The sequence below is a fragment of the Paralcaligenes ginsengisoli genome (genome assembly GCF_054781135.1).
Genome location: NZ_BAAGUZ010000013.1, coordinates 1 through 57,311, shown reverse-complemented (window position 1 = coordinate 57,311; position 57,311 = coordinate 1). Strand labels below are relative to the sequence as shown.

54 protein-coding genes (1 of these 54 running past the window's edge) are annotated in these 57,311 nt (G+C 59.1%); 39 read left to right on the top strand and 15 right to left on the bottom strand.

Annotated elements, in window-relative coordinates; genetic code table 11:
* Together ACYVIS_RS08680 and ACYVIS_RS08675 are read left to right on the top strand one after the other, a co-directional pair.
* A protein-coding gene (locus ACYVIS_RS08680) for an ABC transporter ATP-binding protein (RefSeq protein ID WP_460873775.1) crosses the window boundary here: on the top strand, positions 1-209 show its final stretch. 541 nt of this gene lie to the left of the window's left edge; the window shows 209 of its 750 coding nt (coding positions 542-750); its start codon lies beyond the left edge, outside the window; its stop codon occupies positions 207-209.
* Positions 206-919, top strand: coding sequence for an ABC transporter ATP-binding protein (locus tag ACYVIS_RS08675; protein WP_232741882.1), 714 nt, complete (start codon positions 206-208; stop codon positions 917-919). Before ACYVIS_RS08680 ends, ACYVIS_RS08675 begins: the two co-directional genes overlap by 4 nt.
* A gap of 2 nt (positions 920-921) precedes the next feature.
* Here ACYVIS_RS08675 and ltnD read toward each other — a convergent pair whose 3' ends face one another.
* Positions 922-1,806, bottom strand: a complete 885-nt coding sequence (gene ltnD / locus ACYVIS_RS08670) for an L-threonate dehydrogenase (protein WP_232744728.1) — start codon at positions 1,804-1,806, stop codon at positions 922-924.
* 184 nt (positions 1,807-1,990) lie between these two features.
* Here ltnD and denD point away from each other — a divergent pair, with 184 nt between their 5' ends.
* On the top strand, positions 1,991-2,974 hold the full coding sequence (gene denD, locus ACYVIS_RS08665; protein ID WP_232741883.1) for a D-erythronate dehydrogenase: 984 nt from the start codon (positions 1,991-1,993) through the stop codon (positions 2,972-2,974).
* 352 nt (positions 2,975-3,326) lie between these two features.
* Here the strand turns inward: denD and ACYVIS_RS08660 are convergent, their stop codons facing one another.
* The 7 genes from ACYVIS_RS08660 to ACYVIS_RS08630 form a co-directional block, all read right to left on the bottom strand.
* Entirely contained in the window at positions 3,327-4,205 is an 879-nt protein-coding gene (locus ACYVIS_RS08660; protein WP_232741884.1) for a carbohydrate ABC transporter permease, read from the bottom strand.
* Complete coding sequence (locus ACYVIS_RS08655) at positions 4,202-5,101, bottom strand: carbohydrate ABC transporter permease (protein WP_232741885.1); 900 nt, start codon at positions 5,099-5,101, stop codon at positions 4,202-4,204. Before ACYVIS_RS08655 ends, ACYVIS_RS08660 begins: the two co-directional genes overlap by 4 nt.
* 89 nt (positions 5,102-5,190) lie before the next feature.
* Positions 5,191-6,510: an ABC transporter substrate-binding protein gene (locus ACYVIS_RS08650; RefSeq protein WP_232741886.1), complete on the bottom strand. Its 1,320-nt coding sequence runs from the start codon at positions 6,508-6,510 to the stop codon at positions 5,191-5,193.
* A 74-nt stretch (positions 6,511-6,584) separates the two neighbouring features.
* The gene (locus tag ACYVIS_RS08645) at positions 6,585-7,673 is read right to left on the bottom strand and encodes an ABC transporter ATP-binding protein (RefSeq protein ID WP_232741887.1); all 1,089 of its coding nucleotides are present in this window, start codon (positions 7,671-7,673) and stop codon (positions 6,585-6,587) included.
* Positions 7,674-7,713: 40 nt separating this feature from the next.
* Positions 7,714-8,670, bottom strand: coding sequence for a C-terminal binding protein (locus ACYVIS_RS08640; protein WP_232741888.1), 957 nt, complete (start codon positions 8,668-8,670; stop codon positions 7,714-7,716).
* A 12-nt stretch (positions 8,671-8,682) separates the two neighbouring features.
* Positions 8,683-10,410 (bottom strand): IlvD/Edd family dehydratase, encoded by a 1,728-nt coding sequence (locus tag ACYVIS_RS08635; RefSeq protein ID WP_232741889.1) that lies wholly within the window; start codon positions 10,408-10,410, stop codon positions 8,683-8,685.
* A gap of 63 nt (positions 10,411-10,473) precedes the next feature.
* On the bottom strand, positions 10,474-12,039 hold the full coding sequence (locus ACYVIS_RS08630; protein ID WP_232741890.1) for a UxaA family hydrolase: 1,566 nt from the start codon (positions 12,037-12,039) through the stop codon (positions 10,474-10,476).
* A 415-nt stretch (positions 12,040-12,454) separates the two neighbouring features.
* On the opposite strand from ACYVIS_RS08630, the gene ACYVIS_RS08625 reads away from it, so the two are divergent.
* The 4 genes from ACYVIS_RS08625 (at position 12,455) to ACYVIS_RS08610 (ending at position 16,776) form a co-directional block, all read left to right on the top strand.
* Positions 12,455-13,531, top strand: a complete 1,077-nt coding sequence (locus ACYVIS_RS08625; protein WP_370635893.1) for an Ldh family oxidoreductase — start codon at positions 12,455-12,457, stop codon at positions 13,529-13,531.
* A gap of 46 nt (positions 13,532-13,577) precedes the next feature.
* Positions 13,578-14,324: a FadR/GntR family transcriptional regulator gene (locus ACYVIS_RS08620; protein WP_232741891.1), complete on the top strand. Its 747-nt coding sequence runs from the start codon at positions 13,578-13,580 to the stop codon at positions 14,322-14,324.
* Positions 14,321-15,079 (top strand): SDR family oxidoreductase, encoded by a 759-nt coding sequence (locus ACYVIS_RS08615; RefSeq protein WP_232741892.1) that lies wholly within the window; start codon positions 14,321-14,323, stop codon positions 15,077-15,079. Before ACYVIS_RS08620 ends, ACYVIS_RS08615 begins: the two co-directional genes overlap by 4 nt.
* A gap of 269 nt (positions 15,080-15,348) precedes the next feature.
* The gene (locus ACYVIS_RS08610) at positions 15,349-16,776 is read left to right on the top strand and encodes a catalase (RefSeq protein ID WP_232741893.1); all 1,428 of its coding nucleotides are present in this window, start codon (positions 15,349-15,351) and stop codon (positions 16,774-16,776) included.
* Positions 16,777-16,943: 167 nt separating this feature from the next.
* Here the strand turns inward: ACYVIS_RS08610 and ACYVIS_RS08605 are convergent, their stop codons facing one another.
* The gene (locus tag ACYVIS_RS08605; protein WP_232741894.1) at positions 16,944-17,240 is read right to left on the bottom strand and encodes a YciI family protein; all 297 of its coding nucleotides are present in this window, start codon (positions 17,238-17,240) and stop codon (positions 16,944-16,946) included.
* A gap of 125 nt (positions 17,241-17,365) precedes the next feature.
* Here ACYVIS_RS08605 and mnmE point away from each other — a divergent pair, with 125 nt between their 5' ends.
* The 7 genes from mnmE to ACYVIS_RS08570 all read left to right on the top strand — a co-directional run bounded on the left by mnmE (position 17,366) and on the right by ACYVIS_RS08570 (position 25,527).
* Positions 17,366-18,811, top strand: a complete 1,446-nt coding sequence (gene mnmE, locus ACYVIS_RS08600; protein ID WP_460873774.1) for a tRNA uridine-5-carboxymethylaminomethyl(34) synthesis GTPase MnmE — start codon at positions 17,366-17,368, stop codon at positions 18,809-18,811.
* 329 nt (positions 18,812-19,140) lie between these two features.
* Entirely contained in the window at positions 19,141-20,718 is a 1,578-nt protein-coding gene (locus ACYVIS_RS08595; protein WP_460873773.1) for an acyl-CoA synthetase, read from the top strand.
* A gap of 16 nt (positions 20,719-20,734) precedes the next feature.
* Complete coding sequence (locus ACYVIS_RS08590) at positions 20,735-21,871, top strand: FAS1-like dehydratase domain-containing protein (RefSeq protein WP_460873772.1); 1,137 nt, start codon at positions 20,735-20,737, stop codon at positions 21,869-21,871.
* 92 nt (positions 21,872-21,963) lie between these two features.
* The gene (locus ACYVIS_RS08585; RefSeq protein WP_460873771.1) at positions 21,964-23,175 is read left to right on the top strand and encodes a CaiB/BaiF CoA transferase family protein; all 1,212 of its coding nucleotides are present in this window, start codon (positions 21,964-21,966) and stop codon (positions 23,173-23,175) included.
* Between the two features lie 113 nt (positions 23,176-23,288).
* Entirely contained in the window at positions 23,289-24,254 is a 966-nt protein-coding gene (locus ACYVIS_RS08580) for a Bug family tripartite tricarboxylate transporter substrate binding protein (protein ID WP_460873770.1), read from the top strand.
* 23 nt (positions 24,255-24,277) lie between these two features.
* A complete protein-coding gene (locus ACYVIS_RS08575; RefSeq protein WP_460873769.1) occupies positions 24,278-25,093 on the top strand; it encodes an IclR family transcriptional regulator in 816 nt (271 codons plus the stop codon).
* A 17-nt stretch (positions 25,094-25,110) separates the two neighbouring features.
* A complete protein-coding gene (locus ACYVIS_RS08570; RefSeq protein WP_460873768.1) occupies positions 25,111-25,527 on the top strand; it encodes a PaaI family thioesterase in 417 nt (138 codons plus the stop codon).
* Between the two features lie 25 nt (positions 25,528-25,552).
* Here the strand turns inward: ACYVIS_RS08570 and ACYVIS_RS08565 are convergent, their stop codons facing one another.
* Both ACYVIS_RS08565 and ACYVIS_RS08560 read right to left on the bottom strand, forming a co-directional pair.
* Complete coding sequence (locus tag ACYVIS_RS08565) at positions 25,553-26,533, bottom strand: zinc-binding dehydrogenase (RefSeq protein WP_460873767.1); 981 nt, start codon at positions 26,531-26,533, stop codon at positions 25,553-25,555.
* A gap of 56 nt (positions 26,534-26,589) precedes the next feature.
* Positions 26,590-27,957 (bottom strand): MFS transporter, encoded by a 1,368-nt coding sequence (locus ACYVIS_RS08560; RefSeq protein ID WP_460873766.1) that lies wholly within the window; start codon positions 27,955-27,957, stop codon positions 26,590-26,592.
* Between the two features lie 113 nt (positions 27,958-28,070).
* On the opposite strand from ACYVIS_RS08560, the gene ACYVIS_RS08555 reads away from it, so the two are divergent.
* A complete protein-coding gene (locus ACYVIS_RS08555; RefSeq protein WP_232741898.1) occupies positions 28,071-28,931 on the top strand; it encodes a LysR family transcriptional regulator in 861 nt (286 codons plus the stop codon).
* 19 nt (positions 28,932-28,950) lie between these two features.
* Here the strand turns inward: ACYVIS_RS08555 and ACYVIS_RS08550 are convergent, their stop codons facing one another.
* Both ACYVIS_RS08550 and ACYVIS_RS08545 read right to left on the bottom strand, forming a co-directional pair.
* Positions 28,951-32,532 (bottom strand): ABC transporter ATP-binding protein/permease, encoded by a 3,582-nt coding sequence (locus tag ACYVIS_RS08550; RefSeq protein ID WP_460873765.1) that lies wholly within the window; start codon positions 32,530-32,532, stop codon positions 28,951-28,953.
* 979 nt (positions 32,533-33,511) lie between these two features.
* Positions 33,512-33,682 (bottom strand): hypothetical protein, encoded by a 171-nt coding sequence (locus ACYVIS_RS08545; protein WP_460873764.1) that lies wholly within the window; start codon positions 33,680-33,682, stop codon positions 33,512-33,514.
* Between the two features lie 204 nt (positions 33,683-33,886).
* Between ACYVIS_RS08545 and ACYVIS_RS08540 the strand changes: the two genes are divergently transcribed.
* The 23 genes from ACYVIS_RS08540 (at position 33,887) to ACYVIS_RS08430 (ending at position 54,936) form a co-directional block, all read left to right on the top strand.
* Complete coding sequence (locus tag ACYVIS_RS08540; protein WP_460873763.1) at positions 33,887-34,843, top strand: D-2-hydroxyacid dehydrogenase; 957 nt, start codon at positions 33,887-33,889, stop codon at positions 34,841-34,843.
* Positions 34,844-34,902: 59 nt separating this feature from the next.
* Positions 34,903-36,105: a mandelate racemase/muconate lactonizing enzyme family protein gene (locus ACYVIS_RS08535; RefSeq protein ID WP_232741901.1), complete on the top strand. Its 1,203-nt coding sequence runs from the start codon at positions 34,903-34,905 to the stop codon at positions 36,103-36,105.
* Between the two features lie 57 nt (positions 36,106-36,162).
* Positions 36,163-36,504 (top strand): carboxymuconolactone decarboxylase family protein, encoded by a 342-nt coding sequence (locus ACYVIS_RS08530; protein ID WP_232741902.1) that lies wholly within the window; start codon positions 36,163-36,165, stop codon positions 36,502-36,504.
* Positions 36,505-36,577: 73 nt separating this feature from the next.
* Entirely contained in the window at positions 36,578-37,558 is a 981-nt protein-coding gene (locus tag ACYVIS_RS08525) for a tripartite tricarboxylate transporter substrate binding protein (protein WP_232741903.1), read from the top strand.
* 18 nt (positions 37,559-37,576) lie between these two features.
* Positions 37,577-39,076, top strand: coding sequence for a class I adenylate-forming enzyme family protein (locus ACYVIS_RS08520; protein ID WP_232741904.1), 1,500 nt, complete (start codon positions 37,577-37,579; stop codon positions 39,074-39,076).
* Entirely contained in the window at positions 39,073-39,819 is a 747-nt protein-coding gene (locus ACYVIS_RS08515) for an enoyl-CoA hydratase/isomerase family protein (protein ID WP_232741905.1), read from the top strand. Before ACYVIS_RS08520 ends, ACYVIS_RS08515 begins: the two co-directional genes overlap by 4 nt.
* Positions 39,820-39,851: 32 nt before the next feature.
* Positions 39,852-40,844, top strand: a complete 993-nt coding sequence (gene acuI / locus ACYVIS_RS08510; protein ID WP_460873762.1) for an acrylyl-CoA reductase (NADPH) — start codon at positions 39,852-39,854, stop codon at positions 40,842-40,844.
* Positions 40,845-40,856: 12 nt separating this feature from the next.
* Entirely contained in the window at positions 40,857-41,465 is a 609-nt protein-coding gene (locus ACYVIS_RS08505; protein WP_460873761.1) for a cysteine dioxygenase family protein, read from the top strand.
* Positions 41,466-41,538: 73 nt separating this feature from the next.
* On the top strand, positions 41,539-42,303 hold the full coding sequence (locus ACYVIS_RS08500) for an IclR family transcriptional regulator (RefSeq protein WP_232741907.1): 765 nt from the start codon (positions 41,539-41,541) through the stop codon (positions 42,301-42,303).
* Positions 42,304-42,330: 27 nt separating this feature from the next.
* A complete protein-coding gene (locus ACYVIS_RS08495; protein ID WP_460873760.1) occupies positions 42,331-43,185 on the top strand; it encodes an urease accessory protein UreD in 855 nt (284 codons plus the stop codon).
* 83 nt (positions 43,186-43,268) lie between these two features.
* Complete coding sequence (locus ACYVIS_RS08490) at positions 43,269-43,571, top strand: urease subunit gamma (protein ID WP_232741908.1); 303 nt, start codon at positions 43,269-43,271, stop codon at positions 43,569-43,571.
* Positions 43,572-43,606: 35 nt separating this feature from the next.
* Positions 43,607-44,221 (top strand): HupE/UreJ family protein, encoded by a 615-nt coding sequence (locus ACYVIS_RS08485; RefSeq protein WP_460873759.1) that lies wholly within the window; start codon positions 43,607-43,609, stop codon positions 44,219-44,221.
* A gap of 27 nt (positions 44,222-44,248) precedes the next feature.
* The gene (locus ACYVIS_RS08480) at positions 44,249-44,554 is read left to right on the top strand and encodes an urease subunit beta (protein WP_460873758.1); all 306 of its coding nucleotides are present in this window, start codon (positions 44,249-44,251) and stop codon (positions 44,552-44,554) included.
* Positions 44,554-46,269, top strand: coding sequence for an urease subunit alpha (ureC, locus tag ACYVIS_RS08475; protein ID WP_460873757.1), 1,716 nt, complete (start codon positions 44,554-44,556; stop codon positions 46,267-46,269). The genes ACYVIS_RS08480 and ureC overlap by 1 nt, the downstream gene beginning before the upstream one ends.
* A gap of 2 nt (positions 46,270-46,271) precedes the next feature.
* Positions 46,272-46,847 (top strand): urease accessory protein UreE, encoded by a 576-nt coding sequence (ureE, locus tag ACYVIS_RS08470; protein ID WP_460873756.1) that lies wholly within the window; start codon positions 46,272-46,274, stop codon positions 46,845-46,847.
* A gap of 9 nt (positions 46,848-46,856) precedes the next feature.
* The gene (locus ACYVIS_RS08465; protein WP_460873755.1) at positions 46,857-47,546 is read left to right on the top strand and encodes an urease accessory protein UreF; all 690 of its coding nucleotides are present in this window, start codon (positions 46,857-46,859) and stop codon (positions 47,544-47,546) included.
* A gap of 9 nt (positions 47,547-47,555) precedes the next feature.
* Positions 47,556-48,218: an urease accessory protein UreG gene (gene ureG / locus ACYVIS_RS08460; RefSeq protein ID WP_460873754.1), complete on the top strand. Its 663-nt coding sequence runs from the start codon at positions 47,556-47,558 to the stop codon at positions 48,216-48,218.
* Positions 48,219-48,223: 5 nt separating this feature from the next.
* Positions 48,224-49,285, top strand: coding sequence for a metallophosphoesterase (locus ACYVIS_RS08455; RefSeq protein ID WP_460873753.1), 1,062 nt, complete (start codon positions 48,224-48,226; stop codon positions 49,283-49,285).
* A gap of 315 nt (positions 49,286-49,600) precedes the next feature.
* Positions 49,601-50,278 (top strand): response regulator, encoded by a 678-nt coding sequence (locus ACYVIS_RS08450; protein WP_460873752.1) that lies wholly within the window; start codon positions 49,601-49,603, stop codon positions 50,276-50,278.
* A gap of 73 nt (positions 50,279-50,351) precedes the next feature.
* The gene (locus tag ACYVIS_RS08445) at positions 50,352-51,731 is read left to right on the top strand and encodes a sensor histidine kinase (RefSeq protein WP_460873796.1); all 1,380 of its coding nucleotides are present in this window, start codon (positions 50,352-50,354) and stop codon (positions 51,729-51,731) included.
* Positions 51,732-51,854: 123 nt separating this feature from the next.
* The gene (locus tag ACYVIS_RS08440; protein WP_232744733.1) at positions 51,855-52,832 is read left to right on the top strand and encodes a Bug family tripartite tricarboxylate transporter substrate binding protein; all 978 of its coding nucleotides are present in this window, start codon (positions 51,855-51,857) and stop codon (positions 52,830-52,832) included.
* A 143-nt stretch (positions 52,833-52,975) separates the two neighbouring features.
* Complete coding sequence (locus tag ACYVIS_RS08435; RefSeq protein WP_232741917.1) at positions 52,976-53,413, top strand: tripartite tricarboxylate transporter TctB family protein; 438 nt, start codon at positions 52,976-52,978, stop codon at positions 53,411-53,413.
* Positions 53,410-54,936, top strand: coding sequence for a tripartite tricarboxylate transporter permease (locus ACYVIS_RS08430; RefSeq protein ID WP_232741918.1), 1,527 nt, complete (start codon positions 53,410-53,412; stop codon positions 54,934-54,936). The genes ACYVIS_RS08435 and ACYVIS_RS08430 overlap by 4 nt, the downstream gene beginning before the upstream one ends.
* A gap of 137 nt (positions 54,937-55,073) precedes the next feature.
* On the opposite strand, the gene ACYVIS_RS08425 is transcribed toward ACYVIS_RS08430, so the two are convergent.
* Complete coding sequence (locus ACYVIS_RS08425) at positions 55,074-56,243, bottom strand: methionine aminotransferase (RefSeq protein WP_460873751.1); 1,170 nt, start codon at positions 56,241-56,243, stop codon at positions 55,074-55,076.
* 322 nt (positions 56,244-56,565) lie between these two features.
* Here ACYVIS_RS08425 and ACYVIS_RS08420 point away from each other — a divergent pair, with 322 nt between their 5' ends.
* Entirely contained in the window at positions 56,566-56,772 is a 207-nt protein-coding gene (locus tag ACYVIS_RS08420; RefSeq protein ID WP_232744734.1) for a cold-shock protein, read from the top strand.
* A 290-nt stretch (positions 56,773-57,062) separates the two neighbouring features.
* Here the strand turns inward: ACYVIS_RS08420 and ACYVIS_RS08415 are convergent.
* A partial coding sequence (locus tag ACYVIS_RS08415; RefSeq protein WP_460873750.1) for a hypothetical protein occupies positions 57,063-57,311 on the bottom strand: 249 nt, incomplete at its 5' end.

Here is a 57,311-nt window from a genome sequence, read left to right as displayed (position 1 = left end):
AATCGGCGCAAATGACCGATCTGCTGCTCAGCCTCAAAGGGCGATACAGCATTGTGCTGGTCGAGCACGATATGGATGCCGTTTTCAAACTGGCGGACCGGATCACCGTACTGGTGTACGGGCGCAATATCGCCTGCGGCTCGATCGCCGAGATTCGCGCCAACCCCGAAGTCCGCACCGCCTATCTGGGCGACGAGGCCATGCCATGAGTTCCCTGCTGCTTGACGTCAACCGCATAGAGTCTTCCTACGGCGCCAGCCAGGTATTGTTCGGCATGAGCTTTCAAGTCCGGCTGGGCCAGTTCGTCACGCTGCTGGGACGCAACGGCATGGGCAAGTCGACCACGGTCAAATCCATCGTCGGCCTGATGGCGCCTACGCAGGGATCCATCCAGTTTGGCGGGCAGGAAATCGCCGGCGTTCCGTCCTACAAGGTAGCCCGCGCCGGCATAGGCCTGGTACCGGAGGGGCGCCAGATCTTCCCCAACCTGAGCGTCACCGAAAACCTGATCGCCACCGCGCACAACCGCCAGAAATCGTCATCGCCCTGGTCGCTGGAAAAAATCTATGCACTGTTTCCGCGGCTGCAGGAACGGGCCGGCAACCTGGGCTGCAATTTGTCCGGCGGCGAACAGCAAATGCTGGCCATAGGCCGCGCCCTCATGACCAACCCGCGGCTGCTGATCCTCGACGAAGCCACCGAAGGCCTGGCGCCCTTGATACGCACGGAAATCTGGCATTGCCTGGGCGCACTGAAAGACACCGGCCTGTCGATCATCTGCATCGACAAAAACCTGAACTCCCTGTTGCCGCTGGCCGACCAGCACTACATCGTCGAGAAAGGGCACGTCGTCTGGTCGGGCAGCTCGAATGCATTAAGCGCCGAACGCGAAAAGCTGCAAAGCTATATGGGGATCTGAAATCAGCCCGGCAAGTCCACGCCGGGGAAGATCTTGACCACCGCCGCGTCGTCTTCCGCGCCATGGCCCGCGGCGGCGGCCATCAGGAACATTTGATGCGCCGCTGAAGACAGCGGCAGCGGAAAGGCCTCGCGTCGAGCCGTATCCAGCACGATGCCGAGATCCTTGATGAATATATTCACCGCCGAATGAGGCGTGTAGTCGCCCGCAAGAATATGCGGGACACGATTCTGGAACATCCACGACGAACCGGCGCTATTGCAGATGACTTCGTAAAGCATGTCGGGATCGGCACCCGCCTTGATACCCAGCGCCATGGCCTCGGCCGAGGCCGCTATGTGTACCCCGGCCAGCAATTGATTGATCATTTTCACCGTGGAGCCCTGGCCGGGCGCATCGCCCAGCCGATAAAGCTTTGCGGCGATCGCATCGAAGATGGCCTGGCATTTCTCAAAGGCCTGCGCGCTGCCCGCTGCCATGACCGACAACTGGCCTTCGGCAGCCTTGATCGAGCCGCCTGAAACGGGTGCATCGATATTGAGCAAGTCCATGGCTTTCAAGCGTTCGCCCAGCTGAACCGCGTAAGCGGGCGCCACCGTTGCGCTGCTGATGATTACTCCACCCTTGCGCATCGCCGCCGCCGCGCCATGCTCGCCAAATAAAACAGTGTCCATTTGGCTGGCATCGACCACCAGCACGATCACAGCCTCGACTTTTTCGGCAAGCTGCGCGGGGGTTCGTGCGACCAGCCCGCCCAGGGCGGCAAACCGATCCAGCACCTCGGTGCGCACATCGCAGGCGTAGACCTGGAACCCCGCATTGAGCAAGGCATGCGCCACGCCGAAACCCATAGAACCCAAACCAATGACGCCCACGGCCTGCGTCAACTGCCCTTGTGACTGGCCCATTTACCCTTGCCTCCAGAAAAAGATGAATCGAATCGTCTGTGCAATCTGTTGCCGTTTATCTGCTGCCGCACATGCGCCGCAATCAGTCCCGCTGCTTTTTATATTGTCATGATACGAGCAGCTACGCTATGCTTCAACCATAATTGCTCATTGGGACAAGGTCATGCAAATATTGATTACCGGCGGTGCCGGCCTGCTGGGTGCCCGGCTCGCCAAGGCGCTTCTTGCACAGGCAACGCTGGCCGACGCGCAAGGCAATCAGCAAGCGATATCGCGCATCACTCTGCTCGACGTCATTCCCGCACAAGGGTTCGACGATCCACGCATCAAGACGGTTGCAGGCGACATCTCCGACCCCGAAGTCGTCAAGGCAAACCTTGGCAAAGACACCCAGTCGGTTTTCCATCTTGCCGCCGTGGTCAGCGGCGAGGCCGAGGCCAATTTCGATCTGGGCATGCGCATCAATCTGGATGCAAGCCGGTTGATTCTGGAACGCGCACGCCAAAACGGCAATTGCCCGCGTATCGTGTTTACAAGCTCGGTAGCGGCCTTTGGTGGCCTGCTGCCTGCCCAAGTGCTCGACACCACGCCAACCACGCCGCAAAGCTCCTACGGCACGCAAAAGGTCATGGGCGAACTCATGATCAGCGACTACAGCCGCAAAGGCTACATCGATGGCCGCGCGCTGCGCATGCCCACCGTTTGCGTGCGCCCCGGCGCCCCCAACAAAGCCGCCTCCAGTTTTGCCAGCGGCATCATACGCGAGCCGCTCAATGGCCTTGAAGCAATCTGCCCGGTATCGCGGGAAACATCGCTATGGCTGGTTTCACCGTCCAAGGCTATCGAAAACCTTATCCACGGACACGAAATAGACAGCCAGCTTCTCGGCGCCAGCCGCGCCCTGAATTTGCCAGGCCTTTCTGTCACCGTGGGTGAAATGGCCGCCGCGCTGGAACGCGCCGCCGGCGCCAAGACCGCGCACCTTATACGCTGGCAAGCCGACGCCGCCATCGAACGCATCGTCAATTCGTGGCCCGGCAGCTTCATCACCACACGCGCCGATGCCATGGGGTTCAAGCGCGATGCCAGCTTCGACGCCATCGTGAAAAACTACATCAATGAAGAACTGCAGGGGCGCATCGCCTGAAGTGTCCGTACAACCCCCTCATTGCTGTCTGAGTCCTTCATTGCCGTCTGAGCCTGCGATCGCGCAAAAAACTCAGATGCGAGCGGGGGTGGCGGCGCAGGCGGGGTGAGCGAGCTTGAGTCCGCCGCGGCCGCAGCCTGGATCGGGATGCAAGGGAGCGGCTGTTTGAGCGTCAAGGGTGTCCACAGCCCGGGGGGCTGTGGACGACGCGAGTTCCGCGACCGCCCGATCCAGGCTGCGGCCGCGGGCAGTCCTGGCAAAGCCAGGACCGGACGAGGCGAGCTCCACCCCGCCTGGGCCGCCACCCCCGCGTCTTAAGAACGAAGATGACGGTCGGCCACGAACTCGAGATCTACTCCTTCACCGCGCCTGTCATGCCGGACACGTAATACTCCACAAAGAAGGAATACACCACAGCCACCGGCAAGGAACCCAGCAGCGCCCCGGCCATCAGCTCGCCCCAGTGGTACACATCGCCCTCGATGAGTTCAGTCACGATACCCACAGGCACTGTCTTTACCTCGGTCGACGAAATGAAAGTCAGCGCATAGATGAACTCATTCCAGGAAAGCGTGAAAGCGAAAATACCTGCCGAAATCAGCCCTGGCACGGCCAGCGGCAAAATGATCTTCACCAGGATCTGCCAGCGCGTAGCGCCGTCGATCAGCGCGCACTCTTCCAGCTCGTAGGGAATCGAACGGAAATAGCCCATCAAAAGCCAGGTACAAAACGGGATCAGGAACGTGGGATAGGTCAGGATCAGCGCCCAGCGCGTGTCGAACAGACCCAGCTCGAACACGATGGAGGCCAGCGGAATAAACAGAATGGACGGCGGGATCAGGTAGGCAAAGAAAATCCCCAGGCCGACCTGCTTGGACCCCTGGAAACGCAGGCGTTCGATCGCATAGGCGGCAAACACGCTGGCCGCCAGGGATATGAAGGTAGCCACCGTCGACACAATAACGGTATTCACCATCCAGCCATTGAAGGGCGTATTGAACAGCAGCCGCCTGAAATGCTCCAGGGTCGGAGCAACCACCCAGAACGGATTGCTGGTGTGCAGGGCCAGTTCGGCGTCAGACTTGAACGCCGTGATGACCATCCAGTAGAACGGGAAAAGCAGCACGAACACAAAGATGCCTAGCGGGATATACGTAGTGACCCAGCGTCGCGGCAGGGACTGCAGGTAGTCCATGCCTTGCTGCTCATCGGGTTTTTGCTTCTTGCTCATTTGTCACCCCCTTGTTGCCAGGCGCGGCGTTGCAAGCCGAAATACGAGAACATGATAGCGGCCAGCAGGAACGGTATCATCAGTATGGCCAGAGCCGATCCTTCACCCAGCGATCCTCCCGGAATAGCGCGCTGGAACGACAATGTGGTCATCAGGTGCGTGGCATTGAGCGGCCCTCCGCGAGTCAGCACGTAAATCAGCTGGAAGTCGGTGAAGGTGAACAGCACCGAGAATGTCATGACCACAGCGATAATGGGCGTCAGCAACGGCAACGTGACATAGCGAAACTGCTGCCAGGGAGTAACCCCGTCTATGGACGCCGCTTCGTACAGTGCGGGTGAAATTGTCTGCAAGCCGGCAAGCAGCGTAATCGCCACAAAGGGAATGCCGCGCCACACGTTGGCGACAATCACGGAAAACCTGGCCATCCAGGGATCGCCAAGAAAATTGATGTAGTGGTGGATCAGCCCCATTTTGACGAGCGTCCAGCTGATGATCGAAAACTGCGGATCGTAAATCCACCAGAACGCCAGCGCCGACAGCGCCGTGGGTACGATCCAGGGCAATAGAATCATGGACCTGAAAAGGGACTTGAACGGCAGGTTTCTGTTGAGCAAAATCGCCAGCCACAGGCCCAGCATGAATTTCAGGATGCTGGCGACCACGGTATAAAGCACCGTATTGAACAAGGCCAGCTGCGCAATGGAATCGCCGATCAGATAGCGGTAGTTATCCAGCCCGACCCAATGCCCGATACCGCCGATTTTTGTATCGGTGAACCCAAGCCAGACGCCCAGCCCCAGCGGATATGTCAGGAAAACCAGCAGCAACAGGGCGGTAGGCAGCATGAAAAGCAGGCCCAGCACATTGCTGTTGTTTAATGCGCGAGATAGCATAATGATCCTTCATGGAAACCGCCCGACAGCGCCGGCATAAAGCCGGACGCTGCCAGGGGGCAAAACAGACAGTCGCCGAACGAACAGGCCTAAGCCTTGTAGTACCGCTTGGCGCGCTCTGCTGCTTGTGCCGCGGCCTCTTTCGGGGTCTTGGATCCGCTTGCCGCTGCGGCGAACATATCGACCACCACGTAGTCAGCCATGACGGCGGCCGATGCGGGTCCTAAAGGACCGGCATGGCCGTTGTCGATCATGATCGCGGCCGAATCGCGGAAAACCGTCGCCTTGGGATCGTCGGTCCAGACCGGATTAGCCTCGTAAGCCTTGAGCGGCTGGCTGACATAGCCGATGGCGGCTTTCATCCAGGGGTTGTACTGGTTGGCTTCCATCATGAACTGCAAGTAGGCCTTGGCCGCATTCGGATACTTCGAATACTTGAACAGCATCATCTGCGTGATTTGCATCAGCTCGGTGTGCTTGCCCGTGGATCCCACAGGCAGGTGCGCATGTTCAATGTCTTTGGCCATTGCCTGCATTTTCGGGTCGGTCGAATTCTTTGCCGCGTAGTACACGGAAATACCATTGGCCGTAAGGCTGATCTGTCCGTCGAGAAAGGCCTTGTTGTTGGAAGGATCCTGCCATGCCAATGTGCCGGGTATGAAGGTTTTATACAGCTCCTTGGCGTACTCGAGCGCGGCGATCGTTTCGGGCGACTCGATAACAACCTTGCCCTTGGTATCGACCATCATGCCGCCATGCGACCACAACAGCCAGTGCGCGAAGTTGTTGCCGTCGCCCACGGCATGGCCGAACGCAAAGCCCGCCGGCGTGCCTTTGGCCTTGAGCGCCTGGCACAGCTTGAGAAAGCCCGGGAGATCGCTGGGCATGGTGTCGAAGCCGGCCGCCTTGATCATGCTTTGGCGATACACCAGGGCATTGCCGACCACGCCCAGCGGCAGGGCAATCCATTTGCCGTCCTTGGTACCGTACTTTCTGCATACGTCGTACCAGCCACCGTATTTCTTGTCCAGGTAATTGGCCAGGTCCGATACATCGACCAGCTTTTCGGGATATTGCTCCGGGTCATCGAACCAGCCAATGATGATATCGGGGCCGCTGCCGACCCGGGCTGCCACGGCGGCCTTGGGACGCACATCTTCCCAGCCTTCGTTGTCGACTCGAACGGGTATGCCCGTTTGCTCGGTGAATTTTTTAGTATTGGCGGTCCAGAGATCTTCGTCGCCCTGTACGAACCGTTTCCATCTGAGTACGCGCACGCTGGCGCCTTTTTCCGGCGTGTAATTCAGTTTGGTACCCGCGTCGGCGGCGAAGGTACTGCCGCTCACGGTCGATGCCGCAGCGGCGGCTGCCGTAGACACCAGAAAATCACGTCTTGTAAATTTTGTCATGTCTTCCACTCCTTTGGTTAAGGGGGTTATGCCCCCGTGCAAATTGGTCTTGCGCTCTTGCATGCCTCCTGAAATCAGTGTTGCCTTAAAGCCTTGCCGGACTCGGCATCGAATAAATGCGTGCGTTCGTGATCGGGCATCAGGTGCAACGCATCACCCGCCTTGAAATCGTGCCGTTCACGAAAAATCGAAATAAGATCGGTGTTGCAGAACCTTGAATAGACTTCGGTATTGGCGCCAGTGGGTTCGATCACGGTAACGCCGGTTTTGATGCCCTGGTCGCCCGTGGCTATGGTCAGGTGCTCGGGCCTCACGCCATAAATGACGCGCTGGCCATCGACCCCGGCGGCGCCATCGGCGCCCAGCGGTGCCGGCAGGCAAGTGCCATCGGAAAATTCAACCTGTGTGCCGAAACCGCTGCGGCGCAATACGCCGGGAATGAAATTCATGGCGGGCGATCCGATGAAACCGGCAACGAACAGATTGCTCGGGTTATCGTAGATATCGAGCGGCCTGCCGCGCTGCTCGACCACGCCATCGCGCATGACGACGATCTGGTCGGCCATGGTCATGGCTTCGATCTGGTCGTGCGTGACATATACGGATGTGGTGCGCAAACGCTGGTGCAGCTCTTTGATTTCGGCGCGCATCTGCACGCGCAGCTTGGCATCGAGATTGGACAGCGGCTCGTCGAATAGAAACACCTGAGGGTCTCGGACAATGGCACGCCCCATGGCAACCCGCTGGCGCTGGCCACCGGAAAGCTGGCGAGGATAGCGATCGAGAAGCTGGGCCAGGCCGAGGATTTCGGACGCTTTGTCGACGCGCTGCTTGACCGTGGCCTTGTCGGCCTTGGCCAGCATCAGTGAAAAGGCCATGTTGTCGTAGACAGTCATGTGCGGGTACAGCGCATAATTCTGGAACACCATGGCAATGTCGCGTTCCTTGGGCGGCATATTGTTGACCACCTTGCCATTGATCAGGATTTCGCCCTCGGTAATTTGCTCGAGCCCGGCCAGCATGCGCAGCAGGGTCGACTTGCCGCAGCCGGACGGCCCCACCAGCACCGCAAACTGGCCATCTTCGATATCGATGTCAACGCCGCGTATGACTTGCGTGCCGCCAAAGTACTTTTGTATTCCTCGAATTTGCACTGATGCCATGCGATGTTCCTTTGTCTCTGATAATTTTATTTATGGTCATTTACTGCTTGCCTTCCACAACGACATAAGACGGGCGGTCATTGTTCGCCCAATCGACGAGATTCTGGGCCGCCTTGCGCCGCAACTCCTTTTCGGCCACTACCGAGTAAAACGCCGCATGGGGCGACAGCAATACCCGCGGATGCTGCACGATACGCGCATCGATTTCCGGCGGTTCGACCGGCAGGACATCGAGTGCGGCGCCATCGAGTTTGCCCGCATTGAGCGCGGCAAGCAAGGCCTGGACATCGATGACCGGACCGCGAGCCGTATTGACCAGGACGCTGCCGGGCTTCATCAGGCCAAGCAGCCTGGCATTCACAATACCGCGCGTCTGGTCATTGAGCGGGACATGCAATGATATGGCATCGGCCTGCGTAAACAAGTCTTCAATACTAACGCGTTCCACGTAAGCGGGGAAGTCTCCGTCAATAATATAAGGGTCGCAGGCGATGACTCGCTTGAAGCTGTTGCGGCTGATATGCGCCATGCGCTTGCCAATGCGACCGAGGCCAAGGATTCCAACGGTCATGTCGGAAACGCGTTGCATTTTCCCGGTCGAAGTAAAGTGCCAGGTTCCGGCCTTTATATCGCGATCGTAGAAAGCGATGTGGCGCAGCAGCGAAAGCATCATTGCCAGGGCATGCGTGGCGACCTCGCCCACACCATAATCGGGCGAGTTTCCCACCCATACGCCATGGGCCTTGGCATCGGCAACATTAACCGTATCGAAGCCCGCGCCATAACGGCTGACAATGCGTATTTCCGGGCGGGCGGCAAACACCTTGGCATTCACCGGCGCATACTGAACCAGCAGGCCCTGGCAACCCGCCGAAGCGGCGATGACCTCATCTTCGCTGCGGCATTGTGCAACAACGACCTCGACGCCCGCCGCGCGATACAGGGCCTGCTCCAGTTCGAGATCGGGAAAATCATAATCGGTGATCAGAATCTTCATGCCGCATCGACCTCAGTGATTGTCTTTGGGTATGCCCGCGCCGCTCTTGCCGACCAGGAAATCAAGATCCGCTCCCAGATTGGCCTGCTGCACATGCTCGACGTAAAGCTTGACCCAGCCGCGTGCCATCGGCGCGGGCGCCGGCTTCCATGCAGCGCGCCGCTTCGCAAGCTCGGCATCCGAGACATGCAGATGCAGTTTGCGCGCCGCCACATCGAGCTCGACGATATCGCCATCTTGAACCAGCGCCAGCGGGCCGCCGGCGGCGGCTTCGGGCGCAACGTGCAAGACCACCGTGCCATAGGCGGTGCCGCTCATGCGCGCGTCGGAAATCCGGACCATGTCGGTGATTCCCTTGCGCAGAATCTTGGGCGGCAAAGGCATATTGCCCGCTTCGGCCATACCCGGATAACCTTTGGGCCCGCAGTTCTTCAGCACCAGCACGCAATTCTCGTCGACGTCCAGGTTTTCGTCGTCCATGCGCTCGTGCATGTGCTCGCTATTTTCGAATACAACGGCACGGCCTTTGTGCTTGAGCAAGGCAGGTGTGGCCGCCGACGGCTTGATGACGGCTCCGTCGGGGCACAGATTGCCGCGCAGTATGGCAATGCCGGCATCGGCCTTGAACGGATCGGAGTAGGCGTGTATGACTTCGCGGTTCCAGTTGGGCGCGTCTTTGCAGTTATCCCACAAGGTGTTGCCGTTGACCGTCAGGGTGGTGCGATCGATGACCTCGCCCAATTCGCGAATCACGGCGGGCAAGCCACCGGCGTAATAAAAATCTTCCATCAAGTGGCGCCCGGAAGGCTGCAGATCGACCAGGCATGGCAGCTTGTGGCCCAGTTCGTCCCAGTCGTCGAGGTTCAGCTTGACGCCCATGCGTCCCGCAATCGCCAGCAGATGGATGACCGCATTGGTCGAGCCGCCAATCGCGGCGTTGACGCGAATGGCGTTCTCGAACGCGGCGCGCGTGAGGATCTTCGACATGACCAGATCCTGCTTGACCATCTCGACGATGCGCCGCCCCGATGCGCGCGCCAACACATTGCGGCGCGCGTCGACGGCGGGAATGGCCGCATTGCCCGGCAGGCTTATGCCCAGGGCTTCGACCATGCTGGCCATGGTTGAAGCCGTACCCATGGTCATGCAATGGCCGTGCGAACGATGCATGCAGCTTTCGGCCTCGAAAAAATCCTCTTGCGACATTTGCCCGGCGCGCACTTCCTCGGACATTCTCCATACGTCGGTGCCCGAACCCAGCTCGCCCCCGCGATACTTGCCGCTAAGCATGGGCCCCCCCGATACACCAATAGTGGGCAGGTCACAGGAAGCCGCGCCCATCATCAGGGCGGGCGTGGTTTTGTCGCAGCCCATCAGCAGCACGACGCCGTCGAGCGGATTGCCGCGTATCGATTCCTCGACATCCATGCTGGCGAGATTGCGAAACAGCATGGCCGTGGGCCGCAGCATGGTCTCGCCCAGCGACATGACCGGAAATTCAAGTGGAAATCCGCCCGATTCCCAAACCCCGATCTTGACCTGTTCGGCCAGCGTGCGGAAGTGCGAATTGCATGGTGTGAGTTCGGAATAGGTATTGCAGATGCCGATCACCGGCCGGCCGTCGAACTGATCGTGGGGGATGCCGCGATTCTTCATCCATGAGCGATAAAGAAATCCATCGCGGTCTAGCCGACCGAACCATGCCTGACTGCGGCGCAAAGGCTTCTGTTTATCGCTCACTCCGATCTCCTGTGTGGGGTATGACTATTTTTTTTCAAACTTGCGGATTTCCGCAGGCCACCACTACATGGTGGCGCCCAACACCCATGGCGCGAATTCATCTTCGCCGAATCCGTGAAGCTCGCTCTTGCTGCGGTCTCCGGAGGCAATCTCGATGACACGGCGGAAAATCTGCTCGCCCACTTGCTGCACTGTGGCGCCGCCTTCCAGAATTTCGCCGCAATTGATGTCCATGTCTTCGCTCATGCGACGGTACATGGAGGTGTTGGTTGCCAGCTTCAGCGAAGGCGTGGGCTTGCAGCCGTACACCGAGCCACGCCCCGTGGTAAAACAAATGACGTTGGCGCCGCCCGCTACCTGGCCTGTCGCCGACACCGGGTCGTAGCCCGGAGTATCCATGAACACCAGGCCGTGGCTGCGAACCGGTTGAGCGTACTCGACCACATCGGACAAGTTGCTGGTGCCGGCCTTCGCAACCGCTCCCAGCGATTTTTCAAGTATGGTGGTAAGCCCCCCCGCCTTGTTGCCGGGCGAGGGATTGTTGTTCATTTCGCCGCCCATGCGCTCGGTGTACCTTTCCCACCAGTGGATACGGTCGACCAGCTTTTCTCCGACCTCGCGCGATACCGCCCGGCGCGTCAGCAAATGTTCGGCCCCGTAAATTTCGGGGGTTTCACTGAGGATTGCCGTGCCGCCGTGGGCCACCAGCAGATCCATGGCCGCGCCCAGCGCCGGATTGGCGGTAATGCCCGAATAGCCATCGGAGCCGCCGCACTGCAGGCCCACGGTAATGTGGCTGATCGGCACAGGCTGGCGCGACACCTGATTGGCCGCGGGCAGCATCTCGCGCAACAGCTCGATGCCGCGTTCTATGGTTTTGCGCGTGCCGCCCGTGTCCTGGATGGTCATGGTATGCAGGGTGGCGGATTCGGCCAGGTGCTCGGCACCCAGCAGCGATGAAATCTGGTTCGATTCGCAGCCCAGCCCGATGAACAGGACCGCGGCAAAATTCGGATGCCTTATATAGCCGGCGATCACGCGGCGCAGCACGTCGATGCCCTCGCCGTTGGAGGCCATGCCGCAACCGGTTTTATGCGTAATCGGAACAATGCCGTCGACATTCGGAAAGGCATCGAGCGCGTTGCCGCGAAACGCATCGGCAATCTGGCGACAGACCCCGGCGGAACAATTGACGCTGCTGACCACACCGATATAGTTGCGCGTGGCAACCCGGCCATCGGCCCGGACGATGCCATTGAAAGTCAGCGCCGTCGCCGGCTTGCTGTCGGGGCGCACATCGGCACAAAAGGCATAATCGCGCTCGAAGTCGTGCATGGAAAGGTTGTGCAAATGCACGTGCTGGCCCGCGGCGATATCGCGCGTGGCAAAGCCGATGATCTGGTTATAGCGACGCACCGGCTGGCCCGTGGCAATTGCCCGGGCAGCAATCTTGTGGCCGGCGGGAATGGCTTCGGACGCCGCGATGTGCTCGTCGTCAAAGGCCGTGCCTGGCTTGATTTCCCGCGTTGCAATCAACACGTCGTCGTTTTGGTTCAGGCGTATTGCCGCAGGCGCCTGATCCAGCCGGCCGATCGATTCGACCGGTACCGAAATTTCTTGTGCCACCATAACCTCCGCTCATAAACTGAATTCAAGCGCCGCCGACTCGTGCCACTGCTCGGTCGCCAAGGCAAACCTTAATTCGACGCCCAGTCTAGTACACAAACAAATATAGGTAAAGTGGTATTACCAAAATCGCCAAACGGTCTTTGCCTGGCCTGAATACCAGGCAATTCGAATATAGACTCCGGTACAAACTTTAGATCTTGACAAGCGTATTGTCATATGGAATTCTGCGGATACTGGTAAGGCCAATTTACCTATTGAAGTTGCCGAAAATCGCCCGGCATGCGCCTGTGGGCAAACATACAAAAACGGCGATGCCGCAACGCCGGCACAAGGGAGAAAACACTGTGGCACAGCGCAATCATTATGGTTTTTCAAGACGGCACGCCGTCACGACCAGCGGACGGGCAAGTTACTGATGAATACCAAACGTTTTTCCGTCGACCAGCTACAGGGCTTTTCAACAAACCTGCTGCAAGCCGCCGGCATGGCGCCCGAACCCGCCCGCGCCGTGGCCGAAACCCTGATCGAGGGCGATCTGCTGGGCCACGATACGCACGGCCTGGCCCTGCTCGCCCCATACATCAAGGAAATCCGCAACGGCACCATGACCACCTCGGGCCAGGCAAGCGTAGTGTCCGATCGCGGCGCATCGCTGTGCTGGGACGGCCGCCGTTTGCCCGGGCCGTGGCTGGTCAGACAAGGAATGCAGGCCCTCGAGCCGCGGGCGCGCGAATTCGGCAGCGCCACATTGGTAATACGGCGCAGCCACCATATCGCCTGCCTTGCCGCCTACCTGTTGCGCGCCACCGAGCGCGGTTTTGTCATGCTGCTTGCCAGCTCCGACCCCGCGGTCGCCAGCGTTGCTCCGTACGGCGGTACGCGCGCCGCCTTCACACCCAACCCGATTGCCGCCGGTATTCCCACCTCGGGCACGCCCTTTTTGATCGACATTTCGTCTTCAATCGTCACCAATGGGCTTAGCGCGCGCCTGCACAAGGCAGGCCGGCTTTTCGACCAGGAATGCATGCTCGACGCAAACGGCAATCCCAGCCGCGATCCGGGCGTGCTTGCCAGCGATCCACCCGGCACCATACTGCCTTTGGGAGGCCTTGAGTCCGGACATAAGGGCTTTGGGCTGGCACTGCTGATCGAAGCACTTACCGGCGGCCTGGCCGGCCACGGCAGGGCCGATCCCGCCGAGGGATGGGGTGCCACGGTATTCCTGACCCTCTACGACCCCGAGGCATTTGGCGGGGCGGCCGATTTCGCACGCCAGACCGACTGGCTTGGCGAAGCCTGCAGAAACAATCCGCCGCGGCCCGGGGTCGATGCCGTACGCATGCCCGGCGACCGCGGCATTGCCCGTAAGGCCGAACAAACACGCGCAGGTATCGCACTGCATCCCGGCATCCCTCCCGCGCTCGCCGAGTGCGCAAAGCCCTACGGTCTGGAGTTTCCAGCACCGCTCGACAACCCGGAAATGAAGTCTTGAACAAAATGCTCCTGTTTGTTCTACGCAGCCAAGAACGGAATTTTCCATGCCCATCAAAGCCATTGAAACGCAACGGCTCTATCGCCAGATCAGCGACCAGCTTCGGTCGCTGATCCTTGCCGGTGAGTTTCCGGTAGGCTCGCGCCTGCCGGCCGAGCGCGATTTATCCGTGCAATTGGGCGTCAGCCGCCCCTCCTTGCGCGAAGCCCTGATTGCGCTCGAGGTTCAGGGATATATCCAGGTTCACATGGGTTCCGGCATCTATGTTTGCGAGCCGCCGTCGCCCTCCACGGAACAGTTCGACCTGTCCAGCGAGGAAGGCCCCCTGGAACTGATACGCGCCCGGGCGCTGCTTGAAGGCGAGGTTGCCGCCACAGCCGCCAAGACAGGGCGCAAGCCACAGTTCGATGCCATAGCCGAGGCCATCGACATGATGGTTGCCGAAGCCGAGGCAGGCGCCACGCCCATCGAGGCAGACCGGCTGTTTCATGTGCGTATTGCCGAAGCAACCGGCAACAGCGTGCTGGTCGACGTCGTCAAGCGCCTTTTCGACTTTCGCCTGGGCCCCTTGTTCGACCAATTGCACAGCCATTTCGAAACCGCCGAGGTCTGGTCCGAAGCCATTGCGGAGCACCGCAAGATCCTGAAAGCGCTGCGCTCCAGGAACTCGGATCTCGCCCGCGGGGCCATGCAGGAACATATGGGAATCGCTTTCAAGCGGCTCAGCTCCAGCCTGACGCGCGCGCAAAAGCGCCCGGCGGCATCGCGCAACGGCAAAGGAAACAAAACATGAATCCCACCACGAAGGTCGCACTCGTTACGGGTGCCGGTTCAGGAATAGGAAAATGCATTGCCCTGGCCCTGATGGGCGACGGCTATTCGCTGGTCCTGGCCGGACGCCGCACAGCGCCGCTCGAGACCGTGGCGCAGGAAGGGCGGGCATCCGGCGCGCAATCCCTGGTTGTCAGCGCCGACGTCAGCGACCCGGCTTCGGTCCGGGCGCTGTTTGCACGCACCAAAGAAACATTTGGCCGGCTCGATCTGCTGTTCAATAATGCGGGAATTTTCGCGCCCGAGGCCTCGCTCGAAGATCTCAGCTACGAGCAATGGAAGTCCGCGGTCGACATCAATCTGACCGGCTCATTCCTGTGCACGCAGGAAGCCTTCAAGCTGATGAAAGATCAGCAGCCGCGCGGCGGGCGCATCATCAATAACGGCTCCATCTCGGCACACTGCCCGCGGCCTCATGCGGTTTCCTACACCGCCACCAAACACGCCATTACCGGCCTGACCAAGGCAACATCGCTCGATGGACGCAAATACGATATTGCCTGCGGCCAGATAGATATCGGCAATGCGGCCACCAACCTGACCGAAAAAATCGGCAAGGGTGTCCTGCAGGCCAACGGCACGGTTGCCGCGGAACCGACCATGGATGTGCAGCATGTGGCTCGCGCGGTTCTGTATATGGCCAGCCTGCCGCTCGATGCCAATGTCCAGTTCATGACTGTCATGGCCACCAAAATGCCTTTCATCGGACGCGGCTGAGCAATCCACCCCGCAACGCTTGCATCGCACGAAACCAGGCCATCCGCACAATCATGGAAGCCTGCGCAAATTTGTAATAGCAATTATCTATTAATTGATTTAAGTTAATTGACTTTGTATTTTTGAACGTTGACGATATGCTTACAAGCAAAGGTGCACGGGTAAGCTCGCTATCTTTACCGTGCAACCTTTACCGCGTAACCTGACCCGATCCGCGGACAGTCCGCGAATCCGATCCCATCAGATCTTGACCCCAAGGAGGTAGCTCCATGAAAAAGCTTACTACTGCCGCTGGCGCGCCGGTTGCCGACAACCAGAACATCCAGACTGCCGGGCCCCGGGGGCCGGCTTTATTGCAAGACGTGTGGCTAATCGAAAAGCTTGCCCATTTCGACCGGGAAGTCATTCCCGAACGACGCATGCACGCCAAGGGCGCGGGCGCGTTCGGCACATTCAAGGTCACCCACGACATCACCAAGTACACCAAGGCCAGGATTTTCTCGGCGGTCGGAAAAGAAACCCCCGTGCTCATGCGATTCTCCACTGTGGCGGGCGAGCGCGGCGCGGCGGATGCGGAGCGCGATATTCGCGGCGTCGCCATGAAGTTCTACACGGAAGAAGGCAACTGGGACCTGGTCGGCAACAACACGCCGGTTTTCTTCATGCGCGATCCGCTAAAGTTTCCCGACCTGAACCACGCGGTCAAGCGCGACCCCAGGACCGGCATGCGCAGCGCCCAGAACAACTGGGAATTCTGGACCGGCCTGCCCGAAGCCCTTCACCAAATCACCATCGTCATGAGCGATCGCGGAATCCCCACCGGATTCCGCAACATGCATCTGTTTGGAAGCCATACTTTCAGTTTTCTCAATGCCAGGAACGAGCGGACCTGGGTCAAGTTCACCTTCAAGACGCAGCAGGGCATCAAGAATCTTAGCGATGCGCAAGCGGGCGAGCTGGTGGGGCGCGACCGCGAAAGCTCGCAACGCGATCTGTACGAAAGCATCGAGAAAAAAGACTTTCCCCGCTGGACCCTATACGTACAGATCATGCCCGAAAAAGAGGCCGGCACCTATCACCTCAACCCCTTCGACCTGACCAAAGTCTGGCCGCATAAAGACTACCCGCTTATCGAGGTTGGCGTACTGGAACTGAATCGCAACCCCGAGAACTTCTTTGCCGAAATCGAGCAGGCGGCCTTCAATCCGGCCAACGTGGTGCCCGGCATCAGTTTCTCGCCCGACAAAATGCTGCAGGCCCGCCTGTTTTCGTACGGCGACGCACAACGTTATCGCCTTGGGGTGAATCATCATCAAATTCCGGTCAACGCGCCGAAATGCCCCTTCCACAGCTATCACCGCGATGGCGCCATGCGCGTCGACGGCAATTACGGCGGTATCACAGGAAACGAGCCAAACAACCAGGGCGAATGGCAAGAGCAGCCCGATTTCCGCGAACCACCGCTGTCGCTCGAAGGAGCGGCGGATCACTGGAATCACCGGGTCGATGAAGACTACTTCTCGCAGCCGGGCGCGCTCTTTCGCTTGATGAGCGCCAAACAGAAAAAAGCGCTTTTCGAAAATACGGCGCGAGCCATTGCCGGGGTGTCGAAGGACGTACAGCTGCGCCATATCGAGCATTGCACAAAGGCCGACCCGGCCTATGGAGCCGGTGTAAAGGCGGCGCTGGGGATTTAAAACAGCTGGTTGTAGATACCGTCTTGAAAGTCAATAGGCGGTAGTGTATGGGTGCCCCTTGTGGGCACCCGTTTTCCGAAGGCTCACGACGGGCGGCCACAAGGGCCGCCCCTACACTTCATATGGGCGTTGACATTGGCTGGGTTATTGCCAACGGCATCGTCGCATCACAGATAGCTCTTGCCATCCAGATACGCCTTGCGCCAGCGTGTAATCACGGTGCGCTCGGACAAATGGCCCTTTGAATACGGATCTTCGGCAATGAACTGTTCGGCTTGTTCTCGCGTATCGACATCGACGATGTAAACGCTTCCTGAAGCCGCGATACCGTCATCATCCAGCTTGGCGCCGCAGGCTACCAGCAACTCCTTGTGATCCTCCAGGAAATCCAGATGATTATCGCGCAAGGCCTGGCGCAAGGCCGACGCATGGGGTTTATCGAAGGTTTCTATAAGATACGGCATGACTGATCCTCAATAAGGTGTTTGAGAAAATAGCCTGGCCAGTCAATAGTAGTACGAGTATGACTTTTCCGAAACGGCCATACTAAAATGCCTATTCAGACTTGCCATTCCCGTTCCCGATCACCATGACAACCCATTCCACCGACCCTATCGTTGCCATTGCCACCGCCCCCGGACGCGGCGGCATCGGCGTCGTGCGCATTTCGGGACGCGACCTGGGCGCGCTGATCGGCCGGCTGTTCAGCTCGCCGCTGACGCCGCGTCATGCCCATTACCTGCCATTCAACGACGCAGCGGGCAACGCCATCGACGCGGGCATAGCGCTGTTCTTCAAAGGGCCCAACTCCTACACCGGCGAAGATGTCCTCGAACTGCAGGGGCATGGCGGCCCCGCCGTGCTGCGGCGCCTGCAGGAACGCTGCATCGAGCTGGGCCACGACCTTGGCCTGCGCCATGCCGAGCCGGGTGAATTTACCCAGCGCGCTTTTTTGAATGACAGGCTCGATCTGGCCCAGGCCGAGGCTGTGGCCGATCTGATCGATGCCTCGTCCGAAGCGGCCGCGCGCAGTGCCATGGCCTCGCTGAGCGGCGCCTTTTCCACCCATGTGAATGCACTGGGCGACCGCATCGTGCATTTGCGCATGCTGGTCGAGGCCACCCTGGATTTTCCCGAAGAAGAAATTGATTTTCTCGAAAAATACCAGGCACGCGAAATGCTGGCGGGCATCCAGGATGACCTTCATGCCCTCACCCGCCAGGCGCGGCAAGGCATGATATTGCGCGAAGGCCTGCACGTTGTATTGGCCGGGCAGCCCAATGTCGGCAAATCCAGCCTGCTCAATGCACTGGCCGGCGACGATATCGCTATCGTGACCCCCATCGCCGGTACCACCCGCGACAAAGTCATTCAGCAAATTCACATCCAGGGAGTCCCCATCCATATCGTGGACACCGCCGGACTGCGCGACACCGACGACACGGTTGAAAGCATAGGCATAGCCCGCAGCTGGGCGGAAATCGAGAAAGCCGATGTCATCATCCATCTGCAAGACGCGCGCACCCGCAGCGACGCGCTGGACGTTGCCATTACCAGCCGCCTGCCGGCACGCACCCCGGTTCTGGAAGTGCTGAACAAAACCGATCTGCTGGACCAGGTTCCCGGAGCCAATGAGCTTCCAAGCGCAAGGCCGGCGCAAATCGGCGGCCTGGACTCTGAAACATCCGGAGACCATGGCGCGCATCATGCCGTACCCAGGCATCCGGCCATCGCCATATCGGCCAAAACCGGCGCGGGGCTCGACGCGCTGCGACAGAAACTGCTTGATATCGCCGGCTGGAATCCCGGCGCCGAATCGCCCTGGCTGGCCCGCGAACGTCATTTGCACGCACTGCAGTTGGCCGACGAACATCTTGCCGCAGCCGCCGAATACGCCAGCCACAACGACCAGGTGCTGGACCTGTTCGCCGAAGAACTGCGACTGACGCACGATGCCCTGTGTTCGATTACCGGCCAGTTCACCAGCGACGATCTGCTGGGCGAGATTTTTTCCAGCTTTTGTATTGGGAAGTGAACCTGCGTCGAGAAACCGGCGGGCTTCTCGACTGCCACCTCGCTCAAGCACATCGAGCCGCATCGACTCCTGGCGCTGATCCGTCGCCGCGTCCCCGTTGATCACATAGCGACGCTCGGGAGTGCCCAACTTAGTGTTATCCGCCAACAGGATGCCGGCCTTGCCAATGCGGCACGTCTGCCGTGCCGTCGTTCGCGACCACGTGCTGCCCCCGGGTGGGAGCCCTTGCAGCATTCCAGTTAAATTGTCTATAGACAATCAAATAACGTATTTGACAATAATTAGCCAGGTCCATAAAGTGGAGGCATCTGAACAGCGATCGCCTCACCATGAAAAAACTGACCGACTACACCACATACGCCGACGTCCAGGAACACTGGAGCGCTGACAAACTGTGGGATTTGTTCGACGGCGACGACAAGCAGCTAAATATTGCGCACGAATGCATAGACCGCCACGCCCGCGGCGGCGACAAATTGGCAGTCACCGTAGTTCATGCCACGGGTGAAGACGAACTGCTGACTTTCCAATCGATTTCGCGGGGCTCATCCCGCTTTGCCAATTACCTGGCGTCCTGCGGCATCGCGGCCGGCGACAGGGTGGCCATCATGCTCGAACCTTCGAGGGCGTTCTATACGGCCTTGTTTGGCATTATCAAGATGGGCGCCATTGCTGTTCCGCTATTTACGCTATTCGGTCCGGATGCCCTGCGCCTGCGAATGGAAGACTGCCATCCACGCTTGCTGGTCACCAATGCAGACAAAGCCAAGTCATTCGGCGTCGCAAGCGGGGTGAAAATCCTGGTGATGGACGACAACTTTCTGACCAGCCTCCAAGGTCATTCTGATTCGTTCTCTCCCACAACATCAGCGAGCGATCTGGCGATTTTCCAATACACCTCGGGCACTACCCGCGAGTTGCCAGACGCCATCAAACATACCCATAAAGCCATCGTGACCTTGATGGTTGCGGCGCTGTACGGCACCGGACTCAGGCCGGGCGACAAGTTCTTCTGCCCATCTTCGCCGGCATGGGGCCACGGCTTATGGCACGGCACATTGGCTCCGCTGGCCTTGGGGCTGTCCATCGGCGCATTTTCGGGTCGTTTCAATGCAGATCGACTGCTCGAAGCACTGGCGAAACACCGCTTTACCAATATGTCCGCCGCAGCGACCCACTACCGCATGATGCGCAACAGCCCGGATATCGAGAAGCACAGCTACGCGTTGAACAAGTTGTCATTCACCGGCGAGCCCATAGACAGCTCGACAGAAACCTATGTCAAACGGGTATTCAAAACAGATATCTGCAGCATGTACGGCACCACTGAAATCGGCGTCATCCTCGTCTCTTATCCCGGAGCGGCAGATTTCCCGGTCAAGAAAGGTTCGCTCGGAAAGCCCATCCCCGGAGCGATGATTCAGGTCCAGAACGCCGAGGGGCAACCGTGCGCTCCGAATGAGGTCGGCGAAATGAAGGTATGGCGGCGAGGAGAATGGGTTGCCACCAAGGATCTGGGCAGGATCGATGAAGAGGGTTACTTCTTTCACGCGGGGCGGGCTGACGACGTCATCATTTCCGCAGGATGGACCATGAGTGCCGTTGAAATTGAAGACACCCTGCTCAAGCATCCCGACATCCGCGAAGCGGCTGTCATTGGCGTGCCCGACGCCTTGCGCGGCCAGGTCGTGAAAGCCTTCATCGTCAGTAATCGTCAGGGGGATCCCGCCTTTACGAAAGAAATCCAGGAATTCGTGCGCAACCAGCTCAGCCAGCACGAATACCCGAGGCATATTGCCTTTGTGCAAGATCTGCCAAAAACCCCCGCCGGTAAAACCCACCGCAAGAAACTTCGCGAGTCCGAAGCGGCAATGGCCGAGCAGACAAGTGAACCGTTCACACTATAAAACAGGAGCCAGCATCATGGACATGCCCGTACGTTCATTTCCCAAAATCACCGACCACGACCTGGAACAGCTAAGCCGTCGCATTGGCGCGAAGATTGGCGATACCGCCGAACCCTGGTGCCACGAAGCCACCCGCGACAACATCAGGCACTATGCACACGGCATCGGCGATGACAACCCACTGTGGTGCGACCCGGCTTATGCTGCCAAAACCCCGCATGGCGGAATCATCGCCCTGCCCAGCTTCCTTTTCACCACCAGCCGCATCATTTCAGGGTATGTGGGCGGCCTGCCGGGCGTGCATGCCATGTGGTCGGGTGCAGACTGGACGTGGCACAAGAATGTCAGGCGCAACGATGAAATATCCACCGAAGCCTATCTGAAAGACCTGATTCCCCATGACACACGTTTTGCGGGGCGCGCCATCCAGCAGATCTACCATGTCGACTTCTTCAACCAGGAAGGCGACAAGGTGGCGGAAGCCGATAGTTGGTGCTTCCGGACCGAGCGCGATCATGCGCGCGAACAGGGGACCAAATACAAGGAAGTGAAGTCGCGCACGCCTCGCCGCTATACCGAAGAGGAACTTCAGGAAGCCTACAAGCTCTACGCGCAGGAAGAGGTTCGCGGCAGCGTACCGCGATACTGGGAAGACGTGAAAGTGGGTGACGAATTGCCCACGCTCTTTAAAGGGCCGATGACGATCACAGGATTTATCGCATATGCGCAAGGCTGGGGCGGGCTGTACATACGTGCCAACAAACTCGCATGGCAACTGATCGACGCTCACCCCGGCGTGGGCATCAAGAACCGTTTCGGCATTCCCGACGTACCCGAACGTGTGCACTGGGAAGAGGACTTTGCGCTTGAGGTAGGTGCACCGGGGGCATACGATTATGGTCCGGAACGCAACTCGTGGCTGACGCATCACCTGACCAACTGGATGGGAGACGACGGCTTCCTGCGTCATTCGCACTGTAAAATCCGCCGCCACAATCCTGAAGGCGACATGCTATTCATTTCCGGCAAGGTCACGCGCAAGTTCGAACAAGAAGGCAAACACCTGATCGAGATCGAACAAGAAGGGCGCAATCAGGGCGGCGAGCTGTCGGTGGTCGGTACCGGCATCGTCGAGCTGCCCTCCAAAGGCTGAGGACTGCCGCGCCGTATCTGCTGCGTCGCGCCGACAGACGCAGCGGGCAAAAGCAATGCGTTGGCCGATTTCCTTTAATTGGAACCGATCTTATGACCATGGGCTCTAAATGCACGGCAGCATCCGTTTGGCTCGATGACCGCAGATCAACGGGCGCGCTCGCGGACCTGCGGGTAATCGACTTATCGCGAGTGCTTGCGGGCCCCTTGTGCACCCAGATGTTATCCGATCACGGCGCGGATGTTATCAAGATAGAGCCGCCTTTTGGTGATGAGTCCAGGCAGTTGGGACCCCCATTCAATGCCGACGGAGATGCCGCCTACTTCACGGCACTCAATCGCGGCAAGCGCGCCATCACGCTCGATCTATCGAGCCACGACGGCCGCGAAACATTGCTGATGCTGCTGGAACAGGCGGACGTACTGGTCGAGAATTTCACGCCCGGCACAATGAATAAGTGGCGGCTTGACTACGAGGCCGACCTGAAAGACCGGCTTCCCAAACTAATCTACTGCTCTATCAGCGGGTTCGGAGACACAGGCCCGCTTGGGGGGCTTCCAGGCTACGATGCAGTACTGCAAGCCATGTGCGGGTTGATGAGCATCAACGGCGGTCCTGATACAGGTCCCACGCGTATCGGTATCCCGCTGGTGGATCACCTTACCGCCTACACAGCGCTGTCAGGCATTCTGATGGCCTTGCATGCGCGGGAGCGCCATGGCACGGGCCAGAGAGTGGAAGCCGTGCTATTTGACTCGGCCATTAGCCTGCTTGTGCCCCAGGCCTCGAACTGGATGCATTCCGGTGTAACCCCGGTGCGCATGGGCAGTGCGCACCCCAATATCTCGCCTTACGACTGTTACGAAACCCGGGACGGGCTTATCTTTCTGGCCGTCGTCAATGACACTCAGTTTCGCAAGCTGTGCAAATGCCTCGACCGGGAGGACCTTGCCGAAAACCCCGAATACACCACGAACGCCGCGAGGCTGCAGAACCGGGACGCGTTGCGTGCCGAGATCGAAGCGGCTTTTCGAGCAGAAACACGAGAGGCGCTATGCACGAACCTGATGCGCCATGGCGTGCCGGCCGGCCCTGTGAACACGGTACCCGAAGCACTGGAACTGGCCCATACACGGCACCGCCAAATGGTGATTGACCATCCCCCATACCGAGGCCTGGGCATACCGGTGCAATTATCCGCGTCGCGCAGCCGGCCTGGCGGCAAACCGCCGGCGCTGGGCGAACACAACACACAAATTAACCAGGCGATCGAGCAAAGCCTGCACCAGGAGCACGACATGTAGCGAGGAAATCTCGCGGCTTGGCACAGAGTGCCAGCATACGGCGTTATCTGTATCGATGGAGCACCAAAGAAGTCATGTAAATATCAGCTGTACAAAACAATAGGAGACAAGCCATGCACAAACCAAAAATATTTGCGTCGATCCTGGGCATTGCCCTGGCGGCCGCTTCACTAGCCGCCTTTGCCGCTTACCCCGAAAAGCCCGTCAAGATCATCGTGCCTTATCAACCCGGCCAAGGCACCGACATTGCTGCACGTTACTTCGCCGATTACCTGAGCCAGACACTGAAACAACCATTCATTGTCGAAAACCGGGGCGGTGCCGGCGGCAACATCGGCTCCCATCTTGTGGCACACGCGGCACCCGATGGCTATACATTAATCATGGGAACCAATGCCACGCACAGCCTCAACCAGTTCCTGTACTCTTCGCCAGGCTACAACGCCATTAAAGACTTTGATGCCGTCATACTCGTCGGCACGTTTCCCATGGTACTTCTCACAACCCCTGGGTCGAAGCTCAAGACGGTGCAAGACATCCTCCAAAGCGCAGCGTCCTCCAAGCGCGACGCCGACATCGGTATGCCCAGCACTACCGCGCGTTTGGTCTATGAACTGCTGAAAGAAAAGACTGGAGCCCCTTTGTTCGGTGTGCCCTACAAGGGTTCTTCCACGGCAACATCCAATCTGATTGGCGGCCAAATAGCCATTTCGATCGACACGATCTCCGCCGCGAGATCAATGATCGAATCCAAGATGCTGGTGCCGATCGCCGTGACCAGTCTCAAGAAAACCGAGCTGCTTCCCAACGTGCCAACGGTGGCCAGCGAGGGTGTGAAAGGGTTCGAGGTCATCGCCTGGAATGCACTATACGCCCCCAAGGGAACTCCGAAGGAGGCCATCAACATTATTAACAAGACTCTCCAGACGTTTCTTCATCGACCGGAAACCAGAAAGCGCCTGCTGGAATTGGGATATGAGCCTGGCGGTGGATCTCCTGACTATCTGGCAAAATTTACAACATCGGAACAGGAAAAATGGGGTCCAATCATTCAGCGGGCGGGAATAAAATTCGACTGAACGCCGAGCGGGCTACATGGTTTATGATGCGTCCTATTATGGATGTCAAATCAAAAATCATCGAACCTGCGCGAGCGCCGCAACGCATTCGGCCCGTACCCGCGGTGTCGCGCGCCATCGCCATATTGCGCTTGTTGGGCAAGACTAAAGAGCCCATGAACGTCAAAAGCATCGCACAGGCACTGGATCTCGTTCCAAGTACATGCCTCCATATTCTGCGGGTGCTGGTCGCCGAGAAATTGCTGGCGTTCGACGGCGCTTCAAAGCGGTATCGCCTGGGAACCGGCATGCTGGTGCTGGCCCGAAGTGTGATGGAAACCAACTCGTTTGCCCAGGTCGTGCAACCCACGCTCGATCAGATTTCGGAGCAATGGGGAGTGACCGCCATTGGCGTCGAGGTGGTGGACATCAGGCAAATGGTCGTCACGGCGCTGTCGCGTTCGTCCCAGCCATTCAGGCTGCATGTCGACGTGGGCAGTCGTTTTCCGGGGCTGATCAGCGCAACTGGGCGCCTTGTGGCCGCTTTTGGCGCGGCGCCCCAGGAAGAGATCGAAAAGCAATTCGCCTCGCTGCGCTGGCAGAAGCCCATCACCATGGCCACATGGCGAAAGGAAGTCGGGTCGGCCAGGCGCGCGGGGTTCAGCATGGACAATGGCCGTTACATCGCAGGCATTACGCTGATCGCCGTCCCCATACTCGACGGCAACCAGCATATTTCACATACGCTCGTTGTCGCCACGATAATGAATCAGATATCCGAAGAAAAGATCAAGACACTGATCCATGATCTCAAAGAACACGCCAGCCGCATCTCGGCATTGCTGTATCCTCAAGACTGATATGCGGGGTCATACGCTTGGATATTGATCTTTCCGGCTGGCGCGAACACAAGCACGACGGGTTGATGGGGACGCTGGGCCCGCTGCTGAGCAGGCAAATCGCTGGCCGCTGGCAATATGGGCTCATGATGCGCGATGCCCACCTCAATGCGGCAAAGATGGTTCACGGCGGCGCAATCACCACCTTGATGGATCAGGCGCTAAGCGCCCTGGCGTGGCAGCATACCAGCCATACGCCCTGTTTAACCATGCAGTTGAACATCAATTTTATCGACGCCGCGAGACTGGGTGACTTTATGATTGCGAGCGGACGGGTGGTACGAGCAACCCGCTCCTTACTATTTCTGGACGGTGAAATATGTGTAGCCGATGGCACGATTGCAACGGCGCAAGGTATTTTCAAGCCCGTCAGAGGCCCTGCTTCGGGAGAGTAAAGCAGGAAGCCCAACTCATTACGGATCAGGCGCAAACCGACACGACTATCTTTCCCACATGCAGATTCGCTTCCATATAGGCCTTCGCCGCCTCCAGCTGATCGAATGGATAGATCTTGTCGATCATCGGTCGAATGCGGCCGTCGGCGAACATCGGCAGGATATCGGCGACAAAACCCTCGACAAGAGGCAGACGCTGCGCGGGCCCGCGCAGCCTGCTGGAAACGCCGAAGACCGTCAGGCGCTTCGAATGCAGGGCGGCGATATCGATTTCGCTTTTCAATACTCCGTCGACATGCCCAACTATGCCCAGGCGCCCTTCGAAAGCCAGCGTGCGGATACATTCCTCGAACATGGTGCCTCCTACGGCGTTCACGACAAGATCGGCTCCCTTGCCTTGGGTGGCTTCCATCACGGCATCGTGGAAATCGGCATGCCGGGTGCATAGGCCAAGATCCAGTCCAAGGTCCTTCAGCCGGCCAATTTTGTTGGCCGACCCTGACGTGCCGATTACTCTAGCCCCCAACGCCTTGGCGGTTTGCAGCGCCGCTACGCCCACGCCCGACGACACGCCGGTTACCAGCAGCCACTGGCCGGCGGCCAATCGTCCCTGCACGACGAGCATGTCATAGACCACCATGAATGCCAGCGGGATAGCCGCAGCCTCCTCCCAGGACAAATTGTCGGGCACCTTCATGGTGTCGGCCGTTTCCATCAGGGAGTATTCAGAAAAGGCGCCGCGGCAGCGGCCCATGACACGATCACCCACCTTTAGGCACTCCACTGCCGGGCCAAGCTTCACGACATCGCCGGCGCCTTCATGGCCGGCCGCCTTGACCGTGTCGGACTTGTCGTGCTGGCCATGGCCAGCCATCAATTCGCCGCGGTTCAGACCTGCCGCGCGCACGCGAATCAGCACCTGGTTCGGCCCTGGTTCCGGTATGGCTAATTCACGCAATTCCAGCGATGTGCGCGTGTCTATCGTTCTGATTCCATACGACTGCATTGTGTTTCCTTTTGTCTGGGGAGCACTGCGATTCAAACTGCCTGCACGGCGGCTACCTAGACCGCCTGCGGCTCCAGCTGCGGCGCCTCGAGATGCCGGAACACCAGGGCCGAGGCCAGCGTGACGAGGCCCACGCTAATGAATGTGATCCGGAATGCCGCCTCCAGGCCCAGGCCGGAGAATATCGAAACCAGGCCGCCGCCCATCGATACGCCCAGGCCCATGGCCAGCATCTGCACCATCGAGAACAAACTGTTGCCTGCACCCGCATCCTTGCTGGACAGGCCCTTGAGCGTAACTCCGTTCATGGCGGCATATTGCATGGAATTACAGGCGCCGAAAAGCACCAGGATGGCAATTTCCAGCGCCAGAGGAGTCCTTGCCGAGAAGGTCGCGAAACCGGCTATCGAGGCTCCGACGAGCACCGTATTCCAGATCAGGAACGCATCGTAGCCATAGCGCTTGATCAGCGGCGCAATCCAGCTTTTCGCGATGGTTCCCGCAATCGCCGCCGGCAGCAGCATCAGGCCGGAATGCAGGGGGCTGTAGCCCAAATGCAACTGCAGCAGCAAGGGCAGCAGGAAGGGTACCGCGCTGGAGCCAACCCGGCACACCAGGTTGCCCATCAGCCCAACACTGAAATTGGGCTCGCGGAACAGCATCAGCCGGAAGAGCGGATTTTTCCGGTGCCGCGCATGGGGAATATACGCCAGCGCGGCGGCCGCGCTGAGCGCGAGCAAGGCTCCCGAAATGAGCAATTTGTGATCGTGCACGGGGCTTTCGACCGCGAGCGAAAACGCCACCATGCACAGGGACAGCAAGCCACAGCCGATAAAATCGAACGAGGGAGCGCCGGACACGGCGTCGCTGGGCAGGAAGCGGCGCACGGCCATCATGCCGGCCAGGCCGATAGGCACATTGATAAGAAAGATCAGATGCCAGGAGAAGTCCTGGACAAACCAGCCGCCCATAGTGGGACCCAGAATAGGCCCCACCTGCCCGGCCACGGAAATCATCGCGAGGGCCGCGACATAAGCCTCGCCCCTGATGGCGCGCAGCACGACAAGCCGGCCGATCGGCACCAGCATCGCTCCACCGGCGCCCTGGACGACCCGTGCCGCCACCAGTTGCGCCAGGGAATGCGCCCCCGCGCAACATAGCGAACCTATGACGAACAACAGGATGGACACGAAATACACACGCCGCGAGCCGTAGCGGTCGGCGAGCCAACCGGAGGCCGGCGTCAAGAGAGCCATTGTCAGCGTGTAGGCAATGATGATGGATTGCGTCGCCAGCGGCTGGACTCCCAGGCTGTGGGCGATCGAGGGCAAAGCGGTATTGACGATGGTTGTGTCCAGCGTCTGCATGAAGAAGCCGCCGGCGGCTATCCACAGAAGCGCCCTGTGAGGAGAAGTTTGGGACATTGCAGGAAAATGCTGCGAGGGTGCTTGGGAAATCAATTTTAAACAAGGCTATGCTTATCGGGAAGCCCGTTTATTGCATTGACTATCATTGGTATTTCCGATAACAATATCCCATGCTCAACCCCATCTGGCTCCGCACCTTCGCGACCGTGGCCACCTCGCAGAGTTTCACCGACGCCGGCCGCCAGCTCGGCATCACGCAATCGAGTGTCAGTGAACATGTACGCCGGCTCGAAGACAGCATAAGCCGGCGGCTGCTGATCCGCGATACCCATTCGCTCGCGCTCACGCCCGACGGCGAAGCGATGCTCATCCATGCACGCATGATTCTGAAAGCCATGGCCCATGCCGAATCGCAGTTCCGCTCGCCCAGGCTGCGGGGCCGGGTGCGGCTGGGCTCATCGGACGACATCGCGCTAGGGCCGCTGCCCAGCCTGCTGGCCGCCTTCCGCAACGCGCATCCCGACGTGGAGCTGCAAATCACCATCGGCATGGCGGGACAGCTTTACGGGCTGCTCAACGCCGGTACCATCGACCTGCTGATCGGCAAGCGGCGCGCGGGCATGCCGCGTGGGATCGCATTGTTCAACAGCCAGCTCGAATGGTTGGCCAAGCCGGACACCGAGGTGGACATGGAGCAAGCGCTGCCGCTGGTGCTGGCAGCCGAGCCCAGCGTGACGCGCGCCATTGTGCTCGACGTACTGGCCAAAGCCGGAGCAAGATGGCAAATCGTCTGCACGAGCAGTTCTCATGCCGGCTGCATCGCGGCAGCGCGCGCCGGACTCGGCCTTACCGTGCGTCCGCATTTCCTGACGGGACGGGGCCTGGCGCCGCCACTGAACAGCTCGGCGTTGCCGGCCCTACCGGAAGTCGAATTCATCGCCCTGGGCGCCAAGCACTTGAGCCTGCCCGCCGAAACCCTGCTGCGCCTGCTTCGGGACAGCGAATTGCGCGGCGAGTGGAGCGACGGATAATCGCGCGTCCTTCCGTCCGTTACGCCACTCGCCGCGCAGCCGCCAACTGCCGCCCCACCAGATGAGCGTATGCGCCATTCCGCGCCAGCAACTGCGCATGCGTGCCGCATTCCACGATGCGGCCGCGGTCGACGACGGCAATGGCATCAGCCTGGCGGATGGTGGACAGGCGATGTGCGATGATCAGCGTGGTGCGATGGCGCATGAGGCGGGTCAGCGCTTCGTGCACCTGAGTTTCGCTGATGGCGTCCAGATGCGAGGTGGCTTCGTCGAGGATGAGTATGGGTGCATCGCGCAAGAACGCCCGGGCGATGGCAATACGCTGGCGCTGCCCTCCAGACAAGGCCACGCCGCGTTCGCCGACCCGGGTTGCCAAACCCTCGGGCAGCGCCGCGACAAAGTCGGCCAATACCGCGCGCTCCACTGCCAGCGCCACATCGGTGCCGCTGGCATCTGGACGGGCCAGGCGGATATTGTCTTCCAGGGTGCCGTTCAGCAGCCACGTGTCTTGCGCCACCAGGGCGATGCGGGCGTAGAGCGCTTCCAGCGTCAATTCGCGCAAGTCCACCCCATCGATGCGCAGCGCGCCGCTGGCCGGATCCCAAAAGCGCAGCAGCAGGCTGGCCAAGGTGCTTTTTCCGGCGCCCGACGGGCCAACCACGGCCAGCGTGGCACCCGCCGCAAGGTCGAGGCTTACCTTGTCCAAGGCAGGATCATGGCGGCCGGGATAGGTAAAGGAGACGCGTTCGAACGACAGGGGCAGGCCGCCGACCTGCACGGGCGGCGCTTTGGCACCACCTACAATGGCAAGAGGCTCGTCGTGCACAGCACGCAGCCGGCGCGTGGAAGCCAGCGTGTCGGCCAATTGGCGGCTGACCTGGGCGATTTCCGACACGGGCAGAAAGGCCGCGCTGGACAGCAGAATCAATAGCGGCAATACGCCGGCGGCCAGTTGGCCTTGCGTCACCCACCACGCGCCGACCGCGGCCACGGACAATCCACCCAAGCCTGTTGCGATCTCCAACAGCGCGCCCTGGCGCGATAGGTCCGCAAGCAGCGCCAATCGCACCTTCTGGTAATCGCCGACCATGAGCAAAAACCTCTCCCGGCGCCGGTCCGTAGCCGAAAAGGCCAGCAGATCGGGCAGGCCCTGAATGGTTTCCGCCAGGTTGGCGCTCAATAACCCCAGAGCCTGCCTCGCCTGGCTCCCCATGGCATCGATACGCGCCCGGCTAAGGATGGGCGATGCCGCGGCCCATGCCAGAAAAGGCAATAGCGCCAGCAGCAGGGGCCACCCGACAACCCCCAGAATGAGCAGCACCACCGTGGGCACCAGCACCGCCACAAACGCCGGTGCAACCGTATGGGCAAAAAAATACTCGACCGTTTCCACATCCTGCGTGGCCAAGCCAACCAAATCGCCGGAGCGACGCCGCAACAGATATGACGGCGCCAGCGCCTCCAGCTTGTCATAAAGAGCAATGCGCAATTCCGCCAACAGGCGGTAGGCAATGGCATGCGCCAGCCACGACTCGATCCAGTGCAGCAGGGCGGCCGCAACAGCCGCGGCAAACAGTGCCGCCAGCAGCGCGCCGTAGGGCATGCCGTTCTTGAGCTGGACAATAATCGCCGCGCTCAGGACCGACACGCCAATGAAAGCCGCCACGCGACCAATGCCGCAGACCACCGTAATGGCAAAGTCCCGACGCCACGGGCGGATAATATCCAGCAGCGTGCCCAGCACTTTGCGCATGCCGATCTGCCGGGCCTGCGCATCCAACGGCGTTGCGACAAGGCGCTCGCCGTCGACGGCGGCGGGTCCGGGCTCGGCCGCAGAGGAGCGCTCTCGCGGCCCGTTCGACTCCAGCATGCCGCCGTCCTGCGCACCCATCAGACGCCGGTACAGGGTGTCGCCGGCCATCAGCAAGGCATGCGTACCGGTTTCGACGATACGGCCGCCGTCCAGCACCAGAATGCGATCGGCATTGATAACACTGGACAACCTGTGCGCCAGGACCAGCGTGGTGCGGCCACGACTGAGGCGCTCCAATGCCTCCTGAATCTCGGCCTCGTTCTCGGCATCCACCGAAGATAAGGCCTCGTCAAGAATCAACACAGGCGTATCGCGCAACAAAGCACGGGCAATCGTCAGGCGCTGGCGCTGGCCGCCCGACAACTGGGTCCCGCGCTCGCCCAGCACAGTGTCATAGCCTTGCGGCAGGGCCTGGATGAAATCGTGGGCGTTGGCGGCGCGGGCCGCCGCCTCCATTTGCGCGCGCGTGGCGCCGGGCCTTGCCAGAAGCAGGTTTTCCTCCACCGTCCCATGGAACAGCATACTGTCTTGCGCCACCACCGAAATCTGCGCCCGTACTGCATTAGGGTCCAGCGTGCGCAGGTCGGCGCCATTCAATTCGACCACACCGCCTTGCGGATCGTGCAGGCGCAGCAGCAAGCGCACAAGCGATGACTTGCCGGCGCCGCTGGGGCCGACAATGCCGACTCGCTCGCCGGGCGCCACCGAAAAGCTCAGGCCAGCATGCGTGGCCAGGCGGCCGCCCGGGTACGAGAACTTCACATCCTTGAAGTCGATCGACAATCCGCCGTCGACATGCCGCGGGCCGGGCGCCGCCGCGGCACACTGAGGCGCCGAGCTGGTAGCTTCCAATAGCTCATGCACGCTGGCTGCCGCCGACTGTCCAACCATGCCGCTATGTATCACGGACCTCAAGTCGCGCAGCGGACGGAAAATTTCCGTGCCGGCCATCAGCACGACCAATAGCGCGGCCAGCGTCATCTCGCCCTGCGACACACGCCACGCTCCAGTCGCCAATGCGGCGGCGGCGCCCAGCGTAATGCCCAGGTCAGTCACGAAACGCGTGGACACCTCGCGGCCCAGCACTTTGAATGTATTGTCGGACAGGGCCCGAGCTCGCGTGGCCAGGCGCTCGCCCCAGGCGCGGCTTTGCCCGAACGATTTCAGCGTGGGCAGACCCTGCATGGCATCCAGGAACTCTTCGCCAAACACTTTGAAGGCTTGTTGGCGGCCTTGCGCGGCGTCACGGTTGCCGCGATGCGACAACAGAGGCAGGACGAGCGTAATCAAGGCCGCTACCAGCAGCACCGTCGCCACAGGCCAGTCCCACCACGCGATAAAGGCAAAAATCATGAGCGGCGCGCAGGCGGCCACAAACAACTGCGGCAGGTAGCGCCCAAAAAATACCTGCAGTTGCTCCACACCGTCCACGACAGCCAGCATCACTCCGCCCGTACGTTGGCCGCCAAACCAGGCCGGCCCCAGTTCCACGATCTTGTCGTGGAGCTGGGCGCGCAAGGTTTCCTGAATACGGGCAGCATTGCGGTTGGCCAAGGTATTCAGCGCGTGTTCGAATGCGCCGCGCAACAGGATGGCGGCGACCGCGCCGGCCAGCGGCGGCCAGAGGCCCTGGATGCCGGCACCGGCAAACAGCCGTGCCAGGAACTGCCCCAGCAGTGCAAACCGGGCAATCCCGGCGGCAAGTCCCAGCACTCCCAGCAACGCGCAAAACATAATGCGCAGCCGTATGCCCTGTGTCATGGCCCAGAGTTTGGCGTCGAAATACATGATGTGGTCCGATTGAAGCGCGCCAGGCGAGCGACCGCGCGGGCCTTATCTCTACACCCAGCTAAACGCACCTAGAATAGCCGAGTTAGAGCATTTTTTGTTCGAGTGTTTATGGCATTCGATGTTTTGGTCGCTTTGGTATTTACGGTTTGGTATATAAAGACGCCGTCTATCGGGGCTTGGGGTCAGGCCCGGCACGGCGTGCTGGATCCGGATCTACCTCGTCCAGGCGGGCGTCGGGCCAAACTCGCTACGCCGCTGGCGCGGCTGCGCTCAAACATGGCCCGCCGAAGGCCCCCGCCTTCCCTACGGTAGCATCCGGCGCACGCCTTACGCCGGTCCTGACCCCAAGCCCCGATAGACGGCTCACGTAATGGCATGCCTGGAATGAGCTTGCCCGCCTCAACGTATACCTCGATGCATGACCTCAACGTTTCTCTCGGTGCATGACCCCAATGCCTCTCTCTCTATGCAAGCCCGTCACGCAGCCGCAGGGTGGGCGGTGCTGTGCAGTCCGGCGGTAGTCCAGCGCCGGGTGCTGACGAAGGGAAGGCGGGGGCTTTCGGCGGGCCCTGTTTGAGTGGCGACCCGCAGCGCGGGGCGACGCGAGTTGGCCCGACGCCCGCCTGGACGAGGCAGACCCGGGCAGTCGGGGTGCGCAGCACCACGACCGCTGGACGTGCCGGACTGCACAGCACCGCCCACCCTGCGGCGTCTTAATAGAGATACGATCGCGCACACAGACAACACAGTCCAAAGCCGCATAAGCCTAAAACGACTCGAAACGAAAGTGACTAAAACGCGCTCAATGCCTTAAGCACTTGAACCGAAAGTTCTCTAGCGCCATTATCCAAGCGGGCACCGCAATGCCTTGCAAGCGCCCCTCGGTGAATTTGGAGCACAGGCTCGAATAGTCGGCTGACTTCTGCGAAAGTCCCATAATATGAATTTAAAAAATCAAAATACGGGAAGCCACGATTCAGTAAACCATACCCCCGCCAGACGCTGAAATCATCGCCAGGATGAACGCACCAATCCGCGGCACGATGATTTCATCACTCTTTTCCTGCGCATCACCTTCATTCCTTGCAGATATAAGGTAAGCACAAAGTAATCGATACAAGCCGAAGAATCTGCTTTCTTTCTTCATTTCATTCCGTTAATATATTTCAATTCCCAAATTAAGATTATTAAATCCTGAATATTAGGATTTAATAATCTATCAGCGAACCCGCACCCAGCCGCATCGGAAAGGAAATTGGATGGATGAAATTTCGTCGACTCTTGTCCCGTATCGCGGTGATGCCATGGCGGTAGCAATACCCTGCGGCAGCGCCGGTCAGCCAGGTTAAAAATGCCTGCGCTGACCATAGGCTTCGCTCACCCGGCATTCCGCTTTGCCGAAGAGTTCGCAGGGCGCGGCACAGGACATGACTGCTTCCAGGCCGAAACACTTGCAGAACTGCAAGCGCGTATTGCAAGCGTGGACATCCTAGTTACCGCCCGAATCTGGACCGATGCCCTGCTGGACCTCGCTCCGAAATTACGATTCATCCAGGCCTCATCATCGGGAACCGAACAATTCGACACGGCGCGTATCGGCCGTCATGGCGTGCGGCTCGCCAGCGCGCAAGGCATCAATGTGCATGCCGTTTCGGAACATGCCATGGGTCTGTTGCTGACCTTGACACGCAATCTGAATCTGGCGCATCGCAATCAAGCCCGGCACAGTTGGCAAATGCGGGCTCTGCCGATAGATGCCCGCGAGCAGGAGCTGCATGGCAAAACCATGCTCATAATCGGCCTGGGGGCCATCGGGGCGCGGCTGGCCACTTTGGCCAAGGCTTTCGGCATGCGCGTAATCGGCGTGCGCAGGAACATCGGCGCGCCAATGCCCGATGTGGATCTCGTGATTCCCCCGGAGCGCCTGGATACCCTGCTGCCGCAGGCGGATGTGCTCGCCCTGACATGTCCCCTGACGGAAGAAACTCGCGGCATGATCAACGCGGAACGGCTGGCCCTGTTGCCGCGCACGGCCTGTCTGATCAACACCAGTCGCGGCCTGGTCGTGAATGAATCGGCGCTCATCACCGCATTGGCCGACGGACAGATCGCCGGCGCAGGCCTCGATTGCTTTGCCGCCGAGCCGCTAAGCCACGAAAGTCCGTTGTGGGATATGGAAAACGTCGTCATCACGCCGCATACAGCGGGAAACATGCGCCTGTACGAACGCCGTGTGGTCGATTTGCTGATCGAGAACATGCACCGCCTGGAATCCAGAGAGATGCCGCTGCGCAACCAGGTCATTTAAAAGCCGCGGCGCCAATCCCGTGGCGCCGGCGGCACTTTGCCAAATCAAGGAGAGGCCAGGTGAAGGTTACCCAAGTAGAAACGCTCTGCTGCGACGCCGGTTGGCGGAATTACTATTTCGTCAAAATCAGTACCGATACCGGAGTGACCGGCTGGAGTGAATATGACGAAGGCTTCGGCTCTCCGGGCGTCACCGCCGTTATCGAGCAGCTGTCCAAGACACTGATCGACCAGCCTTTCCCCGGGCAAGAGGCCTTCTACGCCGACGTATATTGCCGCACCCGCCCGGCCGCCGGCGGCGTGGTGGCCGAAGGCATAGGCGCACTGGAAAATGCGCTGCTGGACGCCAAGGCCAAGGCCTTGGGTGTTCCGTGCTACGAATTGCTGGGCGGCAAGATCCGCGATTCGCTGCGCGTGTACTGGTCGCACTGCCCCGCCTGGCGCATCAATCACCCCAAATATTTCAAGCCGCCCGTCACCGATCTCGACGGCGTCCAGGCTATGGGCGCGGAAGCCAGGCAGCGCGGGCTCACGGCACTGAAGACCAATCTCTTCCTGTTCGACGACGGCCCGGCCCACGCCTGGCGCCCCGGCTTTGCCGCCCCCTTCTATCCCGAACTCAATGTCGACAAGCGCGTGATCCGCAATCTGCGCGACAACATCGAGGCCCTGCGCGATGGAGCGGGGCCCGACATGGACATTTTGCTGGACCTGAATTTCAATGCCAAAACGGAAGGGTACCTGAAGCTGTTGCGCGCGATTGCCGATCAGGACATCTTCTGGGTCGAAATCGACAGCTACAGCGCCGATGCCCTGGCCTACATCCGCAACCATAGCCCGCATCCGATCAGTTCGTGCGAAACCCTTTTCGGCGGGCGCGAATTCCTGCCTTTCTTCCAGAAAAACGCGGTGGATGTCGCTATTGTGGATGCCGTATGGAACGGCGTATGGCAATCGATGAAGATCGCCAACCTGGCCGAAATCCACGAGGTAAACATCGCGCCACACAATTTCTACGGCCACCTCTGCACCCTGATGAACGCGCACTTTGCTTGCGCGACGCCGAACTTTCGCATCATGGAGACCGACATCGATCGCCTGGAATGGGACGACGACTTGTTTACCCATGCACCCGAATACAAGAATGGCCACCTTATCGTTCCCGATCGTCCGGGCTGGGGAACCGACCCCATCGAAGACGCCATTCGCGCCCATCCCCCCAAAACCGGCGGCGGCCTGATTCAACCCCGGCCGCGTCTATAGCCACACATTCCGGCCTCTTTTCACCAAACCATTATTCCCTCGCACTAGGAGATTCTCATGATGAACAACTGGGTAGACACGCTGACCAATATGCGCAAGGCCGGCAGTGCCTTTGCGGAAAGCAATCCCGCCGTCGTAACGGCATACCGGGGGCTGAACGAAGCGCTCGGCCAGGGCAAGGCCCTGGATGCCAAGACCCGCGAACTGATTGCATTGGCCGTGGCCGTCACCACCCGTTGCGACGGCTGCATTTCGTCGCACGCGGCCGCCGCCCAAAAGGCCGGCGCAACCATCGAGGAAGTCAGCGAGGCCCTGGGAACCGCGGTAGCCTTGAATGCCGGCGCCGCATACGTATATTCGGTACGGGCCATCGAAGCGTTCGGCCAGTTCGACAAATAAAGCAGGCAGCAACACAACTCCATTTCAAACAACCTGAAACCGCCACACTGACAGGGCGGCGAGGAGACAAGCCATGAAAAAAAACAGAGTGTTCCGCATCAGCGCCGGCCTGGCATCGGCAATTACCGCCGCATCCATCCTTTGGCCTGCAAGCGCGTCGGCAGCCTGGCCTGCCGACAAACCCATCCGCATGATCATCCCGTATGCGCCCGGCGGAGCAACCGATATTCTCGGACGGGCGGTTTCCGCCAAACTGGCGACCCGGCTGGGCCAGAACATCGTCGTCGAGAACAGGCCAGGCGCAGGCAGCATGCTGGGCTCGCAACACGTCAGCCGCTCGCAGCCCGACGGCTACACCCTCCTGCTTGGCAGCATTTCCAATGTCCTCAATGCCTACTTTTACAAAGATCCAATCTACAACATCCGCACCGATCTGGAACCCGTCACCCAGATCGTTTCCGTTCCCAACTATCTCGGCGTCAACAAGTCCGTACCCGCAAAATCGATCGCCGAGTTGATCAAGCTGGCCAAGGACAAGCCAAATTCGCTTAGCTGCGCCGTCTCGGGTATTGGATCATCGCCTTATCTGTCCTGCGAGCTGTTCAAAATACTGGCGGACGTGAAGATCATCAATGTTCCGTTCAAGGGCGGTGCGCCGGCCATTCAATCGACCATCGGCGGCCAGACCACCATGTTCTTCGCCAATGAAGCGATGCCCTACATCCAGGCCGGCCAGGTCCGTGCCCTGGGAGTAACCACTGCCAAACGCACACCATACCTGCCCGACGTACCGGCGATTTCGGAAACCCTGCCCACGTACGATGTCACCGCGTGGTACGGTGTATGGGCACCGGCAAAGACCCCGCCGGAAATCGTCAACAAGCTGAGCAGCGAAATCGCGGTGGTGCTGAAAGACCCGAGTCTGCGCCAGGTATTTGCATCGTTGGGCGCCACGCCTGTCGATAGCAACCCCCAGGCCTTCAAACAATACATCAATGCCGAACTCGACCGGTGGCAAAAAATCACCCAGCAAATGAAAGTCATCCCGCAGTAATTTCGCAAGGAACCCGTCATGCAACGATTAGCGGACTGCATCACACATTGGGCTCGCAGCACGCCCGAAAACACCGCCATCGCCGATGCGCATGTCTGCTGGAACTACCGCGTGCTGGAGCAAATGGTGGACGAGGCCGGGCGATATCTCCTGGCAAGCAATATTCGTCCAGGCGACCGCGTTGTCATGATTGGTGAAAACAGTGCCGCCCTGGCGGTACTGATCCTGGCCGCCGGACGGGTCAATGCCTGGGCCGTGCTCGAGAACGCCCGGCAGGCTCCCGCCGAGGTGGACGCGGTTTGCGAACACGCCCAGGCGCGGCGCATCATCTACGTCGTCGACAATTCTTCAAGCGCGCAAGAACACGCCGACCGGCATGGGGCCATAGCCCAGGCAACGCCTTTCGGCCGTATCGCTCTCGGCGCCCTGAATGACGATTGCGAGCGCGAGCCGGTGCATGAGGAGCCCCATCGCCAGGTCGCGGCGCTGATCTACACCACAGGCAGCACCGGCACACCCAAAGGAGTGATGCTCACGCATGCCAACCTGCTGCATATCGGTGCGCTGATGAGGGATCTGCGCCGCGTGACGCCAGCCGACCATGTTTATGGCGTGCTGCCCATTACCCATGTCATGGGTTTGTCTTCGGGCCTTATCGGCACGCTGTCGGCGGGCGCGCGCATCACGCTCATTCCGCGCTTTTCGGTTCAGCCCTGTCTGCAGGCACTGCAACGCGACGGCATCACCATTCTGCAAGGCGCGCCGGCAATGTTCGCCAAGTTGGCCAAATCGGCCGAACCCGGACACCGGATCGATGCATCGCTACGCTTTATCGCCGTAGGCGGCGCGCCCCTTGATCCGGCGTTGAAAACCGAAGTCGAAACGGTATTCGGCCTGCCCCTGCATAACGGCTACGGGCTGACGGAAGCCTCGGCCTCTTGCTGGACACGAATAGACCTCGACAATCCCGACAGCGCGGTGGGGCCGCCCAACCCCGGCATGGAAGTACGGATATGGAATGCCGCCGGCAAACAGGTGGCCGACGGTGAAGTCGGAGAACTCTGGGTACGCGGTCCCTGCGTCATGAAAGGCTACTACCGCGCGCCCGACCTGACCGCCAAGGCCTTGACGCCCGACGGCTGGTTCAACACCCAGGACTTGGCCAGCCAAAGGCCTGACGGGCGCATACACATCGAAGGCCGAACCAAAGACCTGATCATTCACTCGGGCTTCAACGTCTCTCCGCTGGAGGTGGAAACAGCTTTGAATGCCCACGCATCGGTACAGTATTCGGCCGTACTGGGCTACATGATCGACGGCAATGAAGAGATCATCGCCATCGTCGAGCCCATCGCCAACAGCTCGCTTGCCGAGGACGATTTGCGGCGGTTTCTGGCACCGCGCCTGTCCCCTTACAAACGGCCGACGCGTATCCTTTTCATGCAAACGCTGCCTGTTGCCCCGAACGGCAAAGTACTTAAACACCAACTACGGAAAAAACTGGGAGAAATGCTGTGAACAACGCGGTCACCTATGAATCGAAGGACGGAATTGCCGTCATCTCCATAAACCGCCCCGACCGCATGAATGCGATCGGCCCCGAAGTCGAGGCCGGCCTGGCACAGGCCTGGCAGCGCCTGAACGACAGCAGCGAAGACCGCGTGGGTATCCTCACAGGCGTAGGCAACAAGGCCTTTTCCGCAGGCAAGGACATGCACTCCGAAGCTCCGCCCGACTACCGCAGTTTTACCCCAGGCGTTGGCGTCATTCTTGAGAAACCACTTATTGCCTCGGTAAGCGGGTGGTGCATCGGCGGCGCAATCGTGCTCGTGCAAATGTGCGATTTGTGCGTGGCCACGGAAGACTCGCGGTTTATGTACCCAGAGGCAAAAATGGGATTTGCCGGCGGCATGATTGCATCGTTGGCGGCCCGCATACCGCACAAGATCGCCATGGAATTGATGCTGCTGGGCGAACCCCTCAGCGCCGAGCGAGCCTATCAAGTAGGGCTGGTGAACCGGCTTGTGCCGCCGGGACAGCATATGGAAGAAGCCATGAAACTGGCTCGCCGGCTTGCCGACAATGCGCCCCTGGTCATGAGCATGCTCAAACGCTTCGCTGCCGCCACCATTCCCCGCAGCCCCGTGGAAACTGCCGGCCACGCATGGCGGGAAAACGAACGTGTGTTCCAAAGCGCGGATTTTCAAGAGGGCCTGAACAGCTTCAAGGAAAATCGCCCCCCGAAATTCAATGGCCGTTGAACCCATTCACCCAAACCGTTTAGGAGAGCCCGATGTTCAAGGCATTACTGCTTACACAGGAAGAAAAAGCCACCAAGGCGGCAATCACTCAAGTAAGTGAAGATCAGTTGCCCGCGGGCGACGTCACCGTGCGTATTCAATACTCGACGCTCAACTACAAAGACGCCCTGGCGATCACCGGACGCGGCCCGGTCGTGCGCAGCTTCCCGATGGTGCCTGGCATAGACTTCGCCGGCGTTGTCGAACATTCCGGCGATCCAGCCTTTGCGGCCGGCACCAGCGTCTTGCTCAACGGCTGGGGCGTGGGCGAAACGCACTGGGGCGGTCTGGCCGAGATCGCACGCGTTCCCGGAAAATGGCTGCTGCCAGTTCCCGCGGGGCTGACGGCCCGGCAATGCATGGCATTGGGCACCGCCGGATATACCGCCATGCTTTGCGTGCACAAGCTCGAGCAACACGGCCTGACTCCCGCAAGCGGTCCCATACTGGTGACAGGCGCCAACGGTGGCGTCGGCAGCACCGCAATTGCAATTCTGGCTCGGCGCGGCTTCGAGGTGGTCGCTTCCACCGGCCGCCCGGACGCGCATGACCGTCTGACGTCCCTGGGCGCCAACCGTATCATCGACCGCCAAACGCTCAGCCAGCCGGGCAAGCCTTTGCAAAAGGAAAATTGGGCCGGTGCCATCGATAGCGTCGGCAGCCAGACCCTGGCCAACATCTGCGCCGCCATCCGCTATGACGGTATTGTCGCCGCCTGCGGCCTTGCACAGGGCATGGACTTTCCCGCAACCGTAGCCCCCTTCATCTTGCGCGGCATCACGTTGGCGGGGGTCGACAGCGTTCACGCCCCGATGGAACGGCGCCGTTCGGCCTGGAGCGATCTGGCCAGGACAATCCCGCTGGATCAACTGGAAAGCATGATCGAAGAAGTGCCTCTGGAGCGCGCCGCGGATCTTGCCATCCCGCTTCTGGCAGGTCAACTGTCCAAGGGCCGGGTCCTGGTGCGAGTCCAGGATACAAAATAGGAGCGCGTTCCTATGCAGGGCAATATCCACCGTTTACGAAATTTCGTGGCCACGGCCACGCTCATGGCCGATCAGGCTTCGCCGGAGCATGTGCCTCACCCGGACCTGCTGGCGGCGTTCCGGGAACTGATCGCATTCGACGACTGGCTTCCCGACACGTGCTGCGCGCCGCATCCCCTGCACTACCAGCAATACCTTTTGCATTGCGACCCTCTCGAGCGTTTCTCGCTGGTCAGCTTCGTCTGGGGTCCCGGACAGTCCACGCCGGTGCACGATCACACTGTCTGGGGGTATATCGGCATGCTGCGCGGCGTGGAAATAAGCCAGCGCTTCCGCCGCAACGCGAGGGGCGGGTACAGTGAATGCGGCGCTGCACGGCGCCTTGAGCCAGGCAAGGTGGAAGAGCTGTCGCCTATTGAAGGCGACATCCATAAAGTATGGAATGCGCATGCCGATGCCGTTTCGATCAGCATACACTTGTATGGCGGAAATATCGGTGCAATCACCCGAAGTGTGTTTGATCCGGCCACCGGCGAGGCCAAGAACTTCATATCGGGCTACTCGTCGGCAAGCATTCCCAATTTATGGGACCGCTCGGCCTCGATCCGCACGGCGGCGTGACAGCGCCGCATACCTCCGGAATCAGCGGGCATTCATGGTATCTTCTTTATTCTGAATTCTAGGAGCCTGGTAGATGGACAAGACGCTGCTAAAAGGCTTGATGGTTCTCGAAGCAGTTACCGACGTCGAAAACCAGCCTAAAACCATAGACGAACTCGCAGCCCGTGTCGGCCTTACCCGCAGCAACACACATCGAACCCTGCAGACGCTGGTGCATGCCGGCTACGTGATCAAGGACGAAGAAGGCGGTGCCTACCGCGGCACGATTCGTCTGTTCGAACTGGGTGCGCGGCAACTGGCGCAACTCGACGTCCGCAAACTGGCTTCACCCGCCATGCGCATACTTGCGGACAAAACAGGCGAAACGGTGCACCTGTCGGTGCTCGATGGCATCGATGTGGTCTACATCGACAAGATCGACTGCCCTCAGCCCATACGCGCCTATTCCATGGTGGGCGGCCGCGCGCCCGCCTACGCGGTGGCAACGGGCAAGGCCTTGCTGGCTTATCAGCCGGAAGGGTATCTGGAGCGCTTCGCCAGCGCACTGGCGACGCACACCAAGGTTACCCTGACATCGCTGCCTGTGCTCAAAGAAGAACTGCGCAAGATCGTCCGCACCGGATACGCGGTGAATCGCGGCGAATGGCGGGACGGCGTGGGCGGCCTGGCCGTCGCGACCTTCAACAGTCTTGACCAGCCGGTGGCGGCGGTCGGGATTTCCGGCCCGCTCGACCGGCTTACTCCCGCACGCATGAAGCAGTTCGTGCCGGACGTCGTGGCGTGCGCCAAATCGATTTCGCGCAGCATGGGATACCAGCACGGCTTTCTTGACGAATAGCCGGCACACATTCAGATATTTGCCCAAATGCCGACCCCTTTGACCGAATGGCACGCCAGATTATCGCTTTCCTTCTCGCGTCACGATTCAAATAAAACCGTACTTTCCGGGAACCGGCACGAGGGCCCTTTATTGGTGCAGAAAGCCCTCTATCCTGAAGGGCCGAATGTCTGCCACGTTGCGATATTGCATCCGCCCTCCGGCATCGCCGGCGGCGATGCCCTGGCAATCGATATTCACGCGGACCAGGGCGCCCACGCCCTGCTGACCACCCCGGGAGCCACGCGCTGGTACAAGTCCAATGGCCGACATGCCTCGCAGACGGTAGACCTGCATTTGGGCGCCGAAGCGCGGCTCGACTGGCTGCCGCAGGAAAATATCTTTTTCGAACAGGCGCAGGCCACTTCCTCGACCCAGCTGCACCTGCAAAACGGTTCCCGCGCGATAGGCTGGGAAATCACCCAACTGGGCAGCGTTGCCGCGCAGCCGGCATGGGCGGCGGGCGCGGTGCAGCTTAATACCCGCATCCTGCTGGACGAACGCCTTATCTGGCTGGATGCCGGTGAAATTCATGCCGACGGCCTGCTTCGAACCACGGCCAATGGGCTGGCGGGCTTTCCGGCGATGGGAACGCTATGGGCCTTTGGACCGAGCCTGGACTCCGGGCAAATCGACCGCCTGGCTCAAACCCTGCCCTGGAGTGACGGATTGCGTGCCGGCATCACCTGTCTGCCGCAAAAAAACGAACAAGGCCTGTGCCTGGTACGGGTATTGGGCCGGCATGTGGCCGATATCAAGACCTTGCTCATCGAACTGTGGATGGCCCTGCGCCCTGCGTTGCTTGAAACTCCGGGGCAATATTTGCGTCTCTGGAGTACATGAACAACGCTTTATTGCGCCATAATAAGCTGTGTTTGGCCACGCTGAAATACTACACTGCACCGATACCCAACAGGAATCCCTCCATGGAATTGACCCCGCGCGAAAAGGACAAATTACTGATTTTTACCGCTGCCCTGCTGGCCGAAAGACGCAAGGCCCGCGGCGTAAAACTCAACTATCCCGAATCGATTGCCCTGATTACCGCTGCCCTGCTCGAAGGCGCCCGCGACGGCCGTACCGTAGCCGAACTCATGCATGAAGGTACCCAGGTACTGTCGCGCGCCGATGTCATGGAAGGCGTACCCGAAATGATTCCCGACATTCAGGTTGAAGCAACCTTTCCCGACGGAACCAAGCTGGTTACCGTGCACAACCCCATTATTTAAGACCTGCCCGTTCTTACTCTTCTATGGAACACCCTATGTCAACTCATACTACCTTGCGCTCCGTCGGCATTTTTTCCGCCCGCGCCCTTGCCCTGGCTCTTGTGACAGGGGTCGCTTCGGCGCATCCCGGACACGAAGTGTCCAGCAATATGTTTCTGTCCGGCCTGATACATCCCCTGACCGGTTTCGATCACCTGTTCGCCATGCTGGCCGTCGGGCTATGGAGCGCACTCGCGCACAAAAACCTGCGGCAGGCCGCCTGGACACCCGTCAGCTTTCTCTGCCTGCTGCTGGCTGGGGCTTTCATGGGAATTGCCGGCCTGCGTCTGCCGGCCGTCGAACCCATCATCACGGCCTCGGTGCTGGTCCTGGGCCTGCTCGTGGCCAGCCGTCTATCTCTGCCAACCTGGGCCGGCGCGGCGCTGGTGGGGTTTTTCGCCATTTTCCACGGTATGGCGCACGGCTCCGAGCTGCCCGAAAACGGTAGCGCGCTGGCCTTTGTGGCAGGGTTCATGCTGACGACTTTCTCGCTGCACGTGGCGGGCCTGGCGGCGGGTTTCAGCCTGAAACAGCACAATGTATGGTTGACGCGCCTGGCGGGCGGCGCCATTGTCTTGTATGGGGTGTCGCTGGCATCGGCACTGGCCTGAAGCGACCCGTTTTTTTAGGATAGCGACATGATTCCAGGTGAAATCCTTGCCGAACCCGGCCAAATAGAACTTAACGCCGGCCGCAAAACGTGTGCGGTCGATGTGGTCAATACGGGCGATCGCCCGGTACAGATAGGCTCGCACTATCATTTTGCCGAAGCCAATGCCGCGCTGAAATTCGACCGCAGGGCCGCGCGCGGTTTTCGCCTGAATATTGCCGCGGGCACGGCGGTGCGCTTCGAACCGGGACAGAAACGCACGGTGGAACTGGTTGCCGTCGCCGGCGAGCGCAAAATATACGGGTTCAATGGCGACGTCATGGGAGCGCTCTGATGGTAACCATATCGCGCAGCGCTTATGCCGAAATCTTCGGCCCCACCACCGTCAACGGCAAGGGCGACCGCGTACGCCTGGCCGATACCCAGTTGCTCGCCGAAGTCGAAAAAGACTACACCATTTTCGGCGAGGAGGTTAAATTCGGCGGCGGCAAGGTCATCCGCGACGGCATGGGGCAAAGCCAGCGCATGAGCGCCGACTGCGTCGATACCGTGATCACCAACGCGCTGATCATCGATGCGGTAAGCGGCATCATCAAGGCCGATATCGGCATCAAGAACGGCCATATATCAGGCATAGGCAAGGCCGGTAATCCCGATATCCAGCCGGGAGTCACCATCGTAGTGGGCCCGGGCACCGAGGCCATCGCCGGCGAAGGCATGATAGTAACGGCGGGCGCCATCGATAGCCATATCCATTTCATTTGCCCGCAGCAGATCGAAGAAGCCCTGGCGACCGGGACCACCACCCTGATCGGGGGCGGCACGGGTCCCGCTACCGGCACGCTGGCCACGACATGCACGCCCGGCCCCTGGCACATTCATTCCATGCTGTCGGCGCTGGATGCCTTTCCAGTCAACATCGGCTTGCTGGGGAAAGGCAATGCCAGCCTGCCGGGTCCTTTGTTCGAGCAGGTCAGCGCTGGCGCAATCGGCCTCAAACTGCACGAAGACTGGGGCAGCACGCCTGCTGCCATCGACTGCTGCCTGTCGGTCGCCGAGCAAACCGATATCCAGGTCGCCATACATAGCGACACGCTGAACGAGTCCGGCTTCGTCGAAGCCACCTTCAAGGCGTTCAAGGGCCGTACCATTCACTCATTCCATACCGAAGGTGCGGGTGGCGGCCATGCCCCCGATATCATCCGCGCAGCGGGATTGCCCAATGTCCTGCCGGCTTCCACCAATCCGACCATGCCGTTCACGGCCAATACCATCGACGAGCATCTGGACATGCTGATGGTCTGCCATCACCTGAACCCCTCTATCGCCGAAGACCTGGCCTTTGCCGAAAGCCGCATTCGCCGCGAAACCATCGCCGCCGAAGACGTGCTGCACGATTTGGGCGCCTTTTCCATCATGAGCTCCGACTCGCAGGCCATGGGACGCGTGGGCGAAGTGGTTTTGCGTACCTGGCAAAGCGCCGACAAAATGAAAATCCAGCGTGGCGCACTGCAGGGCGACAGCGCTCGCGCCGACAACCAGCGCATCAAGCGCTACATTGCCAAATACACCATTAATCCGGCCATCGCCCACGGCATTTCGCACAAGGTCGGATCCATCGAGGTGGGCAAGCTGGCCGATATCGTGCTCTGGCGCCCGGCTTTTTTTGGCGTGAAAGCCAGTCTGGTGCTGAAAGGCGGCATGATCGCTTCAGCCACCGTGGGCGATCCGGGTGCCTCCATTTCCACCCCGCAGCCGGTACACTCGCGCCCCATGTTCGGTTCATTCGGCAAGGGCTTGAAAACCTCCCTGACCTTCCTCTCACAAGCCGGCATGGAAAATCCCGCCGTCCACGCCTTGGGGTTGGTCAAAACCCTGGAAGCCGTGCACGGCTGCCGCGCCATCTCCAAGAAAGACATGTTGCACAACGACTGGCTGCCGCATATTACGGTCGACCCGCAAACGTACCAGGTCATGGCCGACGGCCAGTTGCTCAGTTGCGAGCCCGCCAAGATTCTGCCCATGGCACAGCGCTATTTTTTATTCTAGACATGCGATTCATCAAAAAATACCTGCGTGGAGTCACGGTCGCCAAGGCCCTGACCCGCCATGCCCCCACAGTGGTCCTACCCTTCGAGGCACGACGCCGCAGCCGCCAGAAAATCACCCTCGATACGGGAGAAGAAGTCGGACTCCTGCTCGAACGCGGCACCGTCTTGCGCAATGGCGATATGCTCGTCGCCGACGATGGAAAATTCATCCTGGTGCAAGCCGCTCAAGAAACCGTCTTGCGGGTTACGGCCAAGACACCGACCCAACTCACACGCGCCGCCTACCATCTGGGCAATCGCCACATCCTGGTCGAAATCGGGCCGGGTTATTTGCAGCTTGAACACGATCCAGTCCTGGCAGATATGCTGCAGCACCTGGGCGATATAAGCGTCGAAACCATCGAACACGTGTTCGAGCCGGATGCCGGTGCCTACGGCGGCGGCCACAAGCACGGACATGACGAAACCTTCGAAGAAGATTACGCACTGGCACAAGCCGCCTACACGGCTCGCGAAGCCACGAACGATCACGGGCACTCGCACAGCCATTCGCATCATCACCACAAGCACGAATAGGCTCGAACCATGAATACGAGCCAACTGGCCGCGCTGCTGCAACTGTCTTCTCCTGCACTTCCCATTGGCGGGTTCAGCTATTCGCAGGGTTTTGAAGCCGCGGTCGACCAGCAGCTCGTCAGCGACGAATCCAGCGCCAGCCGCTGGATCGAAGACCAGCTCACGGTGGTCATGGCTCAGTGCGACGCCCCCGTCTGGATGCTTTTATTCGATGCCTGGTCTACCCGGGACTTCGTTCAGGCCAGCTATTGGAACGACTGGTTCCACGCTTCACGCGAAACAAATGAAATGCGTAGGGAAACAGAACAAACGGGCTGGTCGCTGGCCAAGCTGGCTTCTGATCTGAACTGGGGTGAAAAGGCCGCCCTGTCGCATCTGCTCCAGCATGACCCCATCACCTTACTCGCCGCCCATGCTTTTTCCGCCCACGCGCTGACTTTGAACCGGCAGGACGGCCTGACGGCCTGCCTGTTTTCCTGGCTTGAAAACCAGGTCATGGCGGCCATCAAAACCATTCCCCTGGGGCAGGCGGCAGGCCAGCGCATTCTGAATCAATTGCGCCAGCTTATTCCCGACGTTATCCAGCAGGCGGAGATTCGCGCCGCCGATAGCCCTCCGCATATATGTTCCATGAGTCCCCAACTGGCAATTCTGTCATCCCGCCACGAGACTCAATACTCCCGCTTGTTTCGTTCGTAAAGGATATCCATGTCCAAGCCCCTCACTTCCTCCGCGACACGGACCAAAACACTTCCTCCGCTGCGGGTCGGCGTTGGCGGTCCGGTTGGTTCAGGCAAAACCACTTTGCTGGAAGCCTTGTGCAAAGGCATGTCCCGCAAATACGATCTTATCGCCATCACCAACGATATCTACACCAAGGAAGATCAACGCCTCCTGACCATTTCGGGCGCCTTGCCCGCGGAACGCATCATGGGGGTTGAAACAGGCGGCTGCCCCCACACCGCCATTCGTGAAGATGCGTCGATCAATCTTGAGGCCATAGACCGCATGCTTGCCAAGTTTCCCAACGCCGACATCGTTTTCGTGGAATCGGGCGGCGATAATCTCGCAGCAACGTTCAGTCCCGAACTTTCCGACCTGACCCTTTACGTGATCGACGTCGCCGGCGGCGAGAAAATCCCCCGCAAAGGTGGCCCCGGCATTACCAAATCCGACTTGCTCATCATCAATAAAATCGACCTGGCGCCCTATGTCGGCGCTTCTCTCAAGGTCATGGAGGAAGACGCCCGACGCATGCGCGGCGACCGCCCCTTTGTCATGTGCGATCTGAAACACCATATCGGCCTTGCAGACATCATTTCCTTCATCGAACGCGAAGGGCTGCTGTCAACCTCGGCCTCAGCCGCCTGACCGCCATGTCTCTGGTACAGCGCCTGCCCGAAAATGCCCTGGATATTGTCGGCGATATCCACGGCGAACTCACCGCCCTGCTGACCCTGCTGGTGCATCTGGGCTACAACGCCCAGGGAGAGCACCCCGACCAGCGCAAACTGGTGTTTGTCGGCGATCTGTGCGATCGCGGCCCCGACAGCTACGGCGTCATCCAGTTCGTACAGCACCTGGTCGAACAGGGCAACGCCCACGCTATCCTGGGCAACCACGAAATGAATCTGCTGGTCGACGATATCAAAGACGGGTCGGGCTGGTTCTTCGACGAACGCCACGAACGTGACCAGAAAAATTATGCGCCTTTCCGACGCACTCCTCCGGAACAACGCCAAGCGCTGAAAAAATTTCTAGGTGGCCTGCCGGTTGCCCTGGTCCGCAAAGACATCAGAGTGGTGCATGCCGCCTGGAGCAACCCGGCCATCGAGGCCGTCAGCTCCCTGCCCCTGGGCAGCGTGGCGGAACAATTCAAGATCTGGGACTATCTCGCGCAAAGCACAGCACAAGCCTCTGGTTTGTATCAGCGCTACCTCGCTGAAAAACAGCAATGGATCAAAGAACTCGAGGACGAACACTCGCCGCCGCCCTTTTTGCACGCAATCGCCGAATATGAAGCCGCCCAGCAGATGGTCAATCCGCTCAAGGTGCTGACTTCCGGTGTGGAACGCATGGCAAGCAGCCCTTTCTTTGCCGGCAACCGGTGGCGCTTTTCAGACCGGGTCAACTGGTGGGACGACTACGACGAACTTACGCCGGTCGTGATAGGTCATTACTGGCGGCTGTTTCGAAGCCACCAGGAAGAAAACAGCCCCCGCTATAGCCAGCTTTTCAAAAGTATTCCGCCCGCTGCCTGGCACGGTAAACACCGCAATGTATTTTGCGTGGACTTTTCGGTGGGCGCCCGATGGCGCGACCGCCGGGCCAATCGATCCATCGATACCTCGCGCTTCAAGCTGGCCGCCCTTCAATGGCCCGAAAACCGCCTGGTATTCGATTCAGGCGAAATCGTCGATACAGTAAAGGCCGATTAGCCAAAAAATTACATTTATTTACTATTTTTCAGCCTGTGGATAACTGCTAAGCAAACGAATTGTGCACAGGCTGTGGACGAGATAGGGATAAGCCACCCTTTTTTCCAAAAGCCAAAAGTTGTTCGACTTCAGTCCACCCCCAGAACAGAACTTATGCCCGCCAAAAATGGCTTCCAAGCAACTGAAACAATTGAACAATTTCGTGATGTTCCACTTATCCACAAACACCCATTATTATTAATCTTTATATATATAAAAAATAAGGAAAAACTAAAACACTTTCCTTTCCACCCCTAGGCATCGCCCAAAAAGCAAATGCGTATACTCCTCGTTGAAGATGAAATAGAATTGGCCCACTGGCTTTCACGCAGTCTGGCCAGACACGGTGGATTCACAGTCGATTGGGCCGACGATGCCGAGCTGGCCGAACGGCGTTTGGCAGTGGAAGAATTCGACGCTGTAATTCTTGACCTGGGCTTGCCCGGAATGGACGGCCACACTTTTTTGACCCGCTTGCGCGCCCGAGACGACAGAACTCCCGTCCTGGTGCTGACCGCCCGGGATTCCCTGGTTGAACGAATTGATACTTTGCACGAGGGTGCCGATGATTTTTTACCCAAGCCGTTTGTAGTTGAAGAACTTGAAGCCCGGCTTGTTGCCCTGATCCGCCGCAGCCGGGGACGCGAACATCCCCGTTTGGCTCTGGGGGCCTTGAGTCTCGATACGGCGGCACAGCGATTTTTGATCAATGGCCAGGTTCTGGCCTTGTCGCCCAAAGAATATGCAGTGCTTAAGGTGTTGATCCAAAAAAGCGGCGAGCCCGTTGCCAAGCAACAGATCCTGGATCGCATCAATTCCGACGAAAAGGAAGTGAATCTGGAAGCGGTCGAGGTACTGGTTCACCGGCTGCGCAAAAAACTGGTCGACACCGGTACGCAAATAGTGACGTTGCGAGGCATGGGATATAGCCTGGAGCCCCTTGGTGCAGCTTAAGCAGATTTACCCCTGGACCGGTGGCCTGAAGTCGGTGTTGCTCTGGTCGCTGGTGCCTGCTCTTATTCTTATCATGGTAGCGGCGCTATGGGCGTCCAATCACCAACTGCGCGCGCAGATCGATATTGCCTACGACCGTTCCCTGGCAGGCGCTTTGCGCTCCATGGACTACAACATTTCCACGGCCAGCGGCGGTTTGTCGCTGGAGCAGCCTTATTTACTGCTGGAGTTCTTCGAGCTCACCGCGAACGAACGGGTGTATTACCGAGTCATGACCGAAGATGGTCTGGCGGAAATAGGCAACCAGGAACTGCCCCTGCCGCCGACTCCCCTGGTCTCGGGCGTGCCCCAGTTCTATACGGCCAATTATCTGGGGCAGGCCATACGTGTTGCGGCGCTGGCGCGGCCCATGAATCCGCCCTTGTATAACGATCGTGGTGGGCGGGTGATTGTCCAGGTTGCCGAAGACATTGATTCGCGCGAGCAATTCATTCATTCCATGCTGCTGCGTTCGATTGAACGCGATCTGGCCGTTGTTGCGCTGGTTGTGTTGATAGTGGTGCTTGGCGTGCTGTTCGCGGTGCGTCCCTTGACTCGTTTGCGTCAAAATCTGGAAAAACGTCGTTTTGACGATTTGCGGCCGGTCGAGGCCGATGACGTGCCTGCCGAAGTACAGCCCCTGGTTACCGCGATCAATTTGCATATGGCCCGTTATGCGCAGCAAGCACGATTGCAGCGCCAGTTTCTCGATGATGCCTCGCATCAGTTGCGCACCCCGTTATCCGTGCTGCGGGCGCAACTGGGCTATGCATTGCGCGAAAAGGATCCTCAGGAAATACATTCGGCTTTGCAAGCCATGCGTGAAGGACTGGATCGTGCCGTGCGTACGACCAACCAGATGCTGTCGCTGGCCAAGGCCAAGGAGGGATCGCCATTTGAAACCGGTGAAGGGCTGGAGAAAATAGATCTTGTGCAAATGGCTCAGGCGATATTCAAGGATATGTATCCGGTGGCGCGCGCCAAGCGCCTGGATTTCGGTCTGGAATGTCCTGAAGCGCCTGTTCAGGTCTGGGGGCTGGAATGGCTATTGCGTGAAGCCGCGGTCAACCTGCTTGATAACGCCATCCGCTATACACCCAATGGCGGAGTGCTGACGCTGCGCATAAGCGTGGAAGGTTCCAGTGCCTGCCTGATCGTGGAAGACAACGGGCCGGGCATGTCCAGCGACGATATCGAAAAAGCCGGCATCCGGTTTCGGCGCGGCGCGGCCGGTAAAAATACCAGCGGCGCCGGCCTGGGGCTGGCTATTGTCCACACCATCATGGTGCAACATCGCGGCCGGTTTATGCTGGAATCGTTGCGGCAAGGATGCCGCGCCAAGCTAGTGTTTACCCTAGGTTTCCCCTACCAAAGACGTCTTTTGGAAAAAAACAATCAAGTTGAAAGCCTTTAGAAAGCAAGCGTTTTGTACGGTTACGTACCTTTGTCGAACCAGACAATAGAAAAGGGTTTTGGTACCTGACCTGTAAATGATTCTTACCAGGAGATAAGAGTGAAAAAAACGTTTTTGTCCACAATGATGGCGGGCTTGCTGCTTGGTACAAGTTCCCTGCTGGCCATGACGGCGGCTTCGGCTGCCGATGAACCCCGCCGCCCCGAGTGTATTGCGCCGGCTCAGCCCGGAGGCGGGTTTGACCTGACCTGTCGCCTGGCCCAGGAGGGTTTGAAGGTGGCTGGACAACTTAAAGAACCCATGCGCATCGTCTATATGCCTGGCGGCATCGGTGCGGTTGCCTACAACCACGTAGTGGCGCAAAAGCCCGATAACGGCAGCACCATCATTGCTTTTTCCGGCGGCTCCCTGCTGAACCTCGCTCAAGGCAAATTCGGCAAATACAATGTCAACGATGTGCGCTGGCTGGCGGCTATTGGTTCCGATTATGGCGTAGCGGTGGTGCGCGACGACTCGCCCTATAAAAACCTGAAGGAGCTGATGGAGGCCTTCAAAACCGATCCCAGCAAGATTGTGCTGGGTGCCGGCGGCACCGTGGGCAGCCAGGACTGGATGAAAGCGGCCCTGACCGCCAAAGCGGCGGGTGTCGATTACAAGAAAATGCGTTTTGTGGCATTCGAAGGGGGCGGCGAGGCGCTGACCGCACTGCGCGGCGGCCATATCCAGGCCTATATGGGTGATGCGGCCGAAGCCTTCACCATGCTTGAAGGTGGCGCTCCCATCCGGGTGCTGGCGGTGTTCAACGATGTCCGCTTGCCCGGCAAGCTGTCCAGCGTTCCCACCGCCAAAGAGCAAGGGTTTGACATTGAATGGCCCATTATTCGCGGCTTCTATGTAGGGCCCAAGGTTTCCGACGCGCAATACAACTGGTGGGTTGACGCCTTCAAGAAGACCCAGGAGAACCCCGACTTTGCGGCATTACAGCAAAAACAGGGCCTATTTCCATTCAACAAAACCGGTGCCGAGCTTGATGCCTACGTTAAACAGCGCGTCAAGGCGTATGCCGAATTGGCCGATTCCTTTGGCCTGATCAAAAAATAGGCAGTATCGAAATAGGGCTGGCTGTCCAGGTCGCGCAGGCGACAGGGTGCCAGCCCGCTTGCTCGCCTCGACCAAGGATGCTTGTTTCCAAGCGTAGGCCAGGCGTAGCTCCTACCCGGGACAGACCGTGGAATCTTTTAATTATGAATGATCGAATTCTGGGCATTGCCGCCCTTGTTTTTGCCGCGCTGATGACTTGGTTCGGCTGGGATATTGAAGCCCCCTTTTCCTATGAACCCGTCGGGCCGCGTGCGTTCCCCCTGTTGGTCGCCTTCATTATCGCCTTGTGCGGTGTGTGGATGGTCGTCAAGGGCGGCAACCAGGCGGAAGCCAATCCGGCGGGCGCCAACAGTCGCATCACGCTAATGGTGGCGTATTGCGCCGCTTATGCCTATTTTTTCCAGTTATTGGGTTTTATCGTGGCCACCACCTGCATGACGGTTCTGGTTGGCCGCCTGTTCAGCGGTTCCTGGTTAAAAGTGATCAGCGGCGGCTTGATCATGAGCGGGCTGTTCTTCTTTTTGTTTGATCGGGGCCTGGATGTGGTGCTGCCCACAGGTATTTTGGGAGGTTTGCTATGAATGGCATTCTGGATCATCTCGCAATAGGCTTCCATGTTGCCTTTTCCTGGAATAATCTGCTGGTTGCGGCCATAGGCTCGTTTTTTGGAACGCTGGTTGGTGTATTGCCGGGCCTGGGGCCCATCAACGGCGTCGCCATGTTGATTCCCATCGCCTTTGCCATGAATCTGCCGCCGGAAACGGCGCTGATCCTGCTGGCGGCGGTTTATGTAGGGGCCGAGTACGGCGGCCGGATTACCTCTATTCTCATCAATGTGCCGGGCGAAGCCAGTGCCATCATGACGACGCTCGACGGCTATCCGCTGGCGCGCCAGGGTTTGGCCAATGTGGCCTTGTCCCTGTCGGCCTGGTCGGCGTTTTTCGGCTCGATCGTCTCGGTTTTCGGGATCATTCTGCTGGCGCCGTTGCTGGCGAAGTGGGCGTTGGCATTCGGACCGGCCGAGTATTTCGTCTTGATGATCTTCGCCTTCTGCTGCCTGACCAGCCTGCTGGGTAAACAGCCCGTCAAAGGCGTTTTGGCGGCCATGATAGGCCTTGCGATAGCGACCGTGGGGGTAGACTCCAACTCGGGCGTTTATCGCTATACGTTCGAATCTGTGCATCTGTTTGACGGGATCGAATTCGTTGTGGTGGTCATCGCCTTGTTTGCGGTGTCCGAAATGCTTGAAATGCTTGAGAAAGTCATGGCTGGCCACACGGTTGAAGTCAAGTCCAGCGGCCGCAAGATCTTCAATCTGAAGGAAATGGCTTTCACATGGTGGAGCGTGGTGCGCAGCGCGCTGCTGGGTTTCGGCGTGGGGGTACTGCCCGGTGCAGGCGCCAGCGTGGCGGCTGCCGTTGCCTATTCGAACGAAAAACGGATTTGCGAAGAAAAGGACCCCAATGCCAAGTTTGGCCGGGGCGATTTGCGCGGCCTGGTGGCTCCTGAAGCGGCGGCCACTTCCTCGGCAATCGGTTCCTTTGTTCCCATGCTCACGTTGGGCGTGCCCGGTTCGGGCACCACGGCCGTGATGATGGGTGCCTTGACCTTGTACAACATCACTCCGGGTCCGGTGCTGTTCGACACCAAGCCCGAACTGGTGTGGGGTTTGATCGCTTCGCTGTTTATTGCCAATGTCATGCTGTTTGTCATGAACGTGCCCATGGTGCGCATTTTTTCCAAAGTGCTTGCCGTTCCGGGCTGGCTGATGGTGCCTGGTATTTTGTGCATCAGCTATATCGGTGTTTATGCCATTAATGCGGGGACCTTCGATCTGCTGATGGTGGCGGGCATAGGCGCTCTTGGCTATTTCCTGCGCAAGGGCGGCATTCCCATGGCGCCCTTGGTGCTGGGTGTGGTGCTCGGCAATATGATGGAACAGAACTTGCGGCGCGCCCTGTCCATGACCGACGGAGCCGTGCATGTGTTGTTCGACAGCAATGTATCAAAGGGTTTGTGGATTGTGTCGATACTGGTGGTCGTTATGCCGCAGCTGATGCGCTACATCAAGAAAAGAGCGCGTGCGGTTCAAACCCCTGCCTGACGAGGCTGTTCAATGAAAACCCCCATGAATTGAGGGTTTTCAGCTAGTTTTCGGCCCCCCTGCTTCTGGCAGCGGGGGTTATTTTTTGTGGGTCCGCTACGGGAAAACGCTGTGAAGGCGCCGGCGGGCTTTGAGTTTCAGATGCGGGCCAGTTTTGCCACGGCGGCGTCCAGTGTATGGTCCTGTTTGGCGAAGCAAAATCGGATCAGTTGATGGTTGGATCCGGGAGCGCCGGGATCCTGGTAAAACGCCGAGACGGGAATGACGGTAACACCGTGCCGGGTGGTCAGCCAGTGCGCAAATTCAGCTTCCGGCAGATCGGAAACCTGCTGGTAGTCCGCCAACAAAAAGAAGGTGCCTTGACTGGGCAGAGGGTTGAAGCGCGTGGTGCTCAGGCCGGCATGGAGTCGGTCGCGCTTTTTTTGATAGAAGTCGGACAAGCCCAGGTACGGCGCCGGATCTTGCATGTAATGAGCCAGCGCGAATTGCATGGGCGAGCTTACCGTGAACACCATGAATTGATGCACTTTGCGGATTTCGGCGGTGAGGGCTTTGGGGGCGCAGCAATAACCGATTTTCCAGCCGGTGGCGTGATACGTTTTCCCAAATGAGGAGATGACGATGGCTTTGGCTGCAAGGGATTCGCGGCGCGCCACGCTTTGATGCGTGTTGCCATCGAATACGATGTGTTCATAAACTTCGTCGGCCAGCAACATGATGCCGGTGTCGCGGACAAGAGCTTCGAGCGCGTCCAGATCGCTTTCGCCCAGGATGATGCCAGTCGGGTTGTGCGGGAAATTCAGCATCAGCATGCGTGTGCGGGGGCTGACGGCGTCCCGCACACGCTGCCAGTCGACGCGATACAGCGGTTGGTCGGCGGTCGGCGCCTGCATGGGCACGACCACCGGAACGCCGCCGGCGAGTTCAATGGTAGGTATGTAGAGGTCGTAGAACGGCTCGATCACGATGACTTCGTCGCCGGGCTTCACGAAGGCCTGTATGCTGGCCATCAGCGCCTCGGTGGCGCCGCTGGTGATGGTTATTTCTGTGATGGGATCGTAGGCCCTGCCGTACAGGGTCTGGACCTTGCCGGCGACCTCTTGGCGCAGCGGCAGGATGCCTGGCATGGGCGGATATTGATTGTGTCCGTCCGACATGGCCTGAGTCACTTGGGCCAGTAGCTTTGGATCTGGATTAAAGTCGGGAAATCCCTGGCCCAGGTTGATTGCCCGATGCTCGGTGGCGAGCTGGCTCATGACCGTAAAAATGGTTGTACCGATATCGGGTAGTTTGGATTCGAACTTCATGGCGATTGATGGCAAAGGAAAAGAGAGATTTTGAGCCGTCTGGACGAGTAATGTTAAAAAAGCAGCCCTTCACACAACTATAGCGCGTGCCTGACGGAAAAATACCACACTGGGGTAAACAAGTATTTGATTAAGAGAAGCGGCGTGGGTATGCTCACACCTGCAGTGGAAATCAAGCAGTGCGCGGGTCTCGTTTATAGTTGATCAATATGCTTTAGGCTTCAAGCATTAGTGCCAGGTGTCTATAGCAGGATCCAGTCTAGTTCGTGTCGGCGTTCTTGGTTTATTGCATTTTTGTTTATTTTTAGGACGCTACAACATCATGGCTCAAAAGGGCAAAGTCAAGTGGTTCAACGCCGATAAAGGCTTCGGTTTCATTACTCCAGATTCGGGCGGCACCGATGTGTTTGCTCACTTCTCAGCAATCGAAGGTCGCGGCTACCGCAGCCTGAATGAAGGCCAGGAAGTCGAATTCGAAGTTAAAGACGGCCCTAAAGGCCCGCAAGCAGCCGAGATTCGCCCTTTGTAATCTCCGCTGAGTTTGTGCAGTTCACTGCACGGCTTTTTGAACGCCCTGGCTTGTTTCGGCCGGGGCGTTTTTGCATTTGAGGGCGGTTTTATCCTGGACTTTTCCCTGCTTATGCACCGCTAATCCCCAGGCTATTCACCGACTTATCCACAGAGTTGTCCAATCGTGTTTTGTCTGCTTTATCGTTTGGCCGAGTTGCGGGTTGTTTCTTGATTCGAATCGATCGATATCTGCGTTTTCCGTTGGCTCATCATCTTGTCAAGTGCCCGCTTGGATTATTGTGAGTGCTCTTAATAAGCTGGTTCGTGGCGGAATGATGCTTGCTTTGTTTCGTATGTTTCACGTCGAACATGCTTTTGCTGATTTGGATGCCAATTCATTTTAGTGGCTTTCGTTTTAGTAGCATTTAGGCTTGGGTAGTGACTTTGAGCTGCCTGTATTGGCTGGGGCGATGGTTTTGGACGGTGCGTTGCTGTGTTGGCTGTGTAGGCGGCGGTTGATTCTATAAAGACGCCGCAGGGTGGGCGGTGCTGTGTAGT

What these genes read in the sequence shown, in the direction of transcription:
- ACYVIS_RS08455 (WP_460873753.1), top strand. Translation starts at nt 48,224, where the DNA reads ATGTCTCTGGTACAGCGCCTGCCCGAAAATGCCCTGGATATTGTCGGC.
- ACYVIS_RS08590 (WP_460873772.1), top strand. Translation starts at nt 20,735, where the DNA reads ATGGACATGCCCGTACGTTCATTTCCCAAAATCACCGACCACGACCTG.
- ACYVIS_RS08560 (WP_460873766.1), bottom strand. Translation starts at nt 27,957, where the DNA reads ATGTCCCAAACTTCTCCTCACAGGGCGCTTCTGTGGATAGCCGCCGGC.
- ACYVIS_RS08615 (WP_232741892.1), top strand. Translation starts at nt 14,321, where the DNA reads ATGAATCCCACCACGAAGGTCGCACTCGTTACGGGTGCCGGTTCAGGA.
- ACYVIS_RS08660 (WP_232741884.1), bottom strand. Translation starts at nt 4,205, where the DNA reads ATGAGCAAGAAGCAAAAACCCGATGAGCAGCAAGGCATGGACTACCTG.
- ACYVIS_RS08565 (WP_460873767.1), bottom strand. Translation starts at nt 26,533, where the DNA reads ATGCAGTCGTATGGAATCAGAACGATAGACACGCGCACATCGCTGGAA.
- ACYVIS_RS08610 (WP_232741893.1), top strand. Translation starts at nt 15,349, where the DNA reads ATGAAAAAGCTTACTACTGCCGCTGGCGCGCCGGTTGCCGACAACCAG.
- ACYVIS_RS08575 (WP_460873769.1), top strand. Translation starts at nt 24,278, where the DNA reads ATGATGCGTCCTATTATGGATGTCAAATCAAAAATCATCGAACCTGCG.
- ACYVIS_RS08555 (WP_232741898.1), top strand. Translation starts at nt 28,071, where the DNA reads ATGCTCAACCCCATCTGGCTCCGCACCTTCGCGACCGTGGCCACCTCG.
- ACYVIS_RS08490 (WP_232741908.1), top strand. Translation starts at nt 43,269, where the DNA reads ATGGAATTGACCCCGCGCGAAAAGGACAAATTACTGATTTTTACCGCT.
- ACYVIS_RS08465 (WP_460873755.1), top strand. Translation starts at nt 46,857, where the DNA reads ATGAATACGAGCCAACTGGCCGCGCTGCTGCAACTGTCTTCTCCTGCA.
- ACYVIS_RS08630 (WP_232741890.1), bottom strand. Translation starts at nt 12,039, where the DNA reads ATGGTGGCACAAGAAATTTCGGTACCGGTCGAATCGATCGGCCGGCTG.
- ACYVIS_RS08540 (WP_460873763.1), top strand. Translation starts at nt 33,887, where the DNA reads ATGCCTGCGCTGACCATAGGCTTCGCTCACCCGGCATTCCGCTTTGCC.
- ACYVIS_RS08580 (WP_460873770.1), top strand. Translation starts at nt 23,289, where the DNA reads ATGCACAAACCAAAAATATTTGCGTCGATCCTGGGCATTGCCCTGGCG.
- ACYVIS_RS08625 (WP_370635893.1), top strand. Translation starts at nt 12,455, where the DNA reads ATGAATACCAAACGTTTTTCCGTCGACCAGCTACAGGGCTTTTCAACA.
- ACYVIS_RS08525 (WP_232741903.1), top strand. Translation starts at nt 36,578, where the DNA reads ATGAAAAAAAACAGAGTGTTCCGCATCAGCGCCGGCCTGGCATCGGCA.
- ACYVIS_RS08505 (WP_460873761.1), top strand. Translation starts at nt 40,857, where the DNA reads ATGCAGGGCAATATCCACCGTTTACGAAATTTCGTGGCCACGGCCACG.
- ACYVIS_RS08425 (WP_460873751.1), bottom strand. Translation starts at nt 56,243, where the DNA reads ATGAAGTTCGAATCCAAACTACCCGATATCGGTACAACCATTTTTACG.
- denD (WP_232741883.1), top strand. Translation starts at nt 1,991, where the DNA reads ATGCAAATATTGATTACCGGCGGTGCCGGCCTGCTGGGTGCCCGGCTC.
- ACYVIS_RS08550 (WP_460873765.1), bottom strand. Translation starts at nt 32,532, where the DNA reads ATGTATTTCGACGCCAAACTCTGGGCCATGACACAGGGCATACGGCTG.
- mnmE (WP_460873774.1), top strand. Translation starts at nt 17,366, where the DNA reads ATGACAACCCATTCCACCGACCCTATCGTTGCCATTGCCACCGCCCCC.
- ACYVIS_RS08585 (WP_460873771.1), top strand. Translation starts at nt 21,964, where the DNA reads ATGACCATGGGCTCTAAATGCACGGCAGCATCCGTTTGGCTCGATGAC.
- ACYVIS_RS08445 (WP_460873796.1), top strand. Translation starts at nt 50,352, where the DNA reads ATGGTAGCGGCGCTATGGGCGTCCAATCACCAACTGCGCGCGCAGATC.
- ACYVIS_RS08650 (WP_232741886.1), bottom strand. Translation starts at nt 6,510, where the DNA reads ATGACAAAATTTACAAGACGTGATTTTCTGGTGTCTACGGCAGCCGCC.
- ACYVIS_RS08620 (WP_232741891.1), top strand. Translation starts at nt 13,578, where the DNA reads ATGCCCATCAAAGCCATTGAAACGCAACGGCTCTATCGCCAGATCAGC.
- ureE (WP_460873756.1), top strand. Translation starts at nt 46,272, where the DNA reads ATGCGATTCATCAAAAAATACCTGCGTGGAGTCACGGTCGCCAAGGCC.
- ACYVIS_RS08595 (WP_460873773.1), top strand. Translation starts at nt 19,141, where the DNA reads ATGAAAAAACTGACCGACTACACCACATACGCCGACGTCCAGGAACAC.
- ACYVIS_RS08430 (WP_232741918.1), top strand. Translation starts at nt 53,410, where the DNA reads ATGAATGGCATTCTGGATCATCTCGCAATAGGCTTCCATGTTGCCTTT.
- ureC (WP_460873757.1), top strand. Translation starts at nt 44,554, where the DNA reads ATGGTAACCATATCGCGCAGCGCTTATGCCGAAATCTTCGGCCCCACC.
- ACYVIS_RS08420 (WP_232744734.1), top strand. Translation starts at nt 56,566, where the DNA reads ATGGCTCAAAAGGGCAAAGTCAAGTGGTTCAACGCCGATAAAGGCTTC.
- ACYVIS_RS08495 (WP_460873760.1), top strand. Translation starts at nt 42,331, where the DNA reads ATGCCGACCCCTTTGACCGAATGGCACGCCAGATTATCGCTTTCCTTC.
- ACYVIS_RS08545 (WP_460873764.1), bottom strand. Translation starts at nt 33,682, where the DNA reads ATGAAGAAAGAAAGCAGATTCTTCGGCTTGTATCGATTACTTTGTGCT.
- ACYVIS_RS08640 (WP_232741888.1), bottom strand. Translation starts at nt 8,670, where the DNA reads ATGAAGATTCTGATCACCGATTATGATTTTCCCGATCTCGAACTGGAG.
- ACYVIS_RS08480 (WP_460873758.1), top strand. Translation starts at nt 44,249, where the DNA reads ATGATTCCAGGTGAAATCCTTGCCGAACCCGGCCAAATAGAACTTAAC.
- ACYVIS_RS08645 (WP_232741887.1), bottom strand. Translation starts at nt 7,673, where the DNA reads ATGGCATCAGTGCAAATTCGAGGAATACAAAAGTACTTTGGCGGCACG.
- ACYVIS_RS08440 (WP_232744733.1), top strand. Translation starts at nt 51,855, where the DNA reads ATGATGGCGGGCTTGCTGCTTGGTACAAGTTCCCTGCTGGCCATGACG.
- ACYVIS_RS08500 (WP_232741907.1), top strand. Translation starts at nt 41,539, where the DNA reads ATGGACAAGACGCTGCTAAAAGGCTTGATGGTTCTCGAAGCAGTTACC.
- ACYVIS_RS08655 (WP_232741885.1), bottom strand. Translation starts at nt 5,101, where the DNA reads ATGCTATCTCGCGCATTAAACAACAGCAATGTGCTGGGCCTGCTTTTC.
- ACYVIS_RS08520 (WP_232741904.1), top strand. Translation starts at nt 37,577, where the DNA reads ATGCAACGATTAGCGGACTGCATCACACATTGGGCTCGCAGCACGCCC.
- ACYVIS_RS08435 (WP_232741917.1), top strand. Translation starts at nt 52,976, where the DNA reads ATGAATGATCGAATTCTGGGCATTGCCGCCCTTGTTTTTGCCGCGCTG.
- ACYVIS_RS08485 (WP_460873759.1), top strand. Translation starts at nt 43,607, where the DNA reads ATGTCAACTCATACTACCTTGCGCTCCGTCGGCATTTTTTCCGCCCGC.
- ACYVIS_RS08530 (WP_232741902.1), top strand. Translation starts at nt 36,163, where the DNA reads ATGATGAACAACTGGGTAGACACGCTGACCAATATGCGCAAGGCCGGC.
- ACYVIS_RS08450 (WP_460873752.1), top strand. Translation starts at nt 49,601, where the DNA reads ATGCGTATACTCCTCGTTGAAGATGAAATAGAATTGGCCCACTGGCTT.
- ureG (WP_460873754.1), top strand. Translation starts at nt 47,556, where the DNA reads ATGTCCAAGCCCCTCACTTCCTCCGCGACACGGACCAAAACACTTCCT.
- ACYVIS_RS08605 (WP_232741894.1), bottom strand. Translation starts at nt 17,240, where the DNA reads ATGCCGTATCTTATAGAAACCTTCGATAAACCCCATGCGTCGGCCTTG.
- acuI (WP_460873762.1), top strand. Translation starts at nt 39,852, where the DNA reads ATGTTCAAGGCATTACTGCTTACACAGGAAGAAAAAGCCACCAAGGCG.
- ACYVIS_RS08675 (WP_232741882.1), top strand. Translation starts at nt 206, where the DNA reads ATGAGTTCCCTGCTGCTTGACGTCAACCGCATAGAGTCTTCCTACGGC.